Annotated in this window: 47 protein-coding genes and 6 pseudogenes (2 of these 53 cut by a window edge); 30 read left to right on the top strand and 23 right to left on the bottom strand. The window is 60.2% G+C overall.

The window, feature by feature from the left end; translation table 11 throughout:
• The 8 genes from ACPYOI_RS01290 to ACPYOI_RS01255 all read right to left on the bottom strand — a co-directional run.
• A protein-coding gene (locus ACPYOI_RS01290) for an MASE4 domain-containing protein (protein ID WP_481422476.1) crosses the window boundary here: on the bottom strand, positions 1-1,082 show its 5' portion. The gene continues 559 nt to the left of window position 1, outside the view; only the first 1,082 of its 1,641 coding nucleotides appear in the window; the start codon lies at positions 1,080-1,082; its stop codon lies beyond the left edge, outside the window.
• A gap of 643 nt (positions 1,083-1,725) precedes the next feature.
• A complete protein-coding gene (locus ACPYOI_RS01285) occupies positions 1,726-2,505 on the bottom strand; it encodes an SDR family oxidoreductase (RefSeq protein WP_481422475.1) in 780 nt (259 codons plus the stop codon).
• Between the two features lie 11 nt (positions 2,506-2,516).
• Positions 2,517-3,665, bottom strand: coding sequence for a galactonate dehydratase (dgoD, locus tag ACPYOI_RS01280; RefSeq protein WP_481422474.1), 1,149 nt, complete (start codon positions 3,663-3,665; stop codon positions 2,517-2,519).
• Positions 3,666-3,678: 13 nt separating this feature from the next.
• On the bottom strand, positions 3,679-5,304 hold the full coding sequence (locus ACPYOI_RS01275; RefSeq protein WP_481422473.1) for a GMC family oxidoreductase: 1,626 nt from the start codon (positions 5,302-5,304) through the stop codon (positions 3,679-3,681).
• Positions 5,305-5,328: 24 nt separating this feature from the next.
• On the bottom strand, positions 5,329-6,219 hold the full coding sequence (locus ACPYOI_RS01270) for an aldose 1-epimerase (protein ID WP_481422472.1): 891 nt from the start codon (positions 6,217-6,219) through the stop codon (positions 5,329-5,331).
• Between the two features lie 4 nt (positions 6,220-6,223).
• On the bottom strand, positions 6,224-7,225 hold the full coding sequence (locus ACPYOI_RS01265) for an ABC transporter permease (protein ID WP_481422471.1): 1,002 nt from the start codon (positions 7,223-7,225) through the stop codon (positions 6,224-6,226).
• Between the two features lie 12 nt (positions 7,226-7,237).
• On the bottom strand, positions 7,238-8,764 hold the full coding sequence (locus ACPYOI_RS01260; RefSeq protein WP_481422470.1) for a sugar ABC transporter ATP-binding protein: 1,527 nt from the start codon (positions 8,762-8,764) through the stop codon (positions 7,238-7,240).
• Positions 8,765-8,838: 74 nt separating this feature from the next.
• Positions 8,839-9,819 (bottom strand): substrate-binding domain-containing protein, encoded by a 981-nt coding sequence (locus ACPYOI_RS01255; RefSeq protein ID WP_481422468.1) that lies wholly within the window; start codon positions 9,817-9,819, stop codon positions 8,839-8,841.
• 267 nt (positions 9,820-10,086) lie between these two features.
• Between ACPYOI_RS01255 and ACPYOI_RS01250 the strand changes: the two genes are divergently transcribed.
• Positions 10,087-10,842, top strand: coding sequence for a FadR/GntR family transcriptional regulator (locus tag ACPYOI_RS01250; protein WP_481417211.1), 756 nt, complete (start codon positions 10,087-10,089; stop codon positions 10,840-10,842).
• Positions 10,843-10,953: 111 nt separating this feature from the next.
• Here ACPYOI_RS01250 and ACPYOI_RS01245 read toward each other — a convergent pair whose 3' ends face one another.
• The 3 genes from ACPYOI_RS01245 to ACPYOI_RS01235 are packed head-to-tail and all read right to left on the bottom strand — an operon-like array spanning position 10,954 to position 16,392.
• A complete protein-coding gene (locus tag ACPYOI_RS01245) occupies positions 10,954-14,211 on the bottom strand; it encodes an error-prone DNA polymerase (protein ID WP_481422466.1) in 3,258 nt (1,085 codons plus the stop codon).
• Positions 14,208-15,719: a Y-family DNA polymerase gene (locus ACPYOI_RS01240; protein WP_481422465.1), complete on the bottom strand. Its 1,512-nt coding sequence runs from the start codon at positions 15,717-15,719 to the stop codon at positions 14,208-14,210. Before ACPYOI_RS01240 ends, ACPYOI_RS01245 begins: the two co-directional genes overlap by 4 nt.
• Entirely contained in the window at positions 15,640-16,392 is a 753-nt protein-coding gene (locus tag ACPYOI_RS01235) for an ImuA family protein (protein ID WP_481422463.1), read from the bottom strand. Before ACPYOI_RS01235 ends, ACPYOI_RS01240 begins: the two co-directional genes overlap by 80 nt.
• A 284-nt stretch (positions 16,393-16,676) precedes the next feature.
• On the opposite strand from ACPYOI_RS01235, the pseudogene ACPYOI_RS01230 reads away from it, so the two are divergent.
• The 3 genes and pseudogenes from ACPYOI_RS01230 to ACPYOI_RS01220 form a co-directional block, all read left to right on the top strand.
• Positions 16,677-17,305 (top strand): annotated as a pseudogene (locus ACPYOI_RS01230) (ATP-dependent DNA ligase); the annotation flags it as partial.
• 48 nt (positions 17,306-17,353) lie between these two features.
• The gene (locus tag ACPYOI_RS01225) at positions 17,354-17,728 is read left to right on the top strand and encodes an ATP dependent DNA ligase (RefSeq protein WP_481422488.1); all 375 of its coding nucleotides are present in this window, start codon (positions 17,354-17,356) and stop codon (positions 17,726-17,728) included.
• 61 nt (positions 17,729-17,789) lie between these two features.
• Positions 17,790-18,560 (top strand): annotated as a pseudogene (locus tag ACPYOI_RS01220) (SOS response-associated peptidase family protein).
• A gap of 295 nt (positions 18,561-18,855) precedes the next feature.
• On the opposite strand, the pseudogene ACPYOI_RS01215 reads toward ACPYOI_RS01220, so the two are convergent.
• A pseudogene (locus ACPYOI_RS01215) lies at positions 18,856-19,182 on the bottom strand (hypothetical protein).
• A gap of 293 nt (positions 19,183-19,475) precedes the next feature.
• On the opposite strand from ACPYOI_RS01215, the pseudogene ACPYOI_RS01210 reads away from it, so the two are divergent.
• Positions 19,476-19,784 (top strand): annotated as a pseudogene (locus ACPYOI_RS01210) (IS1096 element passenger TnpR family protein); the annotation flags it as partial.
• Between the two features lie 676 nt (positions 19,785-20,460).
• On the opposite strand, the gene ACPYOI_RS01205 reads toward ACPYOI_RS01210, so the two are convergent.
• Entirely contained in the window at positions 20,461-21,357 is an 897-nt protein-coding gene (locus ACPYOI_RS01205) for a helix-turn-helix domain-containing protein (RefSeq protein WP_481422462.1), read from the bottom strand.
• A 104-nt stretch (positions 21,358-21,461) separates the two neighbouring features.
• On the opposite strand from ACPYOI_RS01205, the gene melA reads away from it, so the two are divergent.
• The 9 genes from melA to ACPYOI_RS01160 all read left to right on the top strand — a co-directional run bounded on the left by melA (position 21,462) and on the right by ACPYOI_RS01160 (position 31,192).
• Positions 21,462-22,778: an alpha-galactosidase gene (gene melA / locus ACPYOI_RS01200; protein WP_481422461.1), complete on the top strand. Its 1,317-nt coding sequence runs from the start codon at positions 21,462-21,464 to the stop codon at positions 22,776-22,778.
• Between the two features lie 198 nt (positions 22,779-22,976).
• Positions 22,977-23,771: a DeoR/GlpR family DNA-binding transcription regulator gene (locus ACPYOI_RS01195; RefSeq protein WP_481422460.1), complete on the top strand. Its 795-nt coding sequence runs from the start codon at positions 22,977-22,979 to the stop codon at positions 23,769-23,771.
• Complete coding sequence (locus ACPYOI_RS01190) at positions 23,768-24,730, top strand: N-acetylglucosamine kinase (RefSeq protein ID WP_481422458.1); 963 nt, start codon at positions 23,768-23,770, stop codon at positions 24,728-24,730. The genes ACPYOI_RS01195 and ACPYOI_RS01190 overlap by 4 nt, the downstream gene beginning before the upstream one ends.
• A gap of 27 nt (positions 24,731-24,757) precedes the next feature.
• Positions 24,758-26,014 carry an ABC transporter substrate-binding protein gene (locus tag ACPYOI_RS01185; RefSeq protein WP_481422456.1) on the top strand — a complete coding sequence of 419 codons (1,257 nt, stop codon included), beginning with the start codon at positions 24,758-24,760 and terminating at the stop codon, positions 26,012-26,014.
• The gene (locus tag ACPYOI_RS01180; RefSeq protein ID WP_481422454.1) at positions 26,011-26,928 is read left to right on the top strand and encodes a carbohydrate ABC transporter permease; all 918 of its coding nucleotides are present in this window, start codon (positions 26,011-26,013) and stop codon (positions 26,926-26,928) included. The genes ACPYOI_RS01185 and ACPYOI_RS01180 overlap by 4 nt, the downstream gene beginning before the upstream one ends.
• Positions 26,928-27,785 (top strand): carbohydrate ABC transporter permease, encoded by an 858-nt coding sequence (locus ACPYOI_RS01175; RefSeq protein ID WP_481422452.1) that lies wholly within the window; start codon positions 26,928-26,930, stop codon positions 27,783-27,785. Before ACPYOI_RS01180 ends, ACPYOI_RS01175 begins: the two co-directional genes overlap by 1 nt.
• A gap of 11 nt (positions 27,786-27,796) precedes the next feature.
• Positions 27,797-28,753 (top strand): SIS domain-containing protein, encoded by a 957-nt coding sequence (locus tag ACPYOI_RS01170; protein WP_481422450.1) that lies wholly within the window; start codon positions 27,797-27,799, stop codon positions 28,751-28,753.
• On the top strand, positions 28,750-30,051 hold the full coding sequence (locus tag ACPYOI_RS01165; RefSeq protein WP_481422448.1) for a D-tagatose-bisphosphate aldolase, class II, non-catalytic subunit: 1,302 nt from the start codon (positions 28,750-28,752) through the stop codon (positions 30,049-30,051). The genes ACPYOI_RS01170 and ACPYOI_RS01165 overlap by 4 nt, the downstream gene beginning before the upstream one ends.
• 70 nt (positions 30,052-30,121) lie before the next feature.
• The gene (locus tag ACPYOI_RS01160; RefSeq protein ID WP_481422446.1) at positions 30,122-31,192 is read left to right on the top strand and encodes an ABC transporter ATP-binding protein; all 1,071 of its coding nucleotides are present in this window, start codon (positions 30,122-30,124) and stop codon (positions 31,190-31,192) included.
• Between the two features lie 477 nt (positions 31,193-31,669).
• Here the strand turns inward: ACPYOI_RS01160 and ACPYOI_RS01155 are convergent, their stop codons facing one another.
• From ACPYOI_RS01155 to ACPYOI_RS01145, 3 genes are read right to left on the bottom strand one after another with little or no spacing between them, the layout of a single operon-like run.
• Entirely contained in the window at positions 31,670-33,283 is a 1,614-nt protein-coding gene (locus ACPYOI_RS01155; RefSeq protein ID WP_481422444.1) for an ABC transporter ATP-binding protein, read from the bottom strand.
• Positions 33,284-33,293: 10 nt separating this feature from the next.
• Complete coding sequence (gene ggt, locus ACPYOI_RS01150) at positions 33,294-34,883, bottom strand: gamma-glutamyltransferase (RefSeq protein ID WP_481422442.1); 1,590 nt, start codon at positions 34,881-34,883, stop codon at positions 33,294-33,296.
• Positions 34,884-34,928: 45 nt separating this feature from the next.
• On the bottom strand, positions 34,929-36,128 hold the full coding sequence (locus ACPYOI_RS01145; protein ID WP_481422440.1) for an ROK family protein: 1,200 nt from the start codon (positions 36,126-36,128) through the stop codon (positions 34,929-34,931).
• Positions 36,129-36,357: 229 nt separating this feature from the next.
• Between ACPYOI_RS01145 and ACPYOI_RS01140 the strand changes: the two genes are divergently transcribed.
• Genes ACPYOI_RS01140 through ACPYOI_RS01125 form a run of 4 tightly spaced genes read left to right on the top strand, consistent with a single transcriptional unit; the run spans position 36,358 to position 41,014 of the window.
• Positions 36,358-37,866, top strand: coding sequence for an ABC transporter substrate-binding protein (locus ACPYOI_RS01140; protein WP_481422438.1), 1,509 nt, complete (start codon positions 36,358-36,360; stop codon positions 37,864-37,866).
• 60 nt (positions 37,867-37,926) lie between these two features.
• The gene (locus tag ACPYOI_RS01135; protein ID WP_168834085.1) at positions 37,927-38,868 is read left to right on the top strand and encodes an ABC transporter permease; all 942 of its coding nucleotides are present in this window, start codon (positions 37,927-37,929) and stop codon (positions 38,866-38,868) included.
• Complete coding sequence (locus ACPYOI_RS01130) at positions 38,865-39,740, top strand: ABC transporter permease (RefSeq protein ID WP_481422436.1); 876 nt, start codon at positions 38,865-38,867, stop codon at positions 39,738-39,740. The genes ACPYOI_RS01135 and ACPYOI_RS01130 overlap by 4 nt, the downstream gene beginning before the upstream one ends.
• Before the next feature lie 29 nt (positions 39,741-39,769).
• Positions 39,770-41,014, top strand: a complete 1,245-nt coding sequence (locus ACPYOI_RS01125) for a Gfo/Idh/MocA family protein (protein WP_481422435.1) — start codon at positions 39,770-39,772, stop codon at positions 41,012-41,014.
• Positions 41,015-41,030: 16 nt separating this feature from the next.
• Here the strand turns inward: ACPYOI_RS01125 and ACPYOI_RS01120 are convergent, their stop codons facing one another.
• Positions 41,031-41,828 (bottom strand): DeoR/GlpR family DNA-binding transcription regulator, encoded by a 798-nt coding sequence (locus ACPYOI_RS01120; RefSeq protein WP_168834088.1) that lies wholly within the window; start codon positions 41,826-41,828, stop codon positions 41,031-41,033.
• Positions 41,829-41,997: 169 nt separating this feature from the next.
• Between ACPYOI_RS01120 and ACPYOI_RS01115 the strand changes: the two genes are divergently transcribed.
• Entirely contained in the window at positions 41,998-42,942 is a 945-nt protein-coding gene (locus tag ACPYOI_RS01115) for a sugar kinase (RefSeq protein ID WP_481422434.1), read from the top strand.
• Between the two features lie 464 nt (positions 42,943-43,406).
• Here the strand turns inward: ACPYOI_RS01115 and ACPYOI_RS01110 are convergent, their stop codons facing one another.
• A complete protein-coding gene (locus tag ACPYOI_RS01110) occupies positions 43,407-43,559 on the bottom strand; it encodes a hypothetical protein (RefSeq protein WP_481422433.1) in 153 nt (50 codons plus the stop codon).
• Between the two features lie 255 nt (positions 43,560-43,814).
• Here ACPYOI_RS01110 and ACPYOI_RS01105 point away from each other — a divergent pair.
• The 5 genes and pseudogenes from ACPYOI_RS01105 to ACPYOI_RS01085 form a co-directional block, all read left to right on the top strand.
• A pseudogene (locus ACPYOI_RS01105) lies at positions 43,815-44,245 on the top strand (DDE-type integrase/transposase/recombinase); the annotation flags it as partial.
• A 271-nt stretch (positions 44,246-44,516) separates the two neighbouring features.
• Positions 44,517-45,386, top strand: a complete 870-nt coding sequence (locus ACPYOI_RS01100) for a class II fructose-bisphosphate aldolase (protein ID WP_481422432.1) — start codon at positions 44,517-44,519, stop codon at positions 45,384-45,386.
• Positions 45,387-46,730: 1,344 nt separating this feature from the next.
• Positions 46,731-47,021: a DUF1330 domain-containing protein gene (locus tag ACPYOI_RS01095; RefSeq protein ID WP_481422431.1), complete on the top strand. Its 291-nt coding sequence runs from the start codon at positions 46,731-46,733 to the stop codon at positions 47,019-47,021.
• A gap of 29 nt (positions 47,022-47,050) precedes the next feature.
• A complete protein-coding gene (locus ACPYOI_RS01090; RefSeq protein ID WP_481422430.1) occupies positions 47,051-48,139 on the top strand; it encodes an enolase C-terminal domain-like protein in 1,089 nt (362 codons plus the stop codon).
• 134 nt (positions 48,140-48,273) lie between these two features.
• Positions 48,274-48,876 (top strand): TetR/AcrR family transcriptional regulator, encoded by a 603-nt coding sequence (locus tag ACPYOI_RS01085; RefSeq protein WP_481422429.1) that lies wholly within the window; start codon positions 48,274-48,276, stop codon positions 48,874-48,876.
• A 382-nt stretch (positions 48,877-49,258) separates the two neighbouring features.
• Here the strand turns inward: ACPYOI_RS01085 and ACPYOI_RS01080 are convergent, their stop codons facing one another.
• On the bottom strand, positions 49,259-49,636 hold the full coding sequence (locus ACPYOI_RS01080; RefSeq protein WP_481422428.1) for a winged helix-turn-helix transcriptional regulator: 378 nt from the start codon (positions 49,634-49,636) through the stop codon (positions 49,259-49,261).
• Between the two features lie 84 nt (positions 49,637-49,720).
• Here ACPYOI_RS01080 and ACPYOI_RS01075 point away from each other — a divergent pair, with 84 nt between their 5' ends.
• Together ACPYOI_RS01075 and ACPYOI_RS01070 are read left to right on the top strand one after the other, a co-directional pair.
• Positions 49,721-50,881, top strand: a complete 1,161-nt coding sequence (locus ACPYOI_RS01075; protein WP_481422427.1) for an alkene reductase — start codon at positions 49,721-49,723, stop codon at positions 50,879-50,881.
• 53 nt (positions 50,882-50,934) lie between these two features.
• Positions 50,935-51,492: an OsmC family protein gene (locus tag ACPYOI_RS01070; RefSeq protein ID WP_481422426.1), complete on the top strand. Its 558-nt coding sequence runs from the start codon at positions 50,935-50,937 to the stop codon at positions 51,490-51,492.
• A 341-nt stretch (positions 51,493-51,833) separates the two neighbouring features.
• On the opposite strand, the gene ACPYOI_RS01065 is transcribed toward ACPYOI_RS01070, so the two are convergent.
• From ACPYOI_RS01065 to ACPYOI_RS01055, 3 genes are all read right to left on the bottom strand, one after another.
• A complete protein-coding gene (locus ACPYOI_RS01065) occupies positions 51,834-52,184 on the bottom strand; it encodes a hypothetical protein (RefSeq protein WP_481422425.1) in 351 nt (116 codons plus the stop codon).
• A 1,024-nt stretch (positions 52,185-53,208) separates the two neighbouring features.
• Positions 53,209-53,931, bottom strand: a complete 723-nt coding sequence (locus tag ACPYOI_RS01060) for an SDR family oxidoreductase (RefSeq protein ID WP_481422424.1) — start codon at positions 53,929-53,931, stop codon at positions 53,209-53,211.
• A 111-nt stretch (positions 53,932-54,042) separates the two neighbouring features.
• Positions 54,043-54,942 carry an alpha/beta fold hydrolase gene (locus ACPYOI_RS01055; protein WP_481422423.1) on the bottom strand — a complete coding sequence of 300 codons (900 nt, stop codon included), beginning with the start codon at positions 54,940-54,942 and terminating at the stop codon, positions 54,043-54,045.
• Between the two features lie 158 nt (positions 54,943-55,100).
• On the opposite strand from ACPYOI_RS01055, the gene ACPYOI_RS01050 reads away from it, so the two are divergent.
• Both ACPYOI_RS01050 and ACPYOI_RS01045 read left to right on the top strand, forming a co-directional pair.
• Positions 55,101-55,748 carry a hypothetical protein gene (locus tag ACPYOI_RS01050; RefSeq protein WP_481422422.1) on the top strand — a complete coding sequence of 216 codons (648 nt, stop codon included), beginning with the start codon at positions 55,101-55,103 and terminating at the stop codon, positions 55,746-55,748.
• The gene (locus tag ACPYOI_RS01045; RefSeq protein WP_481422421.1) at positions 55,739-55,939 is read left to right on the top strand and encodes a hypothetical protein; all 201 of its coding nucleotides are present in this window, start codon (positions 55,739-55,741) and stop codon (positions 55,937-55,939) included. Before ACPYOI_RS01050 ends, ACPYOI_RS01045 begins: the two co-directional genes overlap by 10 nt.
• A gap of 30 nt (positions 55,940-55,969) precedes the next feature.
• Here ACPYOI_RS01045 and ACPYOI_RS01040 read toward each other — a convergent pair whose 3' ends face one another.
• On the bottom strand, positions 55,970-56,473 hold the full coding sequence (locus tag ACPYOI_RS01040) for an NUDIX hydrolase (RefSeq protein ID WP_481422420.1): 504 nt from the start codon (positions 56,471-56,473) through the stop codon (positions 55,970-55,972).
• Between the two features lie 32 nt (positions 56,474-56,505).
• On the opposite strand from ACPYOI_RS01040, the pseudogene ACPYOI_RS01035 reads away from it, so the two are divergent.
• A pseudogene (locus tag ACPYOI_RS01035) lies at positions 56,506-56,768 on the top strand (SOS response-associated peptidase family protein); the annotation flags it as partial.
• Positions 56,769-57,483: 715 nt separating this feature from the next.
• Positions 57,484-57,671, top strand: partial view of a glycerol-3-phosphate 1-O-acyltransferase PlsY gene (plsY, locus tag ACPYOI_RS01030; protein ID WP_481422487.1) — the start only. The gene runs 487 nt beyond the window's last position; the window shows 188 of its 675 coding nt (coding positions 1-188); it begins with the start codon at positions 57,484-57,486; its stop codon lies off the right edge, out of view.

Raw genomic sequence — 57,671 nt, 5'->3', positions numbered from 1 at the left:
TCATCGATGTTGGGCGTCGCGCGATCAAGCCAGCGCAGGCTCGCACTGGCGTCCATAGTTATCGCCGACAATGGCTGCTTGATCTCGTGCGCCACGGTGGCTGCGACCGCGTCCCCTGTCAGCAGACGCACCTCGCGCTCGCGGCGTTGGCCAACGACTGCGCGCAGCAGTTCACCGTATAGCATCGTCACTTCTTTCATCAGGGTGAGCAGCACAAGGCTGCCGGAAAACACGCCGTAAACTCGCCCGGCATACCAGCCGACGCTAAAGCGGTACGGGATAGGAAAGGCGGTTAGGGCGATCTCGATGATGTATGCGAACAAGACTAACATCAGCCAGAGATCGAGAACCGAGCGGTGCCGCAGCCATAGCAAGAAAAGCGCGACGACGAATAATCCCGCCATCGGTCCGACCACGTAGTACCAGAGATAGGAAACCTCCGCCGTGTCGAGCATGATGCGCGGGAGGAACGCATGGCCTGCTGTAACGAAGACTGTTGCGCAACAGACGAGCGCAGTAACTGATCCGACAGTCATAAGGACCCTCGCACGAATGGAGCGTGGCGACAGCGCCTCCATCGGATCGGCATCCTTCAACAGTGTATAGACGATCGCGAACACGGCGAAGCCCGCGTGGGACAGGACATAGAGCCAAACCGTACTCTGGAGGCCGCCGCCAAGGCCGCCCTCCGGCGCCAATACGCCTGGAAATGTGAGCGTCCAAGGAATTGCGATGAGCGCCGTCAGGAAATAGCCACTCGCTAGTGCGAGGAGCGCATGCGAGCGTAGGACGGAAAACTGCGCGAAGAGCAGGGCTGCGGTGATAGAGTCGATGAGGAAAATCGCAGTGCCGTAGGCGGGTATAAAGGCGTCAACCCGCCTCAGTGGCAGCCCAGAGAGCGGGCCTGCCACGATGACAAAGACAACGAGCAGCACGAACACAACGCCAAGCGCGAACCGCCTTTGAGCGACACTGGGCGAAAGATTCGAGAGCACAAACTCGTCCGCCCGTAATCCGGCCGCTGACCCTTCCACAAACATATTCGCCTCACGTCGAAAGCCCGCGATGGACGGCAATTTCAAGTTCGCCAGTCTCCAATTCGAAATCAGACTTCCAGAATGTGGTGCCTTTCCTACTTGCCCGACGAGATCGTCCGATCTCACTAGCCGGAAGCCGCGGGGCGCTCCAACCACAGTCTAATGCAAGCGATCACTTTCGCCAATGCCGGCACAAGGCGAGTGCAATTGAGCGATAGGGACGTTTCTCTGACCTAACCCCGCCGAAAGATGCGCAGCCCGCTAAGGCCTAGCTTATCCCAGCTTTATGCCGCGTTAGCGGCGTCGTTTAATCCCAATTTTTCGATTTTCCAACCGGCCTCTGACGGGCGAGGTCATGTCTGGATGTATATGGACCCCGTCCGATTGCAACGGGTTTGACGGGATTGGGATCTCAGGTCACAACTGCTGACGTATATTCGGCTTCTTGATGCAGCAGGGCTCGGTGAACGACAGCTTCTGCCGGCTGAAGGCGATGATCTTCTGGTCGCGGAACGGGTTGCGTTACAGCGGGAGGCTCGGCTAGTTTCGATACCATCCGCGCACTCGATTTCCCGGAGGGTTGGCTGGTTGGGGAAGCGACAGCTAACGGATGGGGTAACACATTCAACGAACCGGCAGATGCGGTGGACCGATGTGAAGATACGTCGAGCACATCTATCCGACGCATTCATACAGCGTGCTGCAGAACGCTCAGACCCCCGTCCACCGTCAGGCAGGTCGCGTTCATGAACGGGCACTCGTCCGAAATCATGAACACGGCCGCCATGGCGATTTCCTCCGGCGTCGCAATTCGTCCTCCGGGATGAAGCTTCATCGTCTCGGCCTTCGCCGCCTCAGGATCGGGAAAGCCGTTCCAGTAGTCGATGACCTTCTGGGTCGCGACATAGCCGGGGGCAAGCGCATTCACGCGAACGTTCTTCGGCGCGTATTCGAGCCCCAGCGATTTCGTCATGCCAAGCAGCGCATGCTTTGCCAGGGGATATGGGAAGGTATGCGGGATGATGGTGAAGGCATGGGTCGAGGCGATATTGAGGATCACGCCTCCGCCCTGGTCGATCAGGCCGGGCAGAACCGCCTTCGAGCAGTTCCACGCCCCCTTGAGATTGATGTCGAAGCAGCGGTTCCATTCCTCGTCGCTGGTATCCAGTGGCTCGGAAAACACATTGACGCCGGCATTGTTGACCAGCGCGTTGATCCGGCCGATCTCCGCTTCAGCCTCGGCGACAGCCGCGACGATCGCCTTGGCGTCCGTAATATCGGCCGATCGCGCGCCGACCCGATACCCCTCACCCTTCAGCCTCGCCGCTTCCTGATGAAGCAGCGCCTCGTCGCGATCAATCAGGAACAGGCATGCGCCATCTCGCGCGAATGCCTTGGCGATCGCAAGGCCGATGCCCTGCGCGGCGCCGGTGATGAGGATACGCTTGTCGAGTAGACGATTGGACATGGCGGCCTCCATCACCACTCGGCGAAACTGCCGTCCTCGTGACGCCAGATCGGGTTGCGCCAGCGGTGCCCCTCCTTCGCACGTTCGATGACATAGGCCTCATCCACCTCGACGCCAAGACCGGGTCCCTGCGGGATCGATACGAAACCATCGGCATAATGGAACACCTCCTTGTTGGAGATGTAGTCGAGAATGTCGTTGCTCTTGTTGTAGTGGATCCCGAGGCTCTGCTCCTGGATGAAGGCGTTGTAGCTGACCGCATCGACCTGCAGGCAAGCCGCGAGCGCGATGGGGCCGAGCGGGCAATGCGGCGCGACCGCGACGTCGTAGGCTTCGGCCATCGCCGCGATCTTGCGACATTCGGTAATCCCGCCGGCGTGGCTCAAATCCGGCTGGATGATGTCGACGTAGCCGTCGGACAGAACGGACTTGAAGTCCCATCGGGAATAGAGACGCTCGCCCAGCGCGATCGGCGTCGAGCAATGATTGGCGATTTCCTTCAGTGTTTCGCGGTGCTCGGACAAGACCGGTTCCTCGATGAACATTAGCTTGTAGGGCTCCAGCTCCTTGGCAAGCACCTTCGCCATCGGCTTGTGCACGCGGCCGTGGAAATCGACACCGATGCCGACATGCGGGCCGATCGCCTCGCGGATCGTCGCGATCGTCTCGACGGCCTTGTCGATCTTCTCGTTGCTATCGACGATCTGCATTTCCTCGCAGCCATTGAGCTTGATCGCCTTGAAGCCGCGCGCGACCACATCTCTCGCATTGCGCGCGACGTCCGCGGGCCGATCACCGCCGATCCAGCTATAAACCTTGATCTTGTCACGCACCTGGCCGCCCAGCAACGAGTGGATAGGCTGCCCGAGCGCCTTGCCCTTGATATCCCACAGCGCCTGGTCGATGCCGGAGACCGCGCTCATGTGAATGGCGCCGCCGCGATAGAAGCCCCCGCGATACATGACCGTCCAGTGATCCTCGATCAGGAACGGATCCTTGCCGATCAGGTAGTCCTCGAGCTCATGAACAGCCGCCTGAACGGTGAGCGCTCGCCCCTCAACGACGGGTTCGCCCCAGCCGACAATGCCCTCATCGGTCTCGATCTTCAAAAACAGCCAGCGCGGTGGGACGATATAGGTCGTGAGCTTGGTGATCTTCATGGTCTTACTCGCATTAGCTGAGAATGAGGTCGGCGGCTTTTCCGGCGGCGGCCAGAACCGCCGCGTTGGTGTTGCCGCTGACAATGGTCGGCATGAGGGAGGCATCGACGACGCGCAGGCCGCGCGTACCCCGGACCCGCAACTGCGTGTCGAGCACTGCCTCGGGGTCGTTGTCCGCACCGATCTTGCAGGTTCCGACAGGATGGTAGCCGGTCTTGACGGTGCGCTTGCAATGAGCGGCGACCGCTTCGTCGCTCGTGACGTCGGGGCCGGGAAAGATTTCCTTGTCGATCAGTTCCTTCATCGGAGACGCGTCGAGCACCGTGCGGGCAAAGCGGAAGCTGGCCATCGTCAGCCGCAGATCGTCGGGATGCGCGAAAATCTGCGTGTCGACGATAGGGTTAGCGAAGGGATCGCTCGACGACAGCGTGACGGAACCGCGCGCCTTGGGACGAAGCAGCAGCGAATTGATGGTCACGCCGTCACCCGGCTTGGTCCCCATTACATCGCGATCGAGATAGACGGTCGGCACGCAGAACATCTGGATGGTTGGCCGCTCGTTGTTACCGTCGGGATCGTAGAAGGCGCAGGTCTCTACACCCGTCGTGGACACCGGGCCGGACTTGAACATCAGGTACTGCAACCCGGCCTTGATCATCGGCCAGCCGCGATCCTGGCCGTAATAGCCGAACGATCCCTTCGTGGTCGCCACGACAGGGCACTCATAGTGGTCCTGCAGGTTCTTGCCGACGCCAGGCAGGGCGACGGTCGTCTTCAGACCGTGGCGCTTCAGTTCGTCTTCCGGCCCGATGCCCGACAGCATCATCAGTTTGGGTGTCTGATAGGCGCCCGCGGCCAGAATGACCTCGTTGCCGGCTTCCGCGCGCTTCTGCGTGCCGTTTTGCATGTAACGCACGCCGGTGACACGGTCGCCGTCCATATCGAGCACGGTGACGGTGGCGCCCGTCTCGATCGTCAGCAGCGGATCGTTCATGACCGGCGCCAGAAAGGCGTCGACGGCGCTCGAGCGCTTGCGCGTCGTCCAGTCGATCGTGTGCTGCATGAAGCCGACGCCGAACTGATAGGCGCCGTTGAAATCCGGATTGTAGGGAATGCCCATGCCTTGCAGGGTTTTCACGTAGGTCCGCGTCATCGGGCTGGTATGGCCGAGATGGGAGATCTTCAGCGGGCCGCCAACCCCGTGAAACTCGCCGGCGAGATGGTCGTTGTCCTCCTGCGCCTTGAAGTAGGGCAGCAGGTCCCGGTACGACCAGGCATCGTCGTTCGATCCTTCAGGCGTCGCAAGCTCGTTCCACAGATCGAAATCCGCAGCCTGGCCGCGCATGTAGACCATGGCATTGACAGTGCTGCCGCCGCCCAGAACCTTGCCCTGCGGAACAATCGGGCCGCGCCCGTCTAGCTGAGGCTGCGGCTTCGTCTGGTGCATGGTCAGGTAGGTGTCCTTGGCGAGGAACTTCATGTAGCCCGCGGGAAACTGCATGATCCGGTTTGCCTTCGCCGGCCCCCGTTCGAGCAGAAGAACCTTCGCCTTCCCCTCTCGCACCAATTTGGCCGCGACCACGCAGGCGGAGCTTCCGCCGCCAATAATGATGTAGTCGTAACGGTCTTTCGCGGACATTCACCAACTCCAGTCTGTGTAGTCTCAAATGGCCTCAGGGCTCAGCCGAACGCTGCCCGAGAGGCGTTCGTGCGGCGCCAGCACCTTCAGGTCGCCCAGATCGGAGAGGTGATGGCCATCGGCCAGATGCGTCATCGGCTCGAAGCAGAAATAGTCGCGCTGGAAGCTTGGATCGAAGCCGGTGTCCGACACGAAGACGAAGGCGTGCCTGAAGACGGGATCTGCGGTCAGCTTCAATGCCGTCCGCCGCTCGGGCCACGCAATCGTCGCCTCGCCGTCCCAGCCTTCGAAGCCGTTATTAACCCAGCGATGCGGCAGCTCGGCGGGCTCGCCGAAGTCGAGATCATCAGGGATATCCGTCCGCTCACCCGGGAGCCAGCCCCCGACCTCGGTCCAGAATGCCTGCGACCGGGCTTGGAGCGTCGTTTGCGGCGTCATCGGGAAATAAGGGTGCCAGCCAAGGCCGAAGGGCATTGCCTTGTCGCCGCGATTTTCGACCGTCAGCGTCATCGTCAGGCCAGAGGAATCGAGCGCGAAGCGCTGGCTTGCGCGGTAAACGTAATGCGTGTTCCCGTCGCAATGGACGAAGCTCATCTCGACCATGTCATCGGTCTGCTGGTCGATTGCCCAATCGGCCTGCCAGCCCTCGCCGTGGAGATAGTGCTTGTCCCATTCGGTATTCGGCTCGAACCGATATTCGGCCCCCTCGAAGACGAACCGGTTGTCGCGGACGCGATTACCGAAGGGGACTAGCGGGTAGCAGGAGGACGCCAAGGCGTCCGCCTCGGACGACGTCGCCGGGCGCAGCAGAGGCACGCTTTCGCCCTGCGTCTCCTTCCAGAAGCCCAGGACCAGGCCACCCTTTGAAGAGACGCGAAGCGAAAACGATCCAGATTTCAGATCAACCACCGCCATCGCATCAGCCCTTGTTGCGCGACATGCTGCGCTTGATCGCCTGGATATTGGCGAGGACGGCGATAACGATGATGAGACCGCGCACGACCTGCTGGAAGAACGGATTGATGCCAAGCAGGACCAGGCCGTTTCCGATGAGCGTGATGACGAGAACGCCGAGCAGGGTGCCGAGCATGGAGCCGCGCCCGCCGGAAAGCGACGTGCCGCCGACGACCACGGCTGCGATGACGTCGAACTCAAGTCCGGTCGCCGCGGTCGCATTGCCCGAGCCGAGACGGGAAACGAGAAGAATACCGGAAATGGCTGCCATGGCGCCGGCGATCGCAAAGAGCGCCACGCGGATCTTCGAGACGCTGATGCCGCTGAGAAACGCGGCGTGCGCGTTGCCGCCGATCGCGAAGACGGAGCGGCCGAAGGCGGTCTTGCGGCTGACGAAGGCAAAGATCGCGAAGAAGACCAGCATGATGATCGCGGCAGGCGGAATGCCCAGAACGGAGCGATCAAGCGCATCGAGCGTATCGTTGCGGCCAATCGAAACGGGAAGCGCGTCGGTCACGAACAAGGCCGTGCCTCTAAGAGCGCTCCAGAGCCCAAGCGTTGCGACGAACGAAGGAACGTCGAAATAGGCGCGCAAGGCGCCGGCGATCGAACCGAGCAGCGCTCCGATGACGATCGAAAGAGCGAAAGCGACCGGCGTCGGCACGCCCCATTGCAGCAGAATGGCGAGGACGACCGAGATGAACGCAACCATCGGCCCGACGCTGACATCGATCTCGCCGGCGATGATGATCAATGTCGCCGCCCAGCCCGCGATGCCAATCGTGGCCGCATCGCGGAGGATATTGATCTGGTTGTTGAAGGAAAGGAAGCCGTTGGCCGTCGATGTGAAGACCACATAGAGAACGACGATAGCGACGAAGAGGCTCAGCTCATTCATATGCTGGGAAAAGCTGAAGCCTGACTTCTTTCGGGTGGATGCTGACGTTGCAGCCTGGTCGAGTGACATCGCGCCTCTCCCTCAATGTCCTGCGATGCAGGCAGCCATCAAGGCGTCCTGATCGATGTTTGGTGATTTGAATTCTTCGCAAAGGGTTCCGTCTCGCAGCACCAGCACGCGGTCGCAAACGAGCGGCAGCTCCTCGATCTCGCTGGAGACAAAGATGACGCTGCGCCCTTCGGCCGCCAGCTGGCGGATGATGGCATAGATCTGCCCCTTGGCTTCCACATCGACGCCCCTGGTCGGTTCATCGAGCAAGAGAACGCGACTGTCGGCATAGACCCAGCGGCCGATGACGACCTTCTGCTGGTTGCCGCCCGACAGCGTTCCGATCGGCGTATCCGTGCGCGCGGTCTTGACGTGCAGCCGTTCGATGACCCGGCGCGTCGCCTCAGCCATCATTTTTGCCGAGAGAACGCCGCTCTTGCTGACGCCGGAAAAGTTCGTCGCAAGCGTGTTTTCGTCGACACCGAGAAGGGGAACGATGCCTTCTTCCTTGCGGCTTTCCGGCGTGTAGCCGAAGCCGCGCGACAGCATGCGCTTGTAGTGTCCCGGCCGGACCGCGGCGCCGTCGACGAGCACCTCGCCCTGGTCCTGGCGCCGGACGCCCATGATGGCCTGCAGCAGCTCGGTCCGGCCGGCTCCAAGCAACCCGGCGATGCCGAGAACTTCGCCCGCCTTCAGATCGAACGAGACCGAACTCAGCTTCGGTGCCAGCGCGAGGTTGCGAACCTCGAGCACGGTCTTTCTCTGGCTTCTGTTTTCCAGCGCCGCCGCCTGCGATCCTTCCGAGCCCAGCATGAGCCGGACGATCTCGCGCGTATCGGCGCCCTTGACATCAACCGTGTCGATGATGCGTCCGTCGCGCATGACCGTCGCGGAATGCGCGATCTGGCGAATTTCGTTCATGCGGTGGCTGACATAGATGACGGCAATGCCCTCGGACGCGATGCGCGTCACCGCAGCCATGACCTTTTCCGCCTCGGCCGCGGCAAGCGAACTCGTAGGCTCGTCGAGAATGACGAGCTTCGGCTTTCCAAGCAGAACGCGCGCGATCTCCAGCAGCTGGCGCTCGGCCGGGCTCAGGCTTGAGACCAGCGTGTTGGGCGCGCGGTCGAGACCAAGCCGGCCCATCGCTTCGGAAGCCTCCGCCTCCATCTCCGCATACTGGATGACGCCGCCCTTTCGCGGCCAGCGTCCGAGAAACAGGTTCTCGGCAAGCGTCATGCCCGGAACCAGGCTCAGCTCCTGGTAGACGACGCGGACGCCCTTGTCGAAGGCGTCCTGGGCGCGGCCGGAGCCGCTGTGACGCAGCTCCTCGCCGTCGACCTCGACGGTGCCGCTGTCGGGAATTTCCGCGCCGGTCAGCATCCGGATCAGCGTCGACTTGCCGGCGCCGTTCTTGCCGAGCAGCGCCCTCACCTCACCGCCGGCCACCGCGAATGTCGCGTTGTCGAGCGCGAGCACGCCGGGATAACGGCGCGTGCACCCCTTGATCGAGGCGATCGGACGGTGAGCAAACTCGGGCGAGCGTGATATCTGTGTCATGAAACTTTCCACCGATGAAAGATGCCGCCAGTCGCCTGGCGGCCTCGATTGCCGTGAAACTCCGGCTCAAAACCTCACGGAATACCGTCCGCGTGCGCCTTAAGCCAAGCCTTGCCGTCTTCGGAAGACTTGTAAACATCGATATCGTAGGGGACCTTGATATCGGCCGGTGCCTGGCCATCGACGGACTTAATCGCCTGGGCGAGCGCGAGCTTGCCAAGACCCTGGCCCGAGATGTCGACAACGGCCTTGATGACCGTGAAGTCGGAGAGTTCCTGGGCGATTTCAGTGGTCATGTCGCCACCGAAGACCACGACCTGGCCGGTCTTGCCCTGGCTTTTGACGGCACGGGCCGCACCAAGGGTCGCGCCGCCGGCTTCGCCGAAGAATGCATCGATGTCAGGGTTAGACGACAGCATGGTGCTGGCGACCGAAACCGCCTTGTCGAGGATCGCGCCTTCCTGGTTGGCCACGATTTGAGCGCCCGGAACCTTGGCCTTAAGCGCTTCCTCGAAGCCCTTGCGGCGCGTCACGCAGACCTCGACGAACTCGCAGTTCAGAACCGCGATCTTCGGCGCGTCCTTCTTCTCGGCGATGAAATAGTCGGCGGCGGCATCGCCGAGCTTGTGGCCGAAATCATAAGGGTCACCGACGGCGTAGGCGGAGACGTACTCCTTCATGTCGGCGTCGTTCAGGCATGTGTTGTAACAAACGACCGGGATGCCCGCGTCATGAGCACGACGGATCGCGCGCGAGGAGCCGTCGGCGGAAACCGGGGAAACGATAATCGCCTCAACACCGGAGGAAATGAGGGAATCGATGAAGGATGATTCCTTGCTGGCGTCGCCCTGCGCATTGGTCTCGATGACATCGAGCTTGCGGCCAGCATCGGCGGCACCAGTCTGGATGCCCTTGCGGACGCCAGCATAGAAGCCCTGGGCGTCCATGTAGATCGCGCCGACCTTCAGGTCTTTATCCTGCGCGAAGGCGGGCGACAGCCCCGCCGCGGCGAATGTTCCAAGTGCCAGCATCGTGGCGCGCGTAATGAGCTTCATCGCTCCCTCCCTTGAGATCTGATGGCGTCAGGAACGCGGATCCACCCGGCTCCTCCAGCCACGGCAACCATATTCTTGGTCTTACCAATGTCAATATAAATACGATTTATTTTTTATAAGATGTGTTTTTATGAGGGTATCCTGTGCTAAACATTTCTACGCGGGGGACAGTTGCGCTTATAAATCGTATTTTTTGACGCCCACGCTTGACTGGTCTTTGGCTGACAGCAAGCTGAGACCGATTGAATCGGAGACAAATCTGTGGCGATACCGCAAACGGACAGGAAGTTGACAGAGGGTGGCGTCGAGATCGCCTCCCGCGGAAAGAGGACTGTTCGCGAGTCCCTGCTGTCACGCTTGGTCCACATGATTGTGGCGGGCGAATTCGCCGAAGGTTCGACGCTCCCCAATGAGGCGGAGTTGACCGAGCAATTCGCCGTCAGCCGTACGAGCCTGCGCGAGTCCATGCAGTATCTGAGCGCCTTGGGCATGGTTCGATCACGCACCAGGGCCGGAACGATCGTGCTCCATCGAGAAAACTGGAACTACCTCGACCCGCTGGTGCTTGACGTGATGCTGGCGATCGGCGGAGACGAGGCGTTCTATACCTCGCTGATCGATGCCCGCCAGTTGCTCGAACCGGCGGCGGCCGCCCACGCGGCAACGAAGGCCACCGCCAAACAGCTTGCCAGGATTGCCCAGGCCTTCGAGGACATGGTCGATGCGAATGCACGCGACAACGAGGAATGGAGCCGGGCCGACCTCGAATTCCACACGGCGATCATCAACGCCAGCGGAAACTGGGTCTATCGTCAGTTCGCCAGCGCGATCCGCGCGGCGCTGCTGGCCAGTTTCCGGCTGACCAACCGCGCCAGCCAATCGCACGAACAGGCGATCCAGAAGCACCAGGATGTGCTGGAGGCCATACGCATGCGCAATCCGGACAATGCGCGCCGCGCAATGGAGACGCTCATCGGTGTCGCCCGCGCGGAAATCACCGATGCGCTGAAACGCAGCAAGTGATCGCGCTGCCCCGTGCGCCGGGAGAGACGAAGGCGTGCCTTGATAGGCAATCGGGATACGCGTTGGTCTTGAGCCAGTACGGACCCACAACCCGTTATTCCCTCCCATGCATCATTGAAAATTCCTGCTCTTCACTTTCAGCGTATCGATGTGAAGGTCAGGCACGAACATGTCGCGCGGGGCTACCATCGGCTTCGGCTTGTCCCGTGGATCAGGACCTCCGCCTCTTACGAACTCATCGCCGCGGCCGGCGGGCAGTTTGAACTCTTCGTCGCGATCCGCAAGGCCGACTAAGTCGCCTGACAGGTCGAACAGCTGCTGGGCGACAAGATGGACGACCTCCCCTTCCCGCTGGATCCGGCCATTGATCGCCATCATCGAGGATCCGAGAACGATCCGGTGGCGTTTTTCGAAGAGTGTCGGCCAGACAACAAGGTTGGCCGGCCCGGTTTCGTCCTCAATGGTGATGAACATGACGCCTTTTGCCGATCCCGGCTTTTGCCGCACCAGGACAAGTCCTGATGTATAGACCCATCGCCCGTCCCTCGAATTCATTGCCTCGGCGCAGGTGATGATGTTGCGTGCCGCGAGATCCTTGCGCAGGAACGCGATCGGATGCTGCCGCAGTGTCAGCCCGGTATGGCTGTAGTCCTCGATGACGTTATGGCCGTCCGTCATCTGTCGAAGCGCGACGTCCGGCTCCTGCTGCTCGGCAATGGCGGTCATTTCCCGGTCGGCCGCGGCTGCAAACAATGGCAGCGGTTCGTCGCGCAGCGCCTTGATCGCCCAGAGTGCATCCCGGCGCTCAAGCTTCAGCGACGGCAGAAAGGCGTCCGCCTTGGCAAGTTGGACAAGCGCCTCGGACGGTACGCCCGATCGACGCCACATATCATCGACCGAGGCAAAGGTGCTGTTCATGCGTGCCGTGACGATCCGCGCGGCGTCAGCGACAGCCAAGCCTTTCACCTGCCGGAAACCGAGCCGGACGGCATGCCGACCGGAATTGCCGATCCGCTCTAGCGTGCAGTCCCACCGGGAGCGATTGATGCAGACCGGCCGCACCTCGACGCCATGCGCCCTTGCGTCCCCGACGATCTGCGCCGGCGCATAAAAACCCATGGGCTGCGAATTGATCAACGCGGCACAGAAGGCGTCAGGATAATGGCATTTGATGTAGCTCGACGCATAGGCGATCAGGGCGAACGAGGCCGCATGGCTCTCCGGAAAGCCATAGGAGCCAAAGCCTTCGAGTTGGGAGAACGTCTTCTCGGCAAATTCCGGCGTGTAGCCGTTCCTCACCATTCCCGACACCAGCTTGTCCTTGAACCGCGAGACGCCGCCGGTGAACTTGAAGGTCGCCATCGACTTGCGCAGCTGGTCGGCCTCGCCGCCGGTAAAGCCGGCGCAGACCATCGCCACCCGCATCGCGCTCTCCTGGAACAAGGGCACGCCGAGCGTCTTGCCGAGCACTGCCTCAAGTTCCGGCGTCGGGTACTCAACGGGCTCCTTTCCTTCCCGCCGACGAAGATAGGGATGCACCATGTCACCCTGAATCGGTCCGGGCCGGACGATCGCAACCTGAACGACCAGATCGTAGAATGTCCGCGGTTTCAGGCGCGGCAGCATGGCCATCTGGGCGCGGCTTTCGATCTGAAACGTGCCGAGCGTATCGGCCTTGCGGATCATCGCATACGTCGCAGGATCCTCCTGCTCGATGTCAGACAGATCGAGATCCGCGTTTTTGTGTTCGCGTATCAGATCGAAGGCCTTGGCCATGCAGGTCAGCATGCCAAGTGCCAGGATGTCCACCTTCATGAACTTCAGGGCTTCGACGTCATCCTTGTCCCATTCGATGATCTGCCGGTCCTTCATCGTCGCCGGCTCGATCGGCACCAGATCGTCGAGCCGATCGTGGGTCAGGACAAATCCGCCCGGATGCTGGCCGAGATGCCGCGGCGCGCCCATCAACTGCTGCGCCAGTTTCAGGGTCAGCACCAGACGGCGATCGTCCGGATTGAGATTAAGCTCCCGGACATTGCGGTCGCAGATTTCTTCCGACCAGGACCACATGCCCGACGACAGCGCCTTTATCACATCCTCTGGCAAGCCGAGTGCCTTACCGACATCGCGGATCGCGCCGCGCGCCCGGTAGCGCGTGACGGTGGCGCAGAGGGCTGCCTTTTCCCGCGTATAGGTCTGGTAGATCCACTGGATCACCTCCTCACGCCGCTCGTGCTCGAAATCGACGTCGATATCCGGTGGCTCGTCGCGCTCCTGACTGACGAAGCGTTCGAAGAGAAGATCGTTGGTCGAGGGATCGATACTGGTGATGCCGAGAATATAGCAGACGGCGCTGTTGGCCGCTGACCCCCTGCCCTGGCAGAGAATGCCCTGGCTACGCGCATAACGAACGATCGAGAAGACGGTGAGAAAATAGGGCGCGTATTTCATGGTGCGGATGAGATCAAGCTCGTGCCGCACCGTCTTTAGAACGTCAGGCGGCAGACCTTCCGGATAGCGGTCTGGAACGCACTCCCAGACATAGTGCTCAAGCGAGGCCTGGGCATCCTTGCCCGGCACGATCGCCTCCTGCGGATATTGATAGGTGAGCTCCTCAAGCGAAAATTTGCAGCGGTGGACAATCTCTACCGTCCGCGCGAGCGCCTCACGGTAGCGCGGAAACAGGCGCTCCATTTCTTCCGGCGGCTTCAGGTATCGATCGGCATGGCGCTCGCGCTCGAAGCCGACGTCATCGATCGTCGTGTGAGTGCGAATGCAGGTGACGATGTCCTGCAACTGCCGGCGGCCTGGTTCGTGGAACAGGACGTCATTGGTGACGACCGTCCTCACCCTGAAGCGTGCTGCCAGATTGGAAATCTCATGCAGCCGCAGCTGGTCGTTCTGCCGGCGCCGAAGACAGAGCGACACATAGGCGCAATCGCCAAACACCTCGGCCATCTTGCGCAGCTGCACCGCACAGGTGTCATCCGGCAGATTCGGCACCAGAATGCCGATCATGCCTTCGGAATAGGCGATGACGTCGTCCCAGTGCAGGATGCAGTTGTTCTTGCCGCCGCGCGACTTGCCGAGCGTGATCAGCCGGGTGAGCCTCGAATAGACAGCACGATCCATCGGATAGACCAACACGGACATGCCATCGGCCAGATCGAGCCGGCAACCGACGACGAGGCGCAAACCGGTGGCGCGCGACGCTTCGAGCGCCCGCACAATCCGGGCCAGCGAATTCCGGTCGACGACGCCGAGGGCTTCGATGCCGAGAGCCTTGGCGGTCTCGAACAGTTCCTGCGCCGAGCTTGCACCGCGCAGGAAGGAAAAATGGGTGGTGACCTGCAGCTCGGCGTAGCTCATGCGAAGATCCCGTGCATGAACCAGCGATGGCTTCCGGTTTCAGGATCGATGCCGTCACCCGAGCGGAAGACCCAGAGGCGTTCGCCAGCCTCGTCTTCGATGACGAAGTAGTCGCGTACGGCTTCCATCTCGGCATCGCGCTGCCACCATTCGCCGAAAATCCGCTCAGGGCCGTCGGCCCGTTTGATCTTCCGGCGCTTGCCACGCCAGGTGATGGAGACCGGCGGCCGGTCCGGCAGCAAGGCGATCGCCTCGATCAGCTCCGGGGGCGCCAACAGCCGGACCGGCCGGCGCCAATGGCCGACCCAGGTGACCTCGACCGGATCGGCCGCGGCGCTGATCCGCTGGACCGAACGCTCGGGCACATCGGAGGCAACGGGCGCCACCCGATAAACTCGTTGGCCACGGTTGCCGTAGATATCGATCAGTGGCGTGACGTCGGTAACCTCATCCTCCACCAGCGACGAGGATTTCTGGCGTTCCTCCAGCGGCTCGACTATCACGGCGACCAATGTGAGCTTCTCGATCCCGAATCCAGGCTCGATCTTCTCCGTCCGGTCGCGAAACAGCTTGGTCAGCCAGGCCACATCGCGCACCGGCTTCACCGTCCCGGCGCGGATCGCCTGTCGGGTGCCGTCGACCTTCTCGACGATCAGGTCAGCGCGTCGAACACCAAGGCCGCGCCTTTGCAACTCCTCGATCAGTTGCACGACGAGTCGCCCGACATATTTGTTGATCGTCTCGGCAGCACCGATCGGTTCGGCAAAGGCGCGGCTGACTTCAACGAGATCGGCACTGCGGATTGGATCAATCGGTTCCGACAGACGGCCGAACATCTGGTCGAGCCGCCGGCCGATCTCCGGCCCGAAGCGCAGCGTCAGCGGCGCGCGTGGCGTATTGGCCAATTCGCCGATCGTCTGGAAGCCGAGCGTGCGAAGGTCGCTCACAACTTTCCCCGGAAGGCGCAGCAACGATATCGGCAGCTTTTCGACGGCGCGTACGGTTTCACCGATCGGGACGATGACCGTCTCACGGCTGATGGCACGGGCACAGGCGTGCGCGGCTCCCCAGGTGTCGGCGACCGCGACACGGGGCGTGAGCTTCCTGGCCAGGAACTGATTGGCGATCTTCGTCACCATCGCCAGTTCGCCACCCTGCAGGTGGTCGGCGCCCTCAGTATCCATGACGATGCCATCGACCCCGTCAACCGCGACAACAGGGGAATAGAGCGTCAGTGCCCAGAGCGTGATCCGCTCGAGGGCTGCGGCATCCGCCGCAGGATCCGCATCCATGAGCATCAGGCCACTGAACAGCGCCTGCGCTTTCGCCGCCGGCATGCCGACATGGACGCCGGCTTTCCTGGCGGCCGCGTCGGCGGCCGACACCCAGCGTTTCGAGCCGCTTTTGGCGATCACGGCGATCGCCTGTTCAGGCGGAATGGAGGGATCGGCGCGACGAATGCGATCCGTCGGCAAATCCGGTAGATAGATCGAGACGACCCTTGTCATCGCACGCCCTCACGAGAAACTCAGCACATTCACCCGCTTTCACGCGCATCAGTTCCAGCAACCATTGGGGCCTCCCGACACCAGGCACTGGCAGTTCTTCCGACGGCATGACGCTGACCCGCCATCGCGTGGTCGACGCCGTCGGCTGCCCGAAATCATTCGCCTCCGTCTGCCGTCGCCAGCGTCGCACCGCGAGCGCCATCGTGCCTGTCCGCTCGGCCGCCAGCTGCAGCCGCCGCGAGCCGACCATGGGCAGGCGAACGAGTTCGCCCACCACCGCGCCGAGCCCACCGAAGGAGAGCCCCTCTTCCATATTGGCGAGCACGTCCTCCTCCCTGTCGGACTCGACGAAGATCACCCGGTCAGGATGGAGACCGACCTCAGCGAGGGCGGGAAAAAACAGGTCCGGTCGTGTCAGGCACCAGACCACAGGACCCTTGGTGCGGGCCGCAATTCCCGCTGCGCAAAGCGCTGCCGCCGCGCCATCCACAGTGCCCGCTCCGCCACCTGCAAATTCATGCAGTGCGCCGTAAGCAAGGCCACTGCCAGGCAGGACCGCATCGATTTCCGGCACGCCGAAGGAAAGGCAGCCGGCCTTCCGGGCTGACACACCCTCCAGCGACGCGATGCGCTCGCGCAAGTCGGAAATCACCCGTTCACGGGCAGCAGTCATCGTTCACGGCTCCCTTCGAGGTCGTGTTGGCGGCCGACATCATGTCGATCAAAATGCGAATGTTCTGTATCTGTTCCCGAACAGCGGAAGAGTCAAGCGGAGGCGAGGATGGGAATATTATCCTGAACTCTAGGAATCAAGAGAATGCCCAGGAGAATCAGACCAATAGCATCGCTGGAATTATTTTCGGAGCTACAGCGAACGCATCGCCCTCCGGTGTGGATTGCGGGGACAGATTTGATATCGTCGCAGTGTCTTTAAGATTTTTCTGCTGAACTGTCGGTATGACGAAGCCTCCGAAATCAAAACCGCTCCTTCGTGACAGCGAGGCCCCAATCCGTTCGCGGCCGCGCAAGAAGCGCAATCCAGCCCAACCGCAGCTGCTTTTCCATCCCATGCCGGAGCGCGTCGAGCCCGCGCTGGCGCAACTAAAGGCTAAGCCTCCCGCCGGAGATGAATGGAGCTGGGAGGTGAAATGGGATGGTTATCGGCTGGCTGTTCATATCGAGCCGCAACGGATCCGGATCCTCACCCGCGGCGGTCATGACTGGACGCATCGGTTTCCGGCGATCGAGCAGGCCGCCCGCGCGCTCGGGCCGGCGACGATGATCATCGATGGCGAAGCCGTGGTGCTCGCGAAGAGGGGCGGCCGGATTTCGGGCTGCTGCAACAATCGCTGGGCGCATCCGACAAAAAACCTGGAAACCGTGCCTCGGACGCCATCCTCTACGCTTTCGATCTCATCTATCTGGATGGCCACGATCTGCGCGGTGTCGAATACCGTTCCCGCCGGCACCTCCTCGAAGACGCTCTGGACGGCAAGGACGGTGCCATCCGTTTATCAGAGACACTCGACGCCGAACCCGCCATCCTACTGGAGCATGTCTGCGGCCTCGGCCTGGAAGGGATCGTCGGCAAGCATTGTGATCAGCCCTATCGCTCCGGCCGGACCGGAGATTGGGTGAAAATCAAATGCGTGCAGAGCGAGGCTTTCTTCATCGTCGGTTATGAGATGTCATCGGCGTCCCCTGTCGGCTTCGGCTCGTTGGTGCTTGCCGCCTATCGCGATGCCGATCTCGTCCACGTCGGAAACGTCGGCACCGGCTTCAAGGAAGCCGAGGCCATTAGGTTGCGGAAGATGCTGGACAAGCTGCGCTGGAAGCGAAAACAACCGCCCCTGCCCTATTCCGGAAGTGCCGATATTGTTTGGGTCGAGCCAACCCTGATTGCCGAGATCGAGTTTCGCGCCTGGACGACGGACGGTAAGCTTCGCCATCCATCCTACAAGGGCTTGCGAGAACGCCAGGACAATGCCGACGTCTTTCGGCTCGACTAGCGAAATCAGCGCCATGCGCTAGATTGGCGTCCATTTCGGCTTGGCGGAGTAGCTATCTGGCATGTGTAACCTTTATCGCATGGAAGACAAGGACTGGGTCGCGAAATGGGCGCAGGACGCCGAAAGCTTGATCAACCTGATGCCAGCCTATCAGATGAACCCTGACCAGAGGGCCGATTGTCCGCAACACCGCTGACGGGAAGAAGCAATTGGTTCACGCCCGCTGGGGACTGCCCTCTCCGCGCTTCGCGCTCGAGAAGGCAGCCAAAGCCAAGGCGGAAAAGCTGGAGGCCAAGGGCAAGCCATTCGATCTCGAAGAGCTGATCCGCATGGAGGCTGACCGCGGTACGACCAATGTGCGCAAACTCAATTTTCCGAATTGGAAACGATGGTTCGGTGTCGAAAACAGATGCCTCGTCCCGGTCACCAGCTTCGCCGAGCCGAATCCGGCCAGCCAGGAAGAAGGCGGCAAGGTGCCGAATGCCTGGTTTGCACACGATGAGGCAAAGTCGCTGATGTTCTTTGCCGGCATCCATGTGCCGCAATGGCAGAGTGTGCGAAAGGTCAAGGATGGCCTGACCACCGACGACCTCTATGGGTTTTTGACCACGGATCCCAACAATCTCGTGAAGCCGATCCATGAGAAGGCCATGCCGGTCCTGCTGCTGACAAAGGAAGAGACCGACACGTGGATGCGGGCGCCCTGGGATGAGGCCAAGGATCTTGCCCGCCCTCTACCGGGTGACGCGCTGATTATTTCGTCGCTCGAACGTATGGATCATCGGTCGTCACGACATCTGGAGAGCCGGTCGAACAGGACAGTCTGCTTTAACGCCTGAACTCAGAGCTTGATCGTATCGGAAAACGAAAAAGCCTGCCGCGGGAGGAGGTGCGGCAGGCTTTTCGAAAGAATTGAACAACGGCTGGGAGGAGGAGTGCCGCCGTTCCGTCAGGCTCCCCTTGGGAGGAGGAGTGGGTCGCCTGAAACACGAAGCTTTGCGGGAGGAGGTGCATCGCTTCGATGATCCGAAGATACCAGATGCTCCCACGACCGCCAGCGCTCAGATCGCCGTGCAGCCATGCATATGCTGCAATGCAATATAAATCCTGTGCTCATTTTTCCGCCATTATGATCGCGACGCAGCCTTCTCGGGGCTCGGCTCGAAACCGAGAACGAATTCGATCACCTTGGCGGCGGACATTTCGCACGGCTTCAGTATCGACCCCGCTTCAGCCAATCGATAGAGGTTGAAGCTGACGATATCTGTACCGCTAAGCTCTTCGCCGTAGAGCCAGGTCCGTTTGCCATTGTCCGACCGCTTGACGGTCACGCCCCATGATCAATCACCAAAATTTCCGTCAACAAACCCACCCGGCAATCTGGCAAGCGCCTCTTCGAACGTCGCCAGAACAGGTGGAGGTGTTTCGGCGCAGGCAGTCATGGAGCCAGGCATTCGTCGCAGATCCCGCAGCCATCGTCATCCATGCACGACGCGGTCGCAACTTTCGACAACACGGACATGTCGTTGCATCCGATGCGCACGTCTCTTCGCGGTCCGGCGGAAGAATGTCGATGCAGAATTTCGACAGCCTATTGGCCGCGCTCGATCCATGGCGATGCTCCAGTTCTGGGTTACACCAGAGATAGTGAGCCTCGAAGGCTACACAAGCTGGCAGATCGCCGTCAGGGACGATCCAATTCGAATACAATGACAATCCAGCGGCCTTCTTGACGATAGTCGCCCGGCGGCACACCGTCGCGGTGGAGGAGTTCTTGACGCTCGCTGCTACGCCCAAACACGGGACCTGCGTCGCCGGCACAAGGTCGCCACCGCCCGAAGACGTTGGTGGCGTGTCGGGATATGAGCGGTTCCTGGAGACTATCGCGGACCGGGAAAATCCCGAATATGCCGAAACTATTCGTTGGTGCGGTGGATATTTTGATCCGGAATGGTTCGACCTTTCGATCGTGGACAAAGATCTGCGCAATGCTTTGCGCTCGAATGTCAAACGGCGTCTGTACCAACCGAAGCCGAAAGCCGTCCCAAAGAAGTGAGTTGCGAGGATTCCGGGTGGCCGCCTTGAACCAATTCGGACCGCCGACCAACCATTTCGATTGGCTGGCATAGGTTCTATTATGGAACTTTTCCATTGCGCTCGTCCTATCGCCTGCCAACCGATGGGCCCGGGAAAAAGACTTGTGACGAACGGGATAGGAACCACGTCAATCTCAATCGCCCAAAGAAGAGTGTAGGTAGCCATTTCACGCGGCCATTTTGCGTCCGGCCAACCAGGCGTCGACGCGCGCCGCCAGTTCGACGCCGATAACAGCTACACTGCCTTCCACACCATCGGCGATCCCTTCGAAACCGGTCCGTCCGGAACCAACGTTAGCGACCTCCGGGCGATCCTGATCGTCTGGGAACCTAATCGGGATAGTGATCTAAACATTCGAAGCTACCGAACAGCGAGAGTGGCCACACGCGGCGTTTGAGTCAAATGAAGTACGGCGATTCACATTGAGGCCGACGCGCGCAACGCGATCTGTTGGCCGCGCCACTGGAAACTGAAGCACGCATGGCTGACGCGAAGCATGTACGCGCTGGCCAAGCACCTCGTCCCGCCAGAATATGGTCGAGGCGACCCGGAACGAATGAAAAGGTAAACGAGCGTCTGGATCAAACGACGGAAGCTCGAACGGCAAAGTCTGCAATGAGATTTCAAAATTATGATCAACTATGGGATGTCGTGCGGATCGACACCCTGGCAGCTAAAGGCGGCAGGTACAAAGAGGAGCGGAACTGCCGAGGCGTCGTGCCAGTGCGGTGTTTAAAGACGTCGTAAAAGCGGCTGCTGGAACCAAAGCCGCAGTCGAGGGCAATCTCCAGGATCGAATCCTCGGTCTCGGCGAGCCGCTGCATTGCCCTGGCGAGGCGATAGCGTGTCAGATATTCCACCACGGAAATGCCGAGCACATCACGAAACGCCCGGTTGGCTGTGGTCGGATGCACGTTGGCCCGCTTTGCAAGATCCGTCAGGCTGAGCGGTTCGGAAAAATGTCGGTTGATCAAGTCCGTCAGCACTTCGGAATGACGGATAGCAGGGCTGACTGGTGTCGCAACGGCTACAACGGACGCGCCCTGGCCTTCAGCGTGATCGAGAATAAGCCGACGCACCCTGAGCTTGGCCTCGTCGACAATTAGCTGGCACCGCACGGGATCGCCCCCACCCCATTCCTCGACCCAAGCCGAGACGGTCGGCATTGTCGTCTCGCGGCAGGTCGGCTCGACGACAAAGGCGCCTTGCATGATGGCCTGCCTTGCTTTCTTGTCGATCGACAAAGTGAGAAAATCGACGAGCGGAAGGTAGAGGCAGATCAGCGGTGCGTCCGGGGTGACCGATATCGTCTGATGCGGAATGGCCGCCCAGAAGAGGACAAGACGCCCCGCCTCGACCTGCTCCTGTCGGCCGTTGAAGAGGTAGGTCATGGCCCCGTCGAGGAGCAGGTTGATCTCGACATGGTCGTGCCAATGCGCAGCGCCCATGGCATCGGCCGTGTGGCGTTCGATCAGGAAGCTGCGTGGCGATCCCGTCCACTCGCTAGTCTCGTCGATATGACCGTCTTTCATTGTCTCCCCGCGCTCTAATCCAGGAATACTAACTCTATAAGCGGGAAGAAATTCTTATTTGGAAGAGGCAATGACTTCATGACCTCGATTTGATGGGAGCTCGCATGCCGAAAATCTGCCTCGTGGGTGCAGGCAGCACCGTTTTTGCTCAGAATATTTTGGGGGACGTGTTGTCCCAGCCATCAGGCAATGACTACGTCATCAGCCTGTTCGATATCGATCCCGAACGGCTGAAGACATCGGAGATCGTCGCGCGGCGCATCTGCGAGGCGCTGAATCTGCGCAATGTGAAGGTCGAGGCTACTCTCGATCGTCGCGAGGCACTGCGCGGGTCGGATTTCGTCATCCTGATGATGCAGGTCGGCGGCTATAGGCCGGCAACGGTGACGGATTTCGATGTGCCGAAGAAATATGGCCTTAGGCAGACCATTGCCGATACTCTTGGCATCGGGGGCATCTTCCGCGGGCTTCGCACCATCCCTGTTCTGGAAGCGATCTGCCGCGATATGGAAGAGGTCTGCCCTGACGCGCTGCTGATGCAGTACGTAAATCCAATGGCTATCAATTGCTGGGCCATCAAGGAACTGGCGCCCTCCATCCGGACGGTCGGCCTTTGCCATAGCGTCCAGCACACCGCCGCTCATCTCGCCTCATGCCTCGGCTATAACATTTCCGACATCAACTATATCTCGGCGGGCATCAACCACATCGCCTTCTTCCTGAAATACGAGAAGCTGCATGCCGATGGCAGACGCGAGGATCTCTATCCGAGGCTGATGGCGCTCGCCGATGAGGGACGCGTACCGTCTGACGACCGGGTGCGCTTCGATGTGCTGAAGCGGCTTGGACATTTCGTCACGGAATCCAGCGAGCATTTCTCCGAGTATACGTCCTGGTACATCAAGTACCGCCGCCCCGAACTGATCGATGAGCTCAATATTCCCCTCGACGAATATATCAGCCGCTGCGAGAGGCAGATCGCGAGGTGGCAGGGACTGCGCCAGGACCTCGAGGGCGACAAGCCGATCGAGGTTTGCCGCAGCAATGAATATGCCGCCGGCATCATTCACGCAACCGTCACCGGCAATCCGGCGCTGATCTACGGCAATGTTCCCAATAATGGCCTGATCGAGAACCTGCCCGCGGAGAGTATCGTGGAAGTGCCCTGCCATGTCGACAGAAACGGTATCCAGCCGACCCGCATCGGAAGGATACCCTCGCAGCTTGCCGCGGTCATGAGACTCAGTATCTCGGTCCAGGAATTGACCGTGGAAGCGGCGTTGACGAAGAAACGCGACCGCATCTATCAGGCAGCCCTGCTCGATCCCCATACATCGGCCGAACTGTCGCCGGACGAGATCTGGGGGTTAGTCGATGACCTGATCGAGGCACATGGCGACCTGCTGCCGACATATAACTGAGGCTGGCCGTAGCCAGTTCGCTCACAAAACATCCAGGACGAGGCAACACGCTGTCTGTCGGGACAGTGTGTCTTTCGATTCTGGCATTCAGCGATAGCGGCAGCAAAGTTTCATAAGCGATCAGCTTGTTGATTGACAATGATCATATTGCATGGGACCTTCGACGCAAATAGGCGAGATTGCAGCAGGGGACGAAGCGTGGACCAGAGCGGTGGAGTAAAGAGTGACCGGCTCGATGCCATCAGAAGTCATCTTTACGCGAACGGTTTTTCGACCATTCAGGATTTGGCTGGCGCAGTGGGCGCTTCGCTAGCAACCGTGCGGCGCGATCTGCAGATTCTCGAACAGGATGGCGCTATCGACCGCGTGCATGGCGGCGCCCGCATCGCTGAGGGCTCTTCGGTCGAACTCGCCTTCCAGGAGCGTGAAAAGCGCCATCTCTCCGCCAAGCGCGCGATCGCAAATGCGGCTTATGAGCTACTCCTTCCACGCACCGCCATCTTTCTCGATGCCGGCACGACAGTGCTTCAGCTTGCCCGGCTCATTCGCATCAACCCGATGCCGCTGCGTATCTTCACCAACGGCCTGATCGTCGCCCAGGAGTTTCTCAATATTGCGAACCTTGAGGTCGTGCTTCTCGGCGGTGAGTTGCGCAGCGAAAACGCCTCGCTCGTCGGCCCGCAGGCGGAGGCGATGCTGGAAACGATCTGGTTCGATCAGCTGTTTCTCGGCGCCAGCGTCATCAGTCCTGACGGAGCCATCTACAGCGTGGATAGTGCGGAAGCCAGCCTGAACCGGCGCATGCTCGCCCGCTCTGCCAACGCTTATGTTCTCGCCGATTCTTCCAAGTTCGGGACGATGGCGACCTACAAGGTCGCGCCGCTCGACGCCGCAAAGCTCATCACCGACGCGCGCCTAACACCGCAATGGCGCGCCGAACTCACCAATTTCGGTGTCGATGCAACCTATGCCGAGCTCGGAGCAAAAGAATGAGCGGCGAGCTGATCCTCGGCATCGATGGCGGCGGCAGCAAGGTGCTCCTCACATTGGCCGACAAAGACGGCCGGATTTTGCGAACAGCGCTCGGCGGCGGCGTCAATCCGATGGATAATCCCGACTGGCGCCACGAGCTGGAGCGGCATATCCAATCCTTCCGCAATGAGCCGGGGCTGGCTGCCGTCGGCGCCGCCCTGCCCGCCTATGGCGAAGTCGAGCATCTCTCCGCGCTTCAGAAACAGTGCATCGACGACGCTTTTCCGGATAACCGCAGGATCGTGCTCAACGACGTCGATGCCGCCCATCTCGGCGCCTTTGCCGGTCGGCCGGGCATTCTCGTGCTGTCAGGAACCGGCTCTATGTCCTGGGCGCGCAACGGCGCGGGTGCCTCCGCACGTGCGGGCGGCTGGGGCGATATGATCGGCGACGAGGGCAGCAGCTATTGGATCGGCCGCGAAGCACTGCACCTCATCAGCCAGAGCCTCGATGCACGCGCCAAGCCGACCGCGCTGGCAAAGGTCATTTATGACCATCTCCAGCTTGACATCGCCGATCCGATCAACACGCTCGGCGGCTGGATCAATGGGCTGACAAGGCCGCGCGCAAGTATTGCCGCGCTTTCCATTCTTGTCGACCGAACGGCAAGCCACGGTGACGAAACGGCGATCGATCTGATCGAGAAAGCGGCCGACGAGCTTGCCAAGCACCACCACGCGATCGCTGGTCACTGCGAGGCCGGCGCCGACTGGACCTATGCGGGCGGCACCTTTTCCAGCCGCCTGCTGCTCGAGGCCGTCGAACGACGGGTCGGCCGGCGGGCGGTTTCACCCGTCCTTCCTCCCATTGGCGGCGCGCTTCTGGCCGCCGCCCAACTTCTCGATTGGCGTCTCGACGAGCGCTGGTTCGGGCAAGTCGCGGTCGCGGCCGAAGCCGTGATCGCGCGATCAAGACAATGAGTGTCAACGATAACGAAGGATGGGAACATGCGTAAATTCATATTGCCTTTGCTTGCCTCAGCCGCCATTGCGGTTGCTCTGCCTGCCTTGGCAGACGACGCCAAGCCGCTTGCCGGTCAGTCGATCACGGTCCTGATGCCATCGCCGCAGGGCCCGACGATTGCGGCCGACTTCGAAGCCGAGACCGGCATTCACGTCGATCTTCAGACCCTCTCCTGGGACGATATCCGCCCGAAGCTGGTCACCGCGCTCATCGCCGGTACGGCGCCGGCCGATGTCACAGAGTTTGACTGGTCATGGACCGGGCAGTTCAGCGCCGCAGACTGGTATATGCCGCTGAATGACGTGATGGACAAGGAGACCGTCGATGACATCGGCGTCGCCAAGATCTTCACTGTCAACGGTCAGCTACTGGGCGTGCCCTACACCAACGACTTCCGCGTCATGCTCATCAACAAGAAGCATTTTTCAGATGCCGGTGTTACCGAAATGCCGAAGACGCTCGATGCGCTCGTTGCTGCAGCGAAGAAGATCAAGGAGAAGGGCATCTCCAAATACCCAATCGGTCTGCCACTCTCGGCAACGGAAGGGGCTTCCACCAGCTGGTATCTGCTGACCAAGGCCTTCGGCGGCGAGCTGTTTGACAAGGATTTCAAGCCGCTTTTCCTCACTCCGGATTCAGCCGGCTATAAGGCGCTCGCGTTCGAACTGATGTTGCTGAAGGACGGCCTCGTCGACCCGGCTTCCACGACCCTCAAAGACAGCCAGATCAATGAGGGGATGTTCACCCAGGGCATCACCAGCATTATGATTTCCGGTGAACCTGGCCGACTGGGCGCAATGAACGATCCGAAGCAGTCAAAGGTTGCCGGTCAAGCGGAGGCGATTCTCGTCGCGACCGCAAGCGGTCAAACGCGCACGTTCGGCCTGCCTGAGGCTCTTGCGATCCCGAAGGTCTCGCAGAACAAGGAAGCGGCAATCGCATTCGTCAAATGGTTCACTAGCAAGGAGTTCCAGAAGAAGAACTTCGTGAACGGCTTTCTTCCGACGCGCACCTCTGCTCTGTCGGAGCTTAACGCCGCCGGCGGACTGCACAGCGGCGATACGCTTGTGGCGCAATCGAAGACGGTCGAGCCGCTGTTTCCGCAAGGTACCCCGCCGTGGTACCCGCAGTTCTCAAGCGCGGTGAACACGGCAATCAACAGCGCTGCCAAAGGCCAGATGAGTGTTGACCAGGCAGTCCAAAGCATTGCCGACGCGACAAAGCAGGCGATGGCGCAATGACAGCGATCGCCTCACCAAGCGTGGGGAGCAAACGAGGAGTCGGCGTCAACGCCGACTCCGGGCTTGGCCTGCTCCTCGTCTTGCCGATCCTCATTGCTATGGCTGCACTTGTCTTCTATCCCGTCGGGAGAACCGTCTGGGACAGCCTGCACAGGGTCAACCCGATGCAGGCCGGCACTCCCTTCGTTGGCTTGGAAAACTACACGCGAATGTTGTCCGATGGGCAACTGGGGACGACCTGGATCAACACGCTCCTCTATGTTGTCCTTGCCGTAACAGCCGAGACGCTCTTTGGAGTGCTTGCTGCTGCCCTCATCAACCAAGTGAGGGTCGGCCGACAATGGGTGCTTGCGGCCGTCATCCTGCCCTGGGCGCTGCCTGGCGTTGTCAACTCCGTCATCTGGCTGTGGATCTATCAGCCCGGCGCCGGCCTGTTAAACGGTATTTTGACGGCGCTCGGCCTGCCATTCGAAAATCATGTCTGGTTCAACGACCGAACGAGCGCGATCATCGCGGTCACCGTGGTTCATGTCTGGCGCATGATGCCGCTCACAATCGTTATTGTCCTCGCTGCCATGCAGAGCATACCAGCCCATCTTTATGAAGCCGCGCGCATCGACGGCGCCACGCGGACGCAGATGTTCACGCTGGTGACGCTGCCACTCGTGCGCAGTGCTATCGCTGTTGCGATGACCAACGCGACCGTCAACGCTTTCAACCTCTTTGATGAAGCTTGGGTTCTCTCCGGAGCCAGTCTCGCGACGCGGCCGGTCCTTGTGCAAATCTATCTGGAAACGTTCCAGAACCTTCGCTTCTCCTACGGCATGGCGCTTTCGGTAGTAATCACGCTTGTCTCGCTGCTTGTCTCGCTGGTCTACGTCCTTCGCGTCTATCGCAACACACGGTTCGACTGATGAAATCTAGTTTTCTCCATCGCCTTACGATCTGGGCTGGCCTTGCCGTGCTGCTAATCTGGTCGCTCGGCCCGATCTACTGGACAGTAGCAAGCTCAGTCACGCCTTCCGCGGATTTCTCAGCCCGTCCGATACACTTCTTTCCACAGCATTTCACGTTCGACCATTTTTCCCGTCTTTTCGGCATCAATATCGCGCAGATTGGAGGAGTGCAGGTTTGGGCCCAGTTTCGAGCGGCCCTGGTCAACAGCATTGTAACGTCCTTAGCCGCGACGTTCCTGTGCGTCGCGATTTCGGCCCTTGGAGCCTACGCCTTCACGCGCCTGGAATTTCCGGGGAGACGAACCCTTTTTGTCGCGGTCGTCGCCACACTCGCTGTGCCGGCCTATGCTGTCTTGATCCCGCTCTACCAAATCATGATCAAGATGCATCTTGTCGACACCTATGTCGGCGTGTCCCTGATCTATGTCTCGGCCTATCTGCCACTTTCCTTGTGGTTGTTGCGCAGCGTCTTCGAGCAGTTACCCATCGCGCTCGAAGAGGCTGCACAGCTCGACGGTGCAGGTCGCCTCTACATCCTCTTCAAGATCGTGCTGCCACTTGCCGGACCGGGCCTGACGGCCGCCGCTATTTTGACCTTCCTTGGGGCGTGGGGTCAGTATCTGGTGCCTCTTATCTTCTCGCCTCAGGCGACGAAACCTCTGACGGTGCTCATCCCTGAATTTGTGACCAAGAATTACATCGACTACGGGCTTATCACGGCAAGTGGATCGACCGCCATCGTCATCCCCGCCCTCGTCGTCATCTTCCTCAACCGGTATCTCGTCAGCGGTCTGCTGGCTGGTTCGGTCAAATAATCGGAGACATCATGAACACGACCGAAAAAGTAATCTTCGAGCAGTTCCCATACTGGGAAAAAGCCCTTGGCTCGAACGAGGCAGGCGGCAAGGCGAACGATCTGCTCGTTTTTGTCGGCTGCGGCACGTCCTTCAACCTTGCTTTATCTTTGGCCGCCTATGCCAACAACCTGAAGCGAAAGGCGATCGCCGTTCCCGGTGCAGAATGGTTCAACCGACCCTCCTATTTCTGGCCGGAATGGCAAAAGACACATGTGGTCGCGCTCTCGCGCAGCGGCGAAACGACGGAAACCGTTGCCGCCGCACAGGCAAGCCGCGCCGCCGGCGCCTTCGTGACTGCCGTGACGGTCGAGCCCGAAAGCGCCCTTGCCAAGAACTGTGACCAGCTGATCTGCTCGCCCACCCATCCCGAAGAGGGGATCGTCATGACGGTTTCGGCAAGCCTCATGGTGTTGCTCAGCCTGCAGCTGATCGGTCAGAGCGTGCCGGCATCAGTTGTCGCATCGGCACGTCAGCTTGCGAATACGCTCGACGCCGCCCTGCCCGACATCATTAAAGACCGTTCGCATTTCGTCTTTCTGGGCGGCGGTCCGCTTTTCGGCATTGCGCTCGAAGGTGCGCTCAAGCTGATGGAAATGAGCCAGCTGATGACACAGGCCTTTCATCCGCTCGAATACCGCCATGGGCCGATCAGCCTCGTCGACGACAAGACGGCTGCCATCATGCTCTACAGCTCGGACCAGAAGGCCGCCGAAGCCAAGCTGGTCGGCGAGTTGCGCGAAAAGGGCGCTGTGGTCATCGGTTTCGGCGGCCCAGGCGATCTGGAGCTTCCCGTCGATGCCGATCTGGCGCTCGCCGGCCTCGTCGTCCTACCCGCACTGCAGATCCTCGGTGAACGTGCAGCACAGGCAAGAAACATCGATACCGTCTCTCCCCGTCATCTCACCAAGGTCGTAACACTGGTATGAGCGCTGCGGTCGATCACAATCGCCAGATTGCTCTGGCAAAACTTCTCGGCGAGAGAGACCTTCCGCTGCCACGCGGCATTACATCGGTGTGCTCTGCCCATCCGCTGGTCATCGAAGCGACGCTTCGACGTGCCGCTCGGCAGGACGAGGTCGTTCTGATCGAGGCGACCTGCAACCAGGTCAATCAGGAAGGCGGCTACACCGGCATGACGCCGGCGGATTTCCGGGCGTTCATCGAGCGCATCGCTGCAAGAGTCGACTTTTCCGCCGACCGCATCATTCTCGGTGGCGACCATCTCGGCCCCAACCCTTGGCGAAAACTCTGCGCGGACGACGCCATGGCACGCGCCGAAGCGATGGTAACGGCCTATGTCGAAGCTGGTTTCGAAAAGCTGCATCTCGACACGTCGATGGGCTGCGCCGGCGAACCTGTAGCACTTGCCGACGAGCTGACCGCCGCAAGGGCTGCGCGTTTGGCCAGGGCGGCAGAGAATGCTGCGCGCCGCATCGGCCCCCGTCTGCCAGTCTATGTCATCGGCACCGAAGTGCCGCCGCCCGGCGGCGCGACCCATGCGCTGGACGAGCTCGAGGTCACGCGGCGGGACGCTGCGTTGAGAACGCTCGATGTTCACCGGCAGGCTTTTACTGAGGCCGGCGTCAGTTCGGCGCTGGAGCGTGTCATCGCCATCGTCGTTCAGCCGGGAGTCGAATTCGGCAATGCCAATGTCGCACTCTACAAGCCCGATCGCGCACGGACGCTGATCTCAGCCCTCGATGAGATGAAGGGACTGCTCTTCGAGGCCCATTCCACCGATTACCAGCCGGCCGACATGCTTTCAGCGCTGGTTGATGGCGGATTTGCGATCCTCAAAGTCGGTCCGGGGCTGACCTTCGCATTGCGGGAGGCGCTCTACGGTCTCGATGCGATTGCCAACGCTCTCTCCGGCGACACCGGAACCAGCCGACTGGCGGCGACGATGGAAAATATCATGCTCGCCGAGCCAGCGCATTGGGCCGGTCACTATGGCGGTACGGCAAAGGAACAGCGGCTGCAGCGACACTTCAGCTATAGCGACCGCATTCGCTATTACTGGCCCGACGCGCGTGCGGCAGCGGCGGTAGAAGACCTGTTTGCCCGCCTTCCCGACACCATTCCGGAAACGCTGATCAGCCAGCATCTCGCCCGCCTCTATCCTGAGGTAGTCGAAAAACGCCTCGCGCCGAAGGCCCGCGATCTCTGCCTTGCCGCCATTGATGAGGCCCTCGCCCCCTACGCCACCGCGACAGCGCCTCGGTAAGAGGCGGGTCGCGCATCGCTCTGTGGGAGCGACCACAGATCCGAAACCAGATTCTCAGCAGGAGACAGTTATGGCATCCGTAAACGTGGCAAATGTCCGCAAGAGCTATGGTCATTTCGAAGTTTTACATGGGGTCGACATCGACATCCGCGACGGGGAGTTCGTCATTCTCGTCGGCCCCTCCGGATGCGGCAAGTCGACCCTGCTGCGCATGATTGCGGGGCTTGAGGAAATCTCCGACGGCAATGTCTTGATCGGCAGCAGGGTCGTCAATGACGTGGCACCGAAGGAGCGCGATATTGCCATGGTCTTTCAATCCTATGCGCTTTATCCGCATATGACGGTCGAGGCGAACATGGGATTTTCGCTACGATTGTCAAAGGCACCGAAGGAAGAGATCAAAGGCCGCGTTCGTGACGCCGCACAGATCCTCGGTCTCGAACAATTGCTCGATAGATATCCGAGAAACCTTTCCGGCGGCCAGCGCCAGCGTGTTGCCATGGGCCGCGCGATCGTTCGACAGCCTCAGGTTTTCCTCTTTGACGAACCCCTGTCCAACCTCGATGCAAAGCTTCGCGTTCAGATGCGCTCGGAGATCAAGCAGTTGCACCAGCGACTGCAAACGACCACGATCTATGTCACGCATGATCAGATCGAGGCCATGACCATGGCCGACCGGATCGTGGTGATGCGCGACGGCTATGTCGAGCAGATCGGCTCGCCGCTGGATCTTTACGACCGCCCGGCCAATCTGTTCGTCGCCGGGTTCATCGGCTCGCCGGGCATGAATGTCATCAGGGGAAAAATCAGCACTTCTGGACCGATCGAATTCATCGCTGACGGCGGCACCCGCCTGCCGCTGCCGGAAAGTGCGGCGTCGGCGCGCGGCGCGGAGGTGATCTATGGCATCCGTCCGGAGCATCTGGTTGTCAGCCAGGACGGTGTGAACGCCGATGTGGTCGTGATCGAACCGACTGGGGCCGAGACCCAGATCAATGCCAAGCTCGGATCGGATCCGCTCGTGGCCACGGTACGCGAGCGGCTTTCCTTGCAGGCTGGCGACACGGTCGGGATGATGCCGGATCTCACCAAGCTGCATCTTTTCGATGCCAAGAGCGAAAAGCGACTGTCGATCGGCTAGTGTTGGTTTTGCGCCATCGCTCTTCGTCCGCTCTTTTATTCGGTGCGGCGATGGTTGCCGCACCCTGCTTTGTTGCGCTGAAACGGGCTCTTCGGTGATCGCCCTCACCGGAGCGGCAAGAAATCAGCCTCGGTTACGCCCAGAGCTGCCATTCGAGGGGAGACCAGCATCGCTCCAACAGCCCGATCGACCGCAATTGGCTGGTCGTCATGCTCTGTAGAAGATCAGTGCGGAGGTGCTCGACATCGAGTCGAAGGGCGGGCTCGTCGTCGGCCTCGGCGGCACCGGCGACCGTCCGTGACTGTGAAAGGTGAGGGCCTCGCGGCGCTCCCCGCCATCCTGCCGACGTTGTAGACCTTCGTGGGGTGTATTGTCCGGTCGATGAGCCTCGACACGCCCACCGCTGCCATCTCACGAGAGTGGTCGCCCTCAGGTTCGATCTCGGGTCCCCGCGGGCGCCGGAGAGACCAGGCCAAGTCAATGCAGGGCGGCCGAGCTGCCGGGAATGGCCGACAGCAGTTCCCGCGTATAGGCGTGCTGCGGATTGCCTAGGAGATTGGCGGTCGTGTTGATCTCGACGATCTCGCCCTGCCGCATCACGGCGATGCGGTCGCAGATCTGCCCTGCGACATGCAGGTCGTGGGTAATGAAGAGCATTGCAAGATCGAGCTTCCCCTTCAGCTCTTCCAGGAGCTCCAGCACCTGGGCCTGAATAGTGACGTCGAGCGCCGACACGGATTCGTCGGCGATCAGGACGTCCGGTTTCAGGGCAAGCGCTCGCGCAAGGCCAATGCGCTGGCGCTGGCCGCCGGAGAATTCGTGCGGGAGGCGCTCAGCGGCGCGCGGATCGAGGCCGACGAGCTCCAGGAGCCGTGCCGCCTCGCCCATCGCTTCCGCACGACCCGCGCCATGTGCCAGCGGGCCGTCGGCAATGCTCAGGCCTACCTTACGGCGGGGGTTGAGGGAGGCGAACGGGTCCTGAAAGACCATCTGGATGCGTTTGCGCGCATGGCGGAGCTTGGAACCCGAAAGCCCGGTGAAATCCTCGTCACCGAGCATCACCGTGCCGCTGTCCGGCTCGATGAGCCTTGTCAGCAGGCGAGCGACGCTGGATTTTCCGGAGCCGGACTCGCCGATGAGGCCAAGAGTTTCGCCGCGACGAATGGCGAAGCTGACATCCTTAACGGCTTGCGTGCGCCGTTTCGGCTGGAAAAGGCCGCCGCCCGACACGTAGGTCTTGGAAAGGTGATCGACCTTGAAGGCGATCGGGCGTGCGTCGAGCGGGGCGCGGACCGGCGGCACCGACGACGGGACGGCCGCCAGAAGAGCCTTCGTGTAGTCGTGCTGGGGATGCTTCAGCACGGCCGCGGCATCCCCTTGCTCGACGACCAGCCCCTTCTGCAGGACGAGGACGCGATCAGCAATATCGGCGACCACGCCGAAATCATGGGTAATGAAGATCACCGACATGCCGCGACGCTGCTGGATATCGCGGATCAGCCGCAAGATCTGAGCCTGCGTCGTCACATCAAGCGCCGTCGTCGGCTCGTCGGCGATAAGCAGCGCCGGCTCGAGCGCCAGCGCCATTGCGATCATCGCTCGCTGGCGCTGGCCACCGGAAAGCTGGTGCGGAAAGGAGCGGACGATCTGTTCCGGGTTCGGCAGGCCCACTTCCTTCGCAAGCGCGAAGGCCCTCGACTTCCGCTCCTCGGGCGTCAGCAGGTCGTGCGCCTCGAAGACCTCGGCAATCTGCTCGCCGATCCTCATTGACGGATTGAGCGCGGTCATCGGTTCCTGGAAGATCATCGCCACGCGCTTGCCGCGCAGATCCCGGAGGCGTGAAGGCGCCGCACCGATCAGCTCCCTGCCGTCGAAATCGATCTTTCCCCGCTCGATGCGGATCACCTCTGGCAGGAGTCCCATGATGGTCTGGGCGCAGAGCGACTTGCCGGATCCGCTCTCGCCGACGATGCAGAGGATTTCCTTGGGCTGCAGCTCGAAGCTCAGGCCCTGGAGGGCATACTTTCGATCGGCTCCGACAGGAAGCGCAAGCGTAAGGTCGTCAACAGAGATGATACCGGGAGCTGTCATCAAACGTACCTCAATAGCCGAGCGCCATGCCGTCCTTGCGGTGATCGGATGCACCGAGCAGGACGCCCCGCTCGTGGTCGATATAGATGGCCTGGCACCCGCCGAGCGGTTCGTCCGCCCATTGCGTCACATGCCCGCGGCGCTCGAGATCGGCCCGGACCTCTTCCGATATGGTCGGCTCGAGGCTGAGCTTGCCGTCGAAGCAGAAACTGCGCGGCTGGTCGCTTGCCTGCTGCGGATCGAAATCCCTATCGAGGACCTGGCTTAGCAAATGGGCATGTCCCGTCGCCTGGTACTGGCCGCCCATGACGCCGAACGTCATGCGCGTCTTGCCGCCCTCGGCGAGAATTGCCGGAATGATCGTGTGGAACGGCAGTTTGCCGGGGCCGATGGCATTGGGATGCCCCTCCTTTACGACGAACCCAGCGCCGCGATTTTGCAGCAGCACGCCGGAGCGCGGCGAATAGATGCCGCTGCCGAAGGCGAAGAAGATGGAATTGATCAGCGAGATCGCATTGCCGTCGCGGTCGACGACCGTGACGAATACCGTGTCCCTGTGTTCGGGACCGTCCCAGGCGGTCGTTGGCAAGGCGCGTTCCAGCGATATGCGGCTGCGCATCCCGGCGATCGACCGGTCGCTCAGGAGCTCGTCGATGTCGAAGGTAATGAACTCTGGGTCAGCGATGAGCGCATTCCGCTTCGCATAGGCCGCCTTGGTCGCCTCGGCGAGAAGATGAATGCGATCCGCTTCGGAAAGCTTTTGATTCCGCAGGTCGAACCCATCAAGGATACGTGCGATCAGCAGCGCGGCGAGTCCCTGCCCGTTCGGCGGGCATTCGAACAGGTCGCGGCCGCGATACTGCGCGGAAATCGGCGCAGTCTCGAAGCAGCGATAATCGGCAAAGTCGCTTTCCTCGTGAAGGCCGCCAAGCGTCTGCAGCCTTTCTAAGATCTCCGCGGCGACCTCGCCGCGATAGAAGGCGTCGCGCCCATCCTTCGCTACCTTCCGCAAGGTGGTGGCGAGCGCCGGATTGGTCATGTTCTCACCACTCTTCGGCGCCCGTCCGTTGGGGAGGAAGTAGGCGGCGGAGGCGGGGTATTTTGCAAGCCTGTTTCCATAGCGGACCCAATCGAGCTCGACCCGCGGCGTGATGCAATAGCCGTTCTCGGCAGCGGCAATCGCCGGTGCCAGGACGCGGTCAAGACCGATTGAGCCGTAGCGGGAGGTCAGGGTACACCAGGCATCCGCCGCGCCCGGCACGGTAACCGCATGGACGCTATCGTCCGGGATCGACGTGAATCCGTTTTCCAGGAAGAAATCCAGCTTCGCCTTCATCGGCGCCCGGCCCGAGCCGTTCAGCGCGATGGGCCTCCCCCCCGCCGGCGAATAAAGCGCAAAGCAATCGCCGCCGATGCCGGTCATATGCGGATCGATCACGGATTGCAGCGCGACCGCCGCCACCGCTGCGTCCACCGCGTTGCCGCCCGCGCGCAGAATATCGACGGCTGCGAGCGTTGCCTGAGGATGGGATGTCGCGGCCATGCCCTTGTCGGAAACCGCAACCGAACGACCTGGCTTGAAGAAGTCACGCTGTTTCATGGCACTCCCTGCTTATGCAACTCGAGAAAACTTGCGCTACCGGCTTCATGCGAGCCTTTCCAGCGGCACGGCCTGCTGGTCCCATCTCGCCGGAATTTCAAACAGTGCTTCGCGGAACCGGTCGAGCGCGATACCGACTGCGCCGAGAAGACCGGCCTGGCTTCCTAGTGTGCTAACGGTACACGATGGCGGCGCCGGATTGCAGCGGGCAAGGTAAAATTTCACGCGATCGACCAGTTCCTGCCGAGCACCGACGCTGCCGCCGAAAATGATGGTCTGCGGATCTACGACGGCGCATACGGCGGTAAGGGCAACGGCCAGAACGCGCGCAACCTCGTCGATGACGAGCGCCACAAGCGGATCGCTTTGCCGTTCGAAAAGCTCCTTGACGGACAGGCCGTGGACGCCGCCGAGGCCTTCGTAGCGTTCGCGGATCGCCGTGCTGCCGGTCGCCGATTCGAGCGCGCCCGCCGCAAAGGTGCGCGAATCGAAAGGATCCGCCCCGATCGGCAGGGTCGATATCTCCCCCGCCCCCCCGCGGGAACCGCGAAGCGGCCGTCCCTCGGTGATAACCCCCATGCCGATGCCGGTCCCAAGCGCCACGAACACGAAATTGTCGATGTCCCGCCCCTTGCCTTTCCATTGTTCGCCGCGAGCCGCGACGTTCACGTCGTTGTCGAGGAAGACGGCATAACCGAGCCTCTCCTTTAGCAACCTTTCAAAGTCGAGCTCGACCAGACCCGATATGTTGGGCACCATCGTCAGCCGGCGGGTGCGCGGATGGACGGCACCAGGAATGCCGATACCCCCCGACTTGATCCGATCGCCGGCGATGCCGATCCGTTCGGCGAGCATCGAACTGATACGCACCACCTGATCGACGATATGCTCGCCGCCGCGCCGATCGGTCAGCTCGATGACCTCCTCCATGACGGTGCCGTTGAGATCGGCGATCGCGGCGTGGATCTTCGTCCCGCCGATGTCGGCGCCGAAGACGAAGGCCTTGGTCGGCTCGATCTCAAAGGTGACGGCGCTTCGGCCGACCAACCCCTGGGTGCGGCCGGTGACCCTGATCCAGCCCTCCTCTTCTAAATCGCGAACGATCTCCGACATGCTCTGCTTCGAGAGCCCGGTAAGGCGTGCCAACTCAGCGCGCGATATCGGCGACTGCTCGAAGACCGCGCGCAACACGGCCCGGGATGTAATCTGCCGCATGAGCGGCGCGGAGGAGGAGATATCAGTCATTTTCAATTGCGATTTGTCAGGTTTAGGAAAGCGTGGTTCACAAAAGTTCACAAGTCAAGCAATCTTGAGCACAGATATAAGCGCACGTGTGATTTTATCTGAATTTTTCTAGCCCATTCGTCAGGTGGCTTTACAATGGGTTCTTTCCGTGCATCAATGACTTTTGTATGAAAACTGGGCAGACTGCGGGACCTTGAGGAGGCAAACCTGCGGCTTGAGGAGAGATCAGATGGGAATTTCATTGAAGCTGCTGGCCGCGGCGGCAGCGCTTGCGACCTCGGTCGGCGTCGCGAATGCGGCCACCTTGCGCGTCGCGCTCCAGGACGATCCGGACTCCCTGGATCCGGCAATCGGAGGAACCTATACCGGCCGCATCGTTTTTGCGGCCCTGTGCGACAAGCTCGTCGACATCAATGAGAAGCTCGACATCGTTCCGCAACTGGCAACGGAGTGGAAGCTGAACGAGGCCGGCACGGAGATGACCTTCACGCTGCGAACCGGCGTCACATTCCAGGATGGCACGCCGTTCGACGCCGAGGCCGTGAAGTTCAACATCGAACGCATGAAGACGATGAAGGATTCCAAGCGCAAGGCCGAGCTTGCGCCTGTCGATTCCGTGGATGTCATCGACGCGACGCATGTGAAGCTCAAGCTGACCCAGCCCTTCGCGCCGCTGCTTGCGGTTCTGACCGACCGCGCCGGCATGATGGTTTCGCCGACGGCTGCCAAAAAGGAAGGTGAGTTCAGCACCCATCCCGTATGCGCCGGCCCCTACCAGTTCAAGGAACGCAAGGCGCGCGATTCGATCACCTTCGAAAAATATCCGGGATACTGGAACGCCAGTCAGATCGGCTATAATCAGCTGCAATATCTCATTATCCCGGATTCGACTGTCCGGCTCTCGCGCCTGCAGGCCGGCGACCTCGAAGCCGCCGAGCGCATCGCGCCGACCGACCTTGCCTCCGTCCGCGCCGACAGCAAACTCGCACTGCACACCGCCCCTGGTCTTGCCGTCTCGCATCTCATGATCAGTGTCGGCGCCGACGAGAAGGGCCAGACGCCGCTCGGCAAGGATGCGCGCCTACGCAAGGCCCTTGAACTCTCGCTCGACCGAAACGTCATCAACCAGGTCGCGTTCAACGGAGAGTTCATTCCCGACAATCAGATGATCCCGCCTTCCAGCGCCTTCTACAGCAAGTCGCATGCGATCCCGGCGCGCGATATCGACAAGGCGAAGGCTTTGATCGCCGAAGTTGGCGGCGAAGCGCCCAAGCTCCAGATCACCTATGAGAATTCCCTGACGGACGGCCGCGTTGCCCAGATCGTTCAGTCGCTCGCGAGCGAGGCAGGGTTCCAGGTAGAACTGCTGCCGCTCGAAACGACGACTGCGATCGAACGCTATCTCGCCGGCAACTTCCAGGCCTATATCGGTAACTGGAGCGGCCGCGCCGATCCGGATCCGACCCTCTACTCTTTCTTCGGTTCCGACGGCAGCCAGAACGTCAATCATTACAAGAACCCGAAGATGGACGAGACGCTCCTTGCTGCGCGCAAGGAAACCGACGAGGCGAAGCGCAAGGCGCTGTATGAACAGGCGGCTGATATCTACTTGTCAGATCTGCCGACCATCCCTCTCTATCACCCGAACTGGTTCTATGCTGCTCGGGCGGATGTCGCAGGCATCACGATCTATCCTGACGGCATTCTCCGCCTGACCGGCGTAAAGCCGACCAAGTAGGTTAAGCGACTTTATCATGTCGGCCAGCGTGTCTATGCTGGCCGACAGCAAGAGGATACCATGGTTCTCTACGTTCTGCGGCGCCTTGCGATCGCAATACCGACGCTGCTTCTAGTCTCGGTTCTGGTCTTCGGGTTGCTCAAACTGCTTCCGGGCGACCCCGCCGTCGCCCTTGCAGGCGAAGAGCGTGATCCTGCGGTGATCGAGTTTCTGCGTCAGAAATACAGTCTCGACCAGCCCATATACATTCAATACGCCAAATGGCTCGGCGGTATTGCCCACGGCGATTTTGGCCTGTCCATACGCACGCGCCTGCCTATCGGTCAGATGATCGTCGAGAAGCTGCCGGTGACGATCCAGCTTTCCTTGATGGCAATGTTCATCGCGCTTGTCATCGGTATTCCGGCCGGTGTTTTTGCAGCGCTGAAGCGCGGCACTGCTGTCGACTATGGTGTTAGCATCCTCGGCCTCGCCGGGCTCTCGGTCCCGAGCTTCTGGCTTGGCATCATGCTAATTTTGTTCTTTGCGGTGCGGCTCGGCTGGCTGCCATCGGGAGGCTACGTCCCCTTCTTCGAATCCCCCTGGGAAAATCTGCGCTATACGCTGATGCCGAGCATGGTATTGGGAACAGCGGCCGCCGCGATCGTCATGCGCCACACGAGAAGCTCCGTGCTCCTCGTCCTGAAGCAGGATTACGTCAGAACCGCCCGGGCAAAGGGCCTGCGAGAGCGCATCGTCGTCATCCGTCATGTGCTCAAAAACGGCCTCATTCCGGTCGTGACCATGAGCACGCTACACCTTGGCGAACTGCTGTCCGGCGCTGTGCTGACGGAACAGGTCTTCGGCATACCCGGCTTCGGCAAGATGGTCGTCGACGGTGTCTTCAGCCGTGACTATGCGGTGGTTCAGGCCGTCGTTCTCTGCTCGGCCGCGATGTTTCTCTTCATGAACCTCCTTGCCGATATTGCCTACGTTATTTTGAGCCCGAGGTTACGCGGATGAGCTCGACCGAATCCACACTCGCGGTCCCCGCCGCCTCCGGCATCCGCAAATCGATGTTACTGCGGTGCTTGAGCCATCCCGGCACCATTATCGGTGGCTCGATCGTCTTGTTTTTTGTGCTCGTGGCGATTTTGGCGCCTGTGATCGCGCCTTATGGTCCCAATACCTCCAACTGGATTGCCGTCCGTCAGGCGCCGTCTGCGCTTCACTGGTTCGGCACCGACGATCTCGGGCGCGATATCCTTTCCCGGGTAATCTTCGGAGCCCGCGCCTCACTGCTCGTCGGCATCGTATCGGTGGTGATCGCAATTGTTATCGGTGTGCCCCTCGGGCTCATCGCCGGCTATTTCGGCGGGTGGATCGACGTCGTGATCTCGCGCTGCACCGATGCGCTTCTCGCCTGCCCGTTCCTCGTGCTGGCCATCGCTTTTGCAGCCTTCCTGGGTGCGAGCCTTGAGAACGCCATGATAGCCATCGGCATCTCGGCAATGCCGATCTTTGTGCGTCTCTCGCGGGGACAGGTCCTGTCCGTCAAGAACGAGGATTACATCGCCGCCGCCCGGCTGCTCGGCGTATCAAACACCAAGATTATCGCGGTCTATGTGGTGCCAAACGTAATGGCGCCGATCGTGGTGCAGGCGACCATCACCATGGCGACTGCCGTTCTGGCGGAGGCAAGCCTGGCATTCCTCGGCCTCGGCCAACGACCGCCGGATCCTTCCTGGGGAACGATGCTGGATGTCGCACGACAGTTCCTGACGCAAGCGTCCTGGATGGCGGTCTGGCCCGGCCTTGCCATCATCGCACTGGTCATGGGTTTCAATCTCCTCGGCGACGGGCTCAACGACGCATTGGACCCCCGCGAGAATTGATCGTGAAAATGTAATTATTGGAGGGCGACATGGTGAATTTTCCGAAGGAAACATTACGCATCGGATTTGTCGGAAGCGGCTTCATCGCCGAATTTCACCTGAAGTCGCTGATCGGCGTCCGCAATTGCGAAGTCAGGGGCGTCTTCAGCCGCACCGCGGAAAAACGCGATCGATTCGCTGGCCGGGTCGCCGAGCTCGGCGTCGGCGATTGCAAGGCTTATGAAAGCCTTGAAGCTCTCTTTAGAGCCGAAGACATCGACGCGGTCTGGATCTTGTCGCCGAACTACACGCGGCTTGACATCATGCAGGTTCTGCACGATGAGGTCACCGGCGGGCGAAGCGGGATCTTCGCGGTCGCCTGCGAGAAGCCGTTGGCGCGCACGGTCGCGGAAGCCCGCAGGATGCTTGAGCTTGCCGAGGCTGCCCGGCTGAACCATGGCTATCTCGAAAACCAAGTCTTTTGCACGCCGATATTGCGTGGCAAGGAGATTATCTGGCGCCGCGCCGCCTCGACAACGGGTAGGCCCTATCTCGCTCGCGCGACAGAAGAACATTCCGGTCCACACGAGCCATGGTTCTGGCAAGGCGACCAGCAGGGCGGCGGTGTCCTGTCGGACATGATGTGCCACAGCGTCGAGGTCGCCCGTCACATGCTGACCGCACCCGATAAACCGCGCAGCTCCCTCAGGATCAAGTCCGTCAACGGCACGATCGCGACTCTGAAGTGGAACCGGCCCTCCTACGCCGATCAGCTCAAGATCAGGTTCGGCGCGGCCGTCGACTACCGGAGCCGCCCCTCCGAGGATTTTGCACGCGGCACAATCCTGCTGGAGGACGAGGAAGGCAACGAACTCATCATCGAAGCGACGACATCATGGGCCTATGTCGGTGCAGGACTGCGTATCCAACTTGAACTTCTCGGTCCCGAATATGCTCTTGAGTTCAATTCTCTGAACACCGGATTGAAAATCTTCATGTCGCGAGAGGTACGCGGCGCGGAAGGCGAAGATCTCGTCGAAAAGCAGAATGCCGAACAGGGTCTGATGCCCGTTCTCGAGGACGAGGCCGGTATCTACGGCTATACCGATGAGAACCGTCACATGGTCGAATGTTTCCGCAAAGGAACCGTTCCGCTCGAGACGTTCCACGACGGTCTGGCGGTCATCGAAATGCTGATGGGCCTCTATCTTTCCGCCGAACGAGGCGAGACGATCAGGTTCCCGTGCCCGGAGATAGAGACCTTCATTCCGACCGTTGCACGACAAAAGAGCTAGACGGTTGGTCCTGCCTTCACTCGTCGGACAGGCCAGCTTCCGCCAGGGTGACTTCGACGCCCATCTCGGCCAGGCGGGCTCGCCAATCGGAGTCGAGCCGCCAGTCGGCGATCACGCGGGCGGAACTGAGCGGCGCCACCTTGTAGGTTGCGGTTGTGCCAAACTTGCTGGAATCAGCAAGGAGATAAGAGGCGGCCGAGCGCGTCAGCATGCGACGGTTGAGGTTGGCTTCGGCGCTATCGACGCTGTAAAGCGCTCCGTCGGTTGCGATGGCGCTCACCCCAAGGAAAAGCTGATCAAACCATAAGCTCTCAAGCATGGCCTCGGCTTCGGGCCCGACCAGTGAGACGTTTTCACTGCGCAACTGCCCGCCCAAAACAGAGACGCTGAGATTGGGAACGTTCAGAAGCTCCTGTGCGACGCTGAGGCCGTTGGTGAAGATCCGAAGCGGCAGCGGGTTGAGGCGGATCAGCCGCGCGAGCTGCAGCACCGTGGTACCTGCATCGAGGAAAATCGTGGTATGTGGGACCACCAGCTCGTAAGCGGTGCGGGCGATCGCCCGCTTGGCAGCGAGGTTGCGCTTGGCCCTCTCCTGGAAGGCGACTTCCACCGACGAACCCTCGGCGATGCGAGCTCCGCCATGCACGCGGTCGATTGCACCTTTGCGCTCGAGGTATTGGAGATCGCGCCGAATTGTAGCAAGCGAAGCGCCGACTGCGTCGGCCAACGCCTGTACGGTTGAAAAACCATGGGCATAGAGATATCCACGGATGGCATCCAACCTGTCTACCTTAAGTCCTTCGGTCTGCGACATGATCTCCGTCACTGGGTCTGAAAGTGCACTCCCGTGCACCCACATGAACGGCGAGTAATCAGAAGTCAATCAAACGGTGATTGATTTTGACGCCGCCAGGTGCGACAGCCCCCCGTGACCTCACATGCCAGGAGGGCGAACCGAGCTTTATTTTCGAAGGAGAATCCTGGTGCAATCCATTATTACCGTCGGCGAGATACTTGTGGAGATCATGGCTGTTCGGGCCGGTGACGGCTTTCGCGAACCCATCGAACTCATCGGACCATTCCCGTCCGGTGCGCCGGCAATCTTCATCGATCAGGTGGCGCGACTTGGCGCCCCAGCCGCGATCGTTGGCGCAATCGGGGATGACGATTTCGGCTGGATGACGATCGAGCGCCTGCGCCGAGACGGCGTCGATATCTCCGCCGTAGCCGTCCATCCTGGCGCAACGACCGGCAGCGCCTTCGTCCGCTATCGAAAGGATGGCGCCCGGGACTTCGTCTTCAACATTCGCGACAGTGCCAACCGGCATATCCGCATCGATGCGGCGGCGACCGCGGCGATCGCGGCGGCCGGCCACCTTCATGTCGTCGGCTCTTCGCTCGGCGCGGGGCCTGTCGCCGCGGCGGTTCTGGAGGCGATGGACGAGATGAAGCGAAGGGGCGGGACGGTGTCGTTCGATCCGAACATCCGCAAGGAGATGCTGGATGCCCCCGGCCTACGTGCCGCCATGGACCGCGTCATTGCAGCGACCGACTTGTTCTTGCCGAGCGGCGCGGAGCTTCACTTGTTCTCCGATCGGCCGGACTGCGCCACCGCCATCCGCGATCTGCTGGACCGCGGCGTCAGTGCGATCGTTCACAAGGAAGGGGCGCACGGCGCCCGATATGTGGACGCCGGCACCGACATCATCCAGCCGGCTTTTCCAGTGGCGGAACTCGACCCCACCGGCGCAGGCGATATCTTTGGCGCAACCTTCGTCGCCGGATGGCTGCGCGGGCTTGCGCCGGCTGAAAACCTCCGCCTCGCCTGCGCGGCTGGCGCCCTTGCGGTGACCCGCAAAGGGCCGATGGAAGGCGGGTCGTCGCATGCCGAGCTTGTCCATTTCCTGGCCGGCTTGGCGGGCAGGTAAGCCCCCCAATCCTTCAGTCTTTGCTGTCCGTGGTGGCAATGCCCCGGATCGACTGCGTCATGAAAGATGAGGAATGCGACGATCAGAGGCGCGATGGCCATCAGCACCGGATAGTCGGTGAGATATTCGCCTTTGAGATTGGCGAAGCCGGCTGAGGGCGGCATCTTCTCCGGGTCGGTATTGACCACCAGCGGCGACATCAGGTCGTTCCAGACCAGATCGCGACTCAGCATGCCCGACGCGGCCAGCGGCAGCGTGATCTTGCAATAGATCTGCCAGGGCCCCGTCAAGCCGCGCCGCTTTCTCGAGCTCGACCGGCAACTGCATGAAGAATTGCCGCATTAGGAAGGTGCCGAAGGCACTGAACATGCTGGGCAGGAACAGCGCCGGGGATAGTGTTGAGCAATCTCCAACTCTGCATGAGCCGATATTGCCTGCCCTCTGATGTCCAATGGGCCTGATACTCAGAACTGCAGAGCCCGTATTTCAGCATCAAGTTCGGCGATCCGTTGGAGGTAGCGTTCACGCAGATCCTGATTATCCGAAATCTGGTCGATCTTTGACTGAGCGAGCTGCCGGTGATCTTTCAACAGCTTGATGCGATTTTCGTTGTTCATTCCACTTATCCTTAGCTTGCGAGAAACTCCTCTCGCGCTGCTGCTGCTTACCATTGGCTAACGCCTGGCGAGCAATGCCTAACGATCTCGCTCCGCGCGGGTTTCAAAGCCGCCGCGCATACTTAAGTGTGCCCACTCCTTAACGGAAGAGGGGCTCGTCCGCGACCGAGCATGGCGGGCGGCGATGTCACATAAACCAGATGTCAGCGGGTAGTGCATAGAACTGGTGGGATGAAGAATTCGTCCATCAGCTAGAAGCGTCACCGTTTCCCACAACAGATCATCGCTCATGCGGTCTGGCTGTATTTCAGATTTCCTTTGAGCCTGCGGCTGGTGGAGGAGCTGCTGCTGGAGCGGGATCATCGTCTCGTATGAAACGATCCGGCGATGGGGCCGGAAATTCGGGCCGGCTTACGCAAAGCAACTCCGTCGCCGGCGTCGAGCATCGTTCGCACAAGGGGCTCAACAACCGGGCCGAAAACTCCCACCAACTAACGCGAAGGCGTGAGCGGACTATGAAGCGCTTCAAGTCACGCAGGCAGCTCCAGCGCTTCGTCTCGATCCACGACCCGATTGCCAATCTCTTTCACATTCCTCGGCATGACATTGGCTCAAACGATCATCGCGAACTGCGGACCGCAGCAATGCAGATGTGGAACGAGATCGCTCAGCTTGCGCTCGCTTGACCGCGGGGCGTCCGCGCCGGGCTCACCCCATCGCCGTTAACTTTACAATGCCGTCCAGCTTGCCACTAAAGTCCGTGCTCATTCGGTGTTCTGCATATGTCTCTGAAGAAGTTTCACTCGATAGGCGATCATTCGTGGTATCTTCTGTCATGAATTTGATAAGCATGGAATCGACCTGGAACTGCTTGGCCGGGGCTTTGCCAGAAGGTGCCAGACGGCTGTGGCGACATTTGTTTGATGCCGGTGATCTATCATTAGCAATGGAGCGTTCATGAAAACTTTTCGGGAAATCCTTCAGAAGGCCGAAGCCGATCGTGTGGCGATCGGGCATTTCAATGTCTCCGACTTCACGCTCGTCAAGGCGGTCTTCGGCGCCGCCCAGGAGGTCAAGGTACCTGTCATCATCGGTGCGTCGGAAGGGGAGCGGAAATTTTTCGGGACGAGGGAGCTTGCCGCTGTGGTGAAAAGCCTCAGGGAAGAGTTCGACTGGCCGATATATCTCAATGCCGATCACACGCATTCGCTGGAGAGCGCGCTGGAGGCGGCGAAGGCCGGGTTCGATTCCGTCGTCTTCGATCTCTCCGCCCTACCGGTCGAAGAGAATATCAGGAGGACGAGAAAGGCGATCGAGGAGCTGAAGTCCATAAACCCGGCGATCCTGATCGAGGGAGAGATCGGCGATATCGGAACGGGGTCGGAAATTCACGAGCGAATCAACACGCACGACCCGATCCTGACGACGCCGGCGGAAGCGAGGCAATTCGTCGAGGCGACGGGGATTGATGTTCTCGCGCCGGCAGTCGGCAACGCCCATGGCATGGTGCAGAGCATGGTGGAGGGCGAAACCAAGAAGCATCTGAGGATCGACCGCATCCGGGAAATCAAGGCGGCGACCGAAGTCTTCCTGACGCTGCATGGCGGATCGGGGACGGCGGATGCCGACCTGAAGCAGTCGATCGATGCCGGCATCAACATCGTGCATATCAACACGGAGCTGCGCATCGCCTGGCGGCGCGGCCTCGAGGAAGGGCTGGCGAAGGAGAAGTCCGAAGTGGTCCCCTACAAGATCTTGCCGGTTGCGGTTTCCTCGGTGCAGGAGGTCGTGCGGTCGAGGCTGAAGCTCTTCAATAAGATGCCGTAGGGGCCTTGGCATATGAAGGCGGGATCAGGCGCGTGCGCTTATTGGCGCCCGGTCGAGACGGTCCCTTGGCTTATCGCGACTCGCGAGCCTGCCTCGTTTCCTCGGGGAACGTGATGGCGGTCGAATAGACCGGGCGGTGACCTACTGGGTGACGGAGGTGCGGGTGAACGAATTGACTCGCTACGAGACGGTTGCTCAACCCAGGTTGCGGACGCTGTGGGACGCTTGCTTCGCCGCATCCGGTGGCGGCGATACCGAGGTTTGCGAGGTAATGACGGTGCCGCTCGCTATCGTCGGGCGGTGGGGCTTACGCTTGTCGGAAGTTTCCCGGTGGAGAGGTCAAAGCGAATTTTGGGAGGCTGACGGAGATTCCTCGAGACGGGCAAAGTCCGGAATTCGGTAACAGATGCCACCAGCCGACGGGAGTTCGTGGCCGCTTCGCACACCAATTGCGGACATTGGTTTATGTCATTCGTTATCCTCAGGGAACAGCCGACACAATCAGGAAGAAGCCCATCGCCATTGAAGTTCGCAGGATATCCCTCGATGGCCGCTCCCAACCGAAAAAGGTGCCGCGTTGCGACCTAACGAGTAGCTCTCCTTCAAGAAGGTGCAGTGCTGTCGTTAATCCGGCCCGCCGAACACCGATCATGAGCGATAAGAACTCATGGGAAGAGCAATTTCAGAATTACCGATCCTGTCGTGACACATCAACAGCCAGCGAGCCAGCCTCTGCACAATCGTTCCTTTCCCGTTAGCAATCGCGGCATAGGAACGCGCACGTGCAGAGCCTGCATGTAACGGCCACCAGCTCGACAAAGCGGGATTGTCTTTTGTTAAGCATTTCGTCCACTGGCAGACGCTGAGCAGTCCCAGCAATTTGGATGACATCTCATGGGGAGATTGGCTTCCACCCGAGAGCAACCGACGTTCAGACCACCCTCTATCCGGCTCACGCGATAACGCGGGTAGATCTGCATGCCCGGGGACTTGCCTAGCGGCGGATCATCTTGAGGGGTGGGGAGTTGGCGATGGTGATCAGAATATCTACCCAGTTTGTGGCCAAGGAACTCCACGCACCCGTCACAACGGGCCGGTCCTGCGCTAAACTGCCGGGTGTCTATGCGAATCAAATATGCTTGCAAATATGGAGCGATCGATCCATATACTTATGAGAGCGGTTGATCCATCTCGATAGCTTCCCAAAGGAAGGTATGCCTCCGCCCTCCAGCGATGCGCAGCCCCCAGGCGACGTCAGCTCGGAGCGTTGCATAAAACCTGGCGGGACGAGCGTCCGGCCGGCATTCTGTTCCCAGTGAGCATCACCTCCCAAGGAGTGAGAATATGTCCGCCTGTTTCTTCGTTCGGGGTCTCATTCGCGACCGGGAGGCATTTCAGCACTGCGCGCGGCAGTCGCCTGCCATGCTTGCAAGATTCGGCGGCTGCGGCGGTAAGACCATTGTTCTCGACGGACCGCATGACCGACCGCACGTCGTGATCGCAGAGTGTCCGAATTTCGAAACGGTCGAACACCTCTCAGACGATCATTCCGTTGCCGTAGGATTGCGTAGCCACGCAATCGACCAGAGCGCAGCGTTGCCGACCATCCCGCGCATGGCGCGGCTCCTGGGATGATACCAGCGCGCTTTAGAAAGAGCACCCCCATGCACCGTCTGACTATCCGCAGCCTGTCCGCCACACCGGTAGCGGTGCCATTGAAACGCCCCCTTCGGACCAGCTCGCAGATTTTTTCCACAGTACCGCTGCTGATCGTCGAGCTTAGCACGCAGGAGGGGATCACCGGCAACGCCTATGGCTTTTGCTATACGGACGTGATTGCTCGATCGATGCAAGCGGTTGTGACGGATCTCGGAACCGTGCTCGCCGGCCAGAGGGTCGCTCCCCATTCGCTGTCGAAAAGAATCGCGCAGCATTTTAAGCTAATTGGCCTTGGCGGGCCGTTGCCGATGGTTGCTTCGACAGTCGATGTCGCAGCCTGGGACGCGCTCGCCGTGGCGGCCGGCATGCCGCTTGCCGATCTGCTCGGGGCCGAACAACGCCCCGTTCCGGCCTACAACAGTTGCGGCCTCAGCCTGATCGGTCCGCAGGAGGCGGCGGACGAGGCAGAGGAATTGCTCGCGGGTGGATTCCGGGCAGTCAAAATGCGGCTCGGACGACCGAATTTTGCCGATGACCTCGCGGCGGTTCGTGCGGTACGCGGGCGTCTGCCGAGTGAGGTAGCCCTGATGGTCGACTTCAATCAGGCCCTCACCTTCGCCGACGCGATGCAACGCTGTCCGGCACTTGACGATGAAGGCATTTATTGGATCGAAGAACCGATCCGCCATGATGACTATATGCATTTGGCGCAGGTGTGCGCGACGTCGAAGACGCCAATCCAGATCGGTGAGAACTGTGTCGGGGTCCGGTCCGTCGCCGAGGCGTTAGAGACGATCGCCTCAGACTATCTGATGTTCGATCTTGACCGCATTGGCGGGGTGACCGGCTGGAGAGTGGCCGCTGGCTTGGCGGCGGCTCACAACAGGGAGGTTTCATCTCATCTGTCTCCCGAGGTTAGCGCTCACCTTCTCGCTGGCACCGCGACAATGCATTGGCTTGAATATGTCGACTGGGCGGCGGCGCTTCTGCAAGAGCCGATGAGGATCGTCGACGGGATGGCAATCGCCTCCGAACTCCCCGGCAATGGGTTGCGATGGGATGCCGAGGCGGTCGCACGCTATCGGCTGAGTTAATGCTTGCTGCATGCACGCGACAGAACCCGTCTTGAAATTATAGATCGATCGCTCTATTTCGGCATTGAAAGAATTTTGGCTGCGTTGCCCGCAATGGGGATCTGCAACAGTAGAGGCGGAGGCGACGCAACGCGATGGCACGACCAAGAGAGTTCGACGAAGACAAGGTGTTGACGGCTGCCGTCGATGCATTCTGGGCGAAGGGCTACGAAGCGACCTCGACGCGCGACCTGACGCAGAGCACCGGTTTGACACACAGCAGCATCTATGCGGCCTATGGCGACAAGCGTGGAATTTTCCTGCGCTCGCTCGACCATTATCTCGACCACACCCTCAGACCTCGCATCCATTTTCTCGAGGCATCGATGCCGCCACGCGCGGCCATCGCCAGCTTCTTCAACGAGATTGTCGAACGTTCGATTGCGGACAAGCAGCATCGCGGTTGCCTACTTGTCAACACAGCCTTGGAATCGACGCCTGAGGATCCTGAGATACAACAGCGTGTCGCCGAGGAAACCGTGATGATCGAGGCGTTCTTCCGGCGCTGTCTTGCGTCCGCGCAGGAGGCCGGCGAGATCCCCCCAACACCTTCGCCAGTCGAACACGCCCGCCATCTGCTTGCGGTTCTCCTCGGGTTGCGTGTGCTGGCGCGAGTACGTCCGGACGAGGTCGTTTTGTGGGATGTCGTGCGCCCGCCGCTGACGGCTATCGGCATTGATTGGAAGCCTAACCCATGATCTTCTCTTCGCTCTAGCCCATCGCCACCAGTTCCTCGGGTCGGAACCGGCCGCCGTCGGTGAGGATGAACTCGACGACATCTTCGCTTCGCAGAGGGTGCGATTACGAGATCATCCGGGATCCTCGACGCTGGCCAGTAAAGAGGCGCAACTGATTCATCCTATTTGAAGAAACGGTCGATCCGACCGCGCAGCTTGGGCATCCAGCTGGCGCATGAGACGACTACAACACAACGCGAGCACCGCTTCGTGGAATTCCTCGTCCAGAGCGTCCTGCGTGGTCTGTAGCGACCTCCTCTGGGATGCCGAACTATCCACGAGTCTTCACTGCCCACTGTCTATTGCTATCGACAGTAAGATCCACACCTGGCAGTTACCGATGTCAGGTCGTACGATCTCGAACAACAGCATTACATGGCAGAAGCCTATCTACCTCATTGCGCTCCTTGGCGTGATGGGATCCCCATTCGATGAGGGAATCCAAGATGGGCCGCAGGCTTTCGCCGAGTGGAGTGAGCAGGTATTCGATCCCCTGAGGATCCCCGGCGACGGGCTGGCGGCTCACCATTCCATGTTCCTCAAGCGCTCGCAGTTGCTCGATCAACACCTTCTGCGAGATGCCCGCAACGCGCTTTTCCAACTCGGAGGTGCGTTGCTGACCATCCAGCAGCACATAGAGGATAACCGCCTTCCAGCGCCCGGAGAGGACACCCAGCGTGCGCTCGACCGGCAAGCCCGGCAGTCTCTTGATGATCTTCATTCGCCACCACTAACCAAACGGTGTGTAGATCGGGAAGGCTGCCAACAGGTAAACCTTCGATCAGCAACAATCGAAGGAGTATCTATGGTGGACCTGTTCGAATCTCAATGGCTTGGTGGCACCGTTCCGCTGAAGAACCGCATTGTCATGGCACCCATGACCCGCACGCGGACGTCCGATGGCGACGTCCCCAATGAGCTGGTGGCCACCTACTATGGGCAACGGGCCAGTGCCGGCCTGATCGTGACCGAGGCGACCGACGTTTCTCCGTCCAGCAAAGGCTACGCTCTGACGCCCGGCATCTACACGGAAGCCCAACGGCAGGGCTGGCGTCTCGTGACCGATGAAGTTCATCGCAAAGGCGGTAAGATATTTTCACAGATATGGCACGTTGGCAGGATGGCGCATCCGTCGCTCATGCCGAATGGCGAGGCCCCGTGGGGCGCCACCGAGGAAAGGGCTGAGCATTCGGATGTGTTTGCCCACGACGCGGATGGCAAGTTGGGCTATGTTCGTGCCGGCACTCCAAGGCGCCTCGGGACGGATGAAGTATCAGCCTTGGTCGGCACCTTTTCCCAGGCCTTTGCCAACGCGCGGCAGGCAGGTTTTGATGGTGTCGAAATCCACGCAGCTAACGGCTATCTATTCGACCAGTTTATGAACTCGGTGCTCAATAGGCGCACCGATCGCTACGGAGGCGGTAGCGTCGAAGATCGCACGCGGTTCCTGATGGAAGTCGTCGACGCGGCGGTGCGTGAACTGGGTCCTGGGCGCGTTGGCGTCCGCCTGTCTCCGTTCGGCAGGTTCAACTCTATGCCGGCGGACCCGCTTGTCGAAGAAACGTTGCTGTACGTTTCCGAGCAATTGGGTCGCCGCGGTGTCGCATATATGCATCTCGTCTACGAGCTGATGCCTGCGGGAAACATGGAGAGCGCCGAGTTCAAGAAACACCACATCGACCATGTTCTGCTTACCAAGGTTCGGGCGGCGTTTCCTGGCGCAATCATCTGGTGCGGCGGTTTCACCAGCCGCGAGAGCGCTCAGGCTGCCCTCGACACCGGGTTAGCGGACCTGATCGCCTTCGGCAGACCATATATCGCAAACCCGGACCTTGCTGCGCGTCTCAAGCACGGCTGGCCCTTGGCTGAAGCGGACCCATCAACTTATTACACTCGACGCGAGGAAGTGGGTTACACAGACTTCCCAGAATATCCCATCGGCAGCGCTGCGCGCGGCGCGGCCTGATCGCGGCAGATCAGGCGCCCACCCGCGGCACGCAAATCTTTAAGGAGGCTCAATTGACAGCAACGAAGAAGCCCTTCGCCAACATCAACTCAATCCGCGAAACGCAGGAGGCGGTTCGCAAGCAGCCGTCGCTCGGCAAAGTCACATTCAAAATCAAAGGGAAGGCGAATGGCGGTCTTGCTCTCGCCTCGCACACAGGGCCGCTGATACAAAACGGTCAAGCGGACGACACACGCGATGGCAAGTTTGCTCTCATCAGCGACGAGCCGGTAGTGCTCCTTGGCACCGATACCGGCGCGAGTCCCGCGGAATATGTCCTCCATGCACTGGCGGGTTGCTATACGGTGACTCTTGCCTCGATGGCCGCCAGCAAGGGGATAGACCTGAACGGGCTCGAGCTTGACCTCGGCTTCGATATCGATCTCAACGGCTTCCTTGGCCTCGACAGTTCGGTGCGCAAAGGCGCCCAGGCAATAAAAGTCGACGTCATGGTCACCAGCGAAACGGCAAGCAGGGCACAACTCGAAGAACTGGTTCGCGAGTTGCCGAATAGCTCCCCCATTCATGATACCCTTGCCAATCCGGTCAAGATAACGACACGTCTTGTCTGAAGTATCCCAGCGGAGGGAGACCTCCGCTGTAATACCCCTCCACCGCAGAGGTAAGCCTCTGTCGCTTGGCATCCGTCGCAAGATCCCGTTGTAGACTGTCAACCCTTGGTCAGACGCATTTTCGATGACGTTCTATCACGACAGTCCGACAAGGCGGGCTTCGAGGAGATCAATTTTCGCCCGTCCGTACATTTGCCTTTTCACAAGCTTCAACTTGTTGATCTGAGCCTCGACCTCGCCGCTTGACCATGACAACTCGATGGCCTTGCGAACGGAATCGATGTCTTTGGCAACACCGTTCCCGAACGAGGCGACCAAACTCGATCTGGCATCGTCGACCACTATTCCGCGGCTGATACCAGTCGTCGAACGATCTCCTTGAGGGGAGGCTTTCTTTCATTGCTGGATTTGTTGACCTCCTCGCGGCGGAGATAGCCTTCATACTGGGGGCGCTCTGCGCGGGTGAGAAGGGGGGTTTCACGGTAGAAGCGCCCACCCATCGACCGACGGATATCGCGCATCGATTGGCGGATAGCATCCAGAAACGCACCGCTTGCATTTCCATGAGACGCCAGCGATCTGCGGCTTGTATCGCCGTTCGGCAAGGCTCTCGCCATCACCTCGCCGTCTCGCCCCCGCGATACGACTGCTATGCCTGGATGATCGGATAGCCACGCTTCAACCGCTGCCATTTCGCGATCCGGCAGAAGCGCTACAATACGTCGCCTGTCCGGATCACAGACAATGCTGCCGTAGCGATGATTGCGACGCCATGCCCAGAGTCTTCAATGCCAACGACATTCAGCGTCTCCGTGGGGGGCACGGGTGCGGCGACGGACAACTCGGAGCAAGGTGATCGCTGCTGACTGGCTGCATCAGTCGGTGTGACAGGCGGACGACGGGCTTTCCGTCAAGCGCGAGCCCCAGTTGATAAACGAGGCCATCGACCCGGGCGGTGCGACAGGATCGGTCGGTGAGAACAGTGTGGCCGAAGCGTTTGGCACATATGCGTCGCGAACACCGGATTACGTTGCAGACAAATCGACGTGTAATGATGTGCAGTTCTACGCCTCAATCCGAACACGGATAATCGCAAATCCGACGGATATATTGACTGTGAACGCGGTTCAAAGCGATGCCGCAAAGCGGGCGGGAGCTTCGCCGCCGTTCCGCTGATCCTGAGTACGAGCTTATCGCTGGTCAGATCCGCACTGAATGGCCATGCCTGGAGGAGCGAGGGAGGAATTTCGAAAGTTTGCCTGCATCATGCCGATTCCTTTCGAAAATAGCACAAATCAGCATTGACTTCATCGAGATCCAAATTTGCACGCGGGAACACATCCTTTCTTATGAAGCAGCAAACGCCGTGCCCCGGATCGCGATGTTGTTCGCTTCCACGGCGCCCGAGATGAACGACAGCTCAGTTGCCAATGCGCCGACTAGGCTCGCAGCCTGCCCGCCTCGCGGCGTGTACACTTGCCGAATTGATAGAAGTGCGCCACCTTGTGACCCGGGAAACCTCTAATAGGAAATGCCGTGCAAGAAACATTGATGATCACGACGTCGCGGACGTGTCCTGCCGGAGGTCGACTGGACATCGCAAATGCTTTTCGGCATCGCGCTCTAGAACTTATCCCAGGACCATCGCCCTCTGAGGCTTCTGCCAAAGAATTCAGAAATGACGGATAACAGATCTCAAGTTTGAACGTCCGTCCCTCAGGCCGAAGACTTGCCGATCGAGCCGCCGCCGTCGACGAACAGCGTCTGACCAGTGACGAAACCGGCGTCCTCGGAGAGGAAGAAGGCGATCGCGGCGGCAATCTCGCGTGGCTCGCCCAGCCGTCCGAGGGGAATCATTGATAGGAAGCGTGCCTCTGCCTCGCTGCCGACAGGATTGTTTTCGCGCAGCATTTCCGTCGCAGTCGGACCGGGTGCGACGGCGTTGACGGTGATGTTGTGTCCGGCAAGTTCCAGTCCCCAGACACGTGTGAAATTGGAGATTGCGGCCTTTGCACCGGCATAGGCGGTGCGGTCTCGCATCCCAAGCACGGTTAGACTGGATAGGTTGACGATGCGACCCCAACCCTTAGCCTTCATCGCCGGCAACGCAGCCTGAACGGCCTGCACGGCCGGCGTCAGGTTGCGGCGAAAGGACTCTTCGAGATCATCGATGTTGATTTCGCCGATGCTGCCAAGCTTGATGAAACCGACATTGTTGACGACGCCGTCGAAGTCGAACTTCGCCGTCAATTCCCTGAGCCCGATGTCCGTCGCGCGCCGATCAGAGAGATCAATTGATACCAATGTGCCCGGGAAGCTGGTATCCGTCGAGTCCCGAACGATGCCAACGACATGGTGACCATCGTAAGCAAGCCGTTCGGAGAGGGAGCGGCCAATGCCCTTGCTGGCACCAGTCACGAGGAAGGTTCTCTTGGTCATCGTTATTACCTTGATGGCCAGCTGCGCGTAATAGAGCAATTGCTCTATTTTCAGCCGTGATTTCTGGCCCATAGAAAATGAAAGATCGTCTCGCAGCCTGTATGGATGCTGTCAGCCGGCCCAGCCGGCTAGAAAATCAAGCAGCAGCTCGGTCGTCATGGCGGGTTGCTCTTCCTGGGGAACATGCCCGCATTGGGGCACGGCAAACGTGCGCAGATTATCAGCCATTTCCGCCCACACGGCGGGCATGTCGAAGGATTTACCCACGCCATCAAAATCCGCTCCCCAGATGGAGAAGGTTGGGCAGGCGATCTTGGTGGAGGCATCCGCCACATCCTGAGCAAGATCCTCGGCGCTGGCACGATAGTCGGCAAGGCAGCCGCGCACCGCGCCCGGATTGCGGTAGGCGGTGACATAGGTCTCGAAGTCCTTGCCGGAGATAGCATGGGGATTGTAGCACCACTCGGAATAAAGATGGCGTAGCCACTGCTCCTCGCGGCCGGTGATCAGAACCTCCGGCAGGTCGAGCTTGAGATGGAAAAGGAACAACCAGTACGTCTTGGCCATTTTCGCGAAGTCGAAATCGCGGGCTATAATGCGGGTTGGTACATTGTCCATGACGACCAACCGGTCGACGGCCTCTGCATGGTCCTTGGCGAAGCGGGTTGCCACGCGCGCGCCGCGATCATGGCCGACCAGGGCAACCTTATTGATCCCAAGTACCCGCATCAGTTCTCGGAGGTCCTTCGCCATGTTGCGCTTATCATATCCGCCGACTGGTTTGTCGGTCTCGCCGTAGCCGCGCAGATCGGGGGCGATGACGCGGTATTGCTTGGCGAGTACCGGGAGCTGGTGGCGCCAGGTATAGCTTGTGAAGGGGAAGCCATGAAGCAGGACCACCGGGGCGCCCTGGCCCGCTTCGATGAAGTGCTGTCGGATCCCGTTCGCATGCACGGTGTGATGTTTTAGTTCAGTCATCGTATCGACCTGTTTACCGTAGTTCTGGATCATTCGCTCTATAATTGTTATAGAGCGAATGATCCAGAACCGCAAGCGGAATTCTCGCAGGTCTCCGGAACTCCCAAATCGGCCGCCTTCAAGGCAGAGATGTCACGCTACTGGATTGCGCAATATGCCGGTTCTCTCGATCCTTCCGGCGGATGCGGACTGTGCTCATACGGCCCCACGGGAAGGGGCTGATCGCAACGACGCTGAACTACGACTACGAGGTCCGGTCTTCGAAGAAAGCTTTCGAGGAGATGCCCAAGCTGAAGATCGAGGGCGAGATGCTCGATCTTGCCAAGCAATCATCTCCACGAAGAAGGGCGAGTTCGATTCGGCGACGTTCAACGACCGGTACGAGGCGGCGCTTGCCGAGCTCGTCAACGCGAAGGTGGAAGGCAGGTAGGTCCTTGCCGAAGCCGAAGAAGGTCGAAGTCTCCAAGCCGAACGATCTCCTCGCGGCTCTCAGGGAGACCGCCGGCCTGATGAAGGCTGCAGCATCCGACGAGAAGCCGACGCGTACGGCGGCCAACGCCAACAAGGGAACCGGCCGGAAACCCACAGCACGCGGAGTGGCTTCGAAGGTCGATTCCTCCAGGTTCGGCGACGAGGTCCGTCCGGAGGAGAGCTACTTCGAAGACATCGACGAGGAGGCCGATCCGGACCTGGTGCCTCTCGTGCAGCAGCTCATCAAGAAGAAGTCCGCGCATTGGAAGGCGGACATGGTGAGCGACCCCATACAGGAGAGCCTTCTGAAGCTCATCGAGGATGAAGAAGAAGGCTTTGGGCGAAAGGAGGGCCAGATATGCATCTGATCAACCCCGGAGTTCTACGAGATCATATTCCGGCAGCAAGAGGCCAGCCGAAGAAAACCTCGGCAGTCGACCTCGGACGAATTCTCAGAACCGTCCTGTATGTGATAGCCTCCGTCATCCTGGCTTTTTTGGCAGGTGCCCAGATTTTGCTCTCGATCGCCATCTATTTTGGATGGACACCCCACTGGTGATTCCATCCAGTTGCAGCACCGCGCTACTACCTAAGCAGCGTGCCGCTTCTCCAGGTGTCTCAACAGGCTTTTTAATTCAGGCTCGCTCACCAATGCCGCCGCCTCGGCTGGCCGCATCCACGCAAGCTTACGCTCCTTGCATTCTGGAAAGTTCTTCTTCGTTTCACGCACATCGACAAGATGTACTTCGACGAATGCCGGCACCTCGCGACCGTTCTCAAGAGCTTTGATGTAGCTGAAGTGGCCAAAGGCTTTCTTTTTCGCTCGGCCCTTGACGCCGGCTTCCTCCCACGCCTCGCGTTCAACGACTTCATGTGGTGCAAGCCCCTTGATCGGCCATCCCTTTGGGATCGACCAGCGCCCAGACTGGCGAGTTGTAATGAGCAGGACCTCAAGTTGGCCATTCAGTCCGTCGCGAAGGCAGAGCGCACCAAACTGTTCTATTGCATCGCCAGTCAGGATAGTTTGTGTATGGCCCGCGAGGCGGGAGAGATGTGACGCGGCCTTCTTCATTCTCGATAAATTGGTGGGCAAGCTGATTCTCGGCAAGCATTTTCGGCGAGACGAAGCGCAAGGACAAGTGGCTGTTCACTAAAAAGGACGAGCCGATTCTCCGCATTGCCGGCATCTGGTGCGACACTTCGGAGGTCGGGCAGGCCTTCACCATGCTCACGACGGGGGCCGGTCCCGACAATGCTCCATATCACGTTCGTCAGATCGTCATTTGAAACGAAATACCTGGGCGGATTGACTGGACCCCACAGCCCTGGCTCAATCCCTGATCACGCCGCTTGCTATCAGGACCCTGGCGGTGGAGCAAAATCGGTGAGACGAATGTCACGGATCTCTCAGATCGGACACCACTTAAATGACCGTTTGCCCCAGAAACTGAATACCGTGAGTGTCTGTGTAGCCGCCGATTCCGGCAAGCTCCCGAGTGCTTCCGTCCGCGAACGTAACCGCCAATGTTTCATTTCTTAAATCCACAGTGATCGAGTCGGTGTCATTCTGATCGTCGCGGACGAGAAAACGGCTGTCCATCAGCTGCGCTGTTGCCCGAAATCGGAAGACAGCCAGAGACGACCGTGACGCTTATGAGGTTGAACTAGGTAAGTATACGGATCTTCTGGCGTCGAAACTTACCGCCTCGCCTTCATCCTCGATCCGGGAGAAGGCGAGAGCGATCTTTGGGCAGATGATGGGCACTCTGCAGATTGCCCGGGCTACATCCGACCCATCGGAAGCGTCAGCTCTGTTGGAAGGTGGTGTTCAAGCAGCGCTAATTCTCGCAAGGTCGTAAACCGGCCAACGCTTGAAGGGATTGGAACCCACGGCCACACTTCAATAGGAAAGCCCATCCCTTCGGCTTGTCAACCTGTCAAAGCGAGGAGGACGGCCAAGTGCATGCGTCAATTCCCTCGTCGGATTGACGGCTATTACCAAAAGTCCCCATTCGGGCGGTATAGATGCTTGACTTTAATTCTGGCCAAGTGCGTCTAGCTGAAGAGTACGATGACGACGGTCTTCGAGGAAAATTTGGATCGATGCTATTCTGGATAGGAAGTGCCTTTGGATTGCTGATTACCTATCTCCTCGGTTCTATGCCGACTGGCTACCTGGCAGGAAAGCTGCTGCGGGGTATCGATATCCGTGAGCACGGCTCCAGATCCACCGGGGCGACGAACGTGTTGCGTACTCTCGGCAAATGGCCTGCGCTGTTCGTGCTTCTTGT

It is taken from the genome of Rhizobium sp. SVR5-2C (genome assembly GCF_056755115.1).
This window is presented reverse-complemented; position numbering and strand designations above follow the sequence as displayed.

What these genes read in the sequence shown, in the direction of transcription:
- ACPYOI_RS01285 (WP_481422475.1), bottom strand. Translation starts at nt 2,505, where the DNA reads ATGTCCAATCGTCTACTCGACAAGCGTATCCTCATCACCGGCGCCGCG.
- dgoD (WP_481422474.1), bottom strand. Translation starts at nt 3,665, where the DNA reads ATGAAGATCACCAAGCTCACGACCTATATCGTCCCACCGCGCTGGCTG.
- ACPYOI_RS01275 (WP_481422473.1), bottom strand. Translation starts at nt 5,304, where the DNA reads ATGTCCGCGAAAGACCGTTACGACTACATCATTATTGGCGGCGGAAGC.
- ACPYOI_RS01270 (WP_481422472.1), bottom strand. Translation starts at nt 6,219, where the DNA reads ATGGCGGTGGTTGATCTGAAATCTGGATCGTTTTCGCTTCGCGTCTCT.
- ACPYOI_RS01265 (WP_481422471.1), bottom strand. Translation starts at nt 7,225, where the DNA reads ATGTCACTCGACCAGGCTGCAACGTCAGCATCCACCCGAAAGAAGTCA.
- ACPYOI_RS01260 (WP_481422470.1), bottom strand. Translation starts at nt 8,764, where the DNA reads ATGACACAGATATCACGCTCGCCCGAGTTTGCTCACCGTCCGATCGCC.
- ACPYOI_RS01255 (WP_481422468.1), bottom strand. Translation starts at nt 9,819, where the DNA reads ATGAAGCTCATTACGCGCGCCACGATGCTGGCACTTGGAACATTCGCC.
- ACPYOI_RS01245 (WP_481422466.1), bottom strand. Translation starts at nt 14,211, where the DNA reads ATGAGCTACGCCGAGCTGCAGGTCACCACCCATTTTTCCTTCCTGCGC.
- ACPYOI_RS01240 (WP_481422465.1), bottom strand. Translation starts at nt 15,719, where the DNA reads ATGACAAGGGTCGTCTCGATCTATCTACCGGATTTGCCGACGGATCGC.
- ACPYOI_RS01235 (WP_481422463.1), bottom strand. Translation starts at nt 16,392, where the DNA reads ATGACTGCTGCCCGTGAACGGGTGATTTCCGACTTGCGCGAGCGCATC.
- ACPYOI_RS01205 (WP_481422462.1), bottom strand. Translation starts at nt 21,357, where the DNA reads ATGAAAGACGGTCATATCGACGAGACTAGCGAGTGGACGGGATCGCCA.
- melA (WP_481422461.1), top strand. Translation starts at nt 21,462, where the DNA reads ATGCCGAAAATCTGCCTCGTGGGTGCAGGCAGCACCGTTTTTGCTCAG.
- ACPYOI_RS01190 (WP_481422458.1), top strand. Translation starts at nt 23,768, where the DNA reads ATGAGCGGCGAGCTGATCCTCGGCATCGATGGCGGCGGCAGCAAGGTG.
- ACPYOI_RS01185 (WP_481422456.1), top strand. Translation starts at nt 24,758, where the DNA reads ATGCGTAAATTCATATTGCCTTTGCTTGCCTCAGCCGCCATTGCGGTT.
- ACPYOI_RS01180 (WP_481422454.1), top strand. Translation starts at nt 26,011, where the DNA reads ATGACAGCGATCGCCTCACCAAGCGTGGGGAGCAAACGAGGAGTCGGC.
- ACPYOI_RS01175 (WP_481422452.1), top strand. Translation starts at nt 26,928, where the DNA reads ATGAAATCTAGTTTTCTCCATCGCCTTACGATCTGGGCTGGCCTTGCC.
- ACPYOI_RS01170 (WP_481422450.1), top strand. Translation starts at nt 27,797, where the DNA reads ATGAACACGACCGAAAAAGTAATCTTCGAGCAGTTCCCATACTGGGAA.
- ACPYOI_RS01165 (WP_481422448.1), top strand. Translation starts at nt 28,750, where the DNA reads ATGAGCGCTGCGGTCGATCACAATCGCCAGATTGCTCTGGCAAAACTT.
- ACPYOI_RS01160 (WP_481422446.1), top strand. Translation starts at nt 30,122, where the DNA reads ATGGCATCCGTAAACGTGGCAAATGTCCGCAAGAGCTATGGTCATTTC.
- ACPYOI_RS01155 (WP_481422444.1), bottom strand. Translation starts at nt 33,283, where the DNA reads ATGACAGCTCCCGGTATCATCTCTGTTGACGACCTTACGCTTGCGCTT.
- ggt (WP_481422442.1), bottom strand. Translation starts at nt 34,883, where the DNA reads ATGAAACAGCGTGACTTCTTCAAGCCAGGTCGTTCGGTTGCGGTTTCC.
- ACPYOI_RS01145 (WP_481422440.1), bottom strand. Translation starts at nt 36,128, where the DNA reads ATGACTGATATCTCCTCCTCCGCGCCGCTCATGCGGCAGATTACATCC.
- ACPYOI_RS01140 (WP_481422438.1), top strand. Translation starts at nt 36,358, where the DNA reads ATGGGAATTTCATTGAAGCTGCTGGCCGCGGCGGCAGCGCTTGCGACC.
- ACPYOI_RS01135 (WP_168834085.1), top strand. Translation starts at nt 37,927, where the DNA reads ATGGTTCTCTACGTTCTGCGGCGCCTTGCGATCGCAATACCGACGCTG.
- ACPYOI_RS01130 (WP_481422436.1), top strand. Translation starts at nt 38,865, where the DNA reads ATGAGCTCGACCGAATCCACACTCGCGGTCCCCGCCGCCTCCGGCATC.
- ACPYOI_RS01125 (WP_481422435.1), top strand. Translation starts at nt 39,770, where the DNA reads ATGGTGAATTTTCCGAAGGAAACATTACGCATCGGATTTGTCGGAAGC.
- ACPYOI_RS01120 (WP_168834088.1), bottom strand. Translation starts at nt 41,828, where the DNA reads ATGTCGCAGACCGAAGGACTTAAGGTAGACAGGTTGGATGCCATCCGT.
- ACPYOI_RS01110 (WP_481422433.1), bottom strand. Translation starts at nt 43,559, where the DNA reads ATGAACAACGAAAATCGCATCAAGCTGTTGAAAGATCACCGGCAGCTC.
- ACPYOI_RS01100 (WP_481422432.1), top strand. Translation starts at nt 44,517, where the DNA reads ATGAAAACTTTTCGGGAAATCCTTCAGAAGGCCGAAGCCGATCGTGTG.
- ACPYOI_RS01095 (WP_481422431.1), top strand. Translation starts at nt 46,731, where the DNA reads ATGTCCGCCTGTTTCTTCGTTCGGGGTCTCATTCGCGACCGGGAGGCA.
- ACPYOI_RS01090 (WP_481422430.1), top strand. Translation starts at nt 47,051, where the DNA reads ATGCACCGTCTGACTATCCGCAGCCTGTCCGCCACACCGGTAGCGGTG.
- ACPYOI_RS01085 (WP_481422429.1), top strand. Translation starts at nt 48,274, where the DNA reads ATGGCACGACCAAGAGAGTTCGACGAAGACAAGGTGTTGACGGCTGCC.
- ACPYOI_RS01080 (WP_481422428.1), bottom strand. Translation starts at nt 49,636, where the DNA reads ATGAAGATCATCAAGAGACTGCCGGGCTTGCCGGTCGAGCGCACGCTG.
- ACPYOI_RS01075 (WP_481422427.1), top strand. Translation starts at nt 49,721, where the DNA reads ATGGTGGACCTGTTCGAATCTCAATGGCTTGGTGGCACCGTTCCGCTG.
- ACPYOI_RS01065 (WP_481422425.1), bottom strand. Translation starts at nt 52,184, where the DNA reads ATGGCAGCGGTTGAAGCGTGGCTATCCGATCATCCAGGCATAGCAGTC.
- ACPYOI_RS01060 (WP_481422424.1), bottom strand. Translation starts at nt 53,931, where the DNA reads ATGACCAAGAGAACCTTCCTCGTGACTGGTGCCAGCAAGGGCATTGGC.
- ACPYOI_RS01055 (WP_481422423.1), bottom strand. Translation starts at nt 54,942, where the DNA reads ATGATCCAGAACTACGGTAAACAGGTCGATACGATGACTGAACTAAAA.
- ACPYOI_RS01045 (WP_481422421.1), top strand. Translation starts at nt 55,739, where the DNA reads ATGCATCTGATCAACCCCGGAGTTCTACGAGATCATATTCCGGCAGCA.